The following is a 57,671-nucleotide window of genomic DNA, read 5'->3' as shown; positions in this document are numbered from 1 at the left end:
TATTACCGCCAAAGAGGATCAGAGCAGATTTAATAATTTCAACTTCAGTGTCGCTATCACCGATGTCTTTATGCAGGCGGTGGAAGATGATGCCGATTTCGAGCTGATCGAACCGTCAACCGGCGAAGTTGTCAAGCAACTCAATGCCCGAATGGTCTATGAGAAGATTGTCGACCTGGCCTGGCATAACGGCGAACCCGGGGTGCTCTTCATCGATACCGCCAATAAAGACAATATGACGCCGCAACTGGGTGATTTTGAAGCGACCAATCCTTGCGGCGAACAATGGCTCCTGCCGTACGAGAGTTGTAATCTTGGCTCAGTGAATCTGGCTAATTTTGTCAAGGATGGCAAGGTTGACTATGACCGGTTGAAACAGATCGTCCGGACGGCGACGGTGTTTCTTGATAATGTTATAGATTGCAATCGCTTCCCTATCCCCGAGATTAAGGAAATGACCCTGAAGACCAGGAAAATCGGGTTGGGAATCATGGGTTTGCACGATATGCTTATCCAGCTGGAGATTCCCTATGGCAGTGAGAAGGGCCGGGAAGTGGCCGGCAAGGTGATGCGCTTTATTCGCGATGCCGCGGAAGAGCGTTCTGTTGAGCTTGCTGTGGAAAAAGGACCTTTTCCGGCCTATGATCCGCAGATCAATACCTATAAGCCGCGCAGAAATGCAGCGCTGACCTCTATCCAGCCAACCGGAACCGTCTCGATGATTGGTGATTGCGCTTCGGGCTGCGAACCCTATTTTTCTATTGTCATGGTCAAGCATGTCATGGACGACGACCGACTGATCATGGTCAACAAATACTTCGAGCGAGTCGCCCGGGCGGAGGGATTTTACTCGGCGGAACTGATGAGCAAGGTTGCCGACAGCGGCACCGTCATAGGACATGCGGAAATTCCCGTCAAGTGGCAGGAAATCTTTTGTACCGCTCAGGATATCAAGCCTGAGGATCATATAAAAATGCAGGGGATTCTGCAGAAAAGCGGCGTGGACAGCTCTATTTCCAAAACCATTAATCTGCCCAACACCGCCTCGCGCGAAGAGGTGAAGCTCGCCTATATCACCGGCTATAAACTCGGGTGCAAGGGGCTCACCGTGTACCGCGACGGTTCCAGGGATCATCAGGTTCTCAACACCAAGGAAGGCTCGGCCAAGGAGCAGATCGCCATCGTCTCGGAACGGGGCCCGGTAAAACAGAACCTGCCGGATACGCTCGATGCCAAGCGATATCGGGTCAAGGACCAGTACCAGAAATCGGTATATATTATTGTCTGTTTTGATGAAAATGAAAAGCCGATGGAGGTTTTCGCTAAATTTCCCTTCGATAATCGTGTCGATTTAAAAGATAAATCGACCATGTGGACGACCACTTGTCGCCTTGTTTCTCTAGCATTGCGATTTAATGTGCCCATGGATGAAATCATCAAACAGCTTGACAGATCAAGTGGTCATATGCAAGACTTGCCGGCACAATTGGGTAAACTGTTTAAATCCTTCCTGGCCGGTACCCAGCAGGGTTTTTCCTCTGTCTGTCCTGAATGTTCCGGGCCGCTCCGCTTCGAAGAAGGGTGTGAAACATGTCACGATTGCGGGTATAGTAAATGTTCATAACAATATTGTGCCACACATAATATTTTTACTTAACCACCGTGAAATCGGACTTGTTACGAGTTTATCAAATATTAACAGGCGCTGGGGGAATCTATGGCCAAAATCGGCAGAAATGAAAAATGTCCTTGCCACAGCGGCAAGAAGTTTAAGCACTGTTGTGCTCTGAAAGATACAAGAGTGGGTCCGCAGCATACTGCGAACCAGGCGATGAAGGTTACCCTGATGAATGCCGTGAAAAAAATTCAGGAAGATGCGTTGAGCAAAAAGGTGCTTTTCCGCGAGCTCGGCGTCTTTTTCCTTTTTTCGACGGCAGAGGGTGACGCCTGGCTCATGGAGATGACGGAGTGCGATTGTGTTCAGGTGGCCAAAGGCGGGGAGGTGATGGACGCGCCTATTGATGAAAACTCCGAAACCATAGAAATAAATTGGAGCCATACCTATGCCATCAACAACAGGCAGATTGAAATAACTGCTTATGCCGACAAGACTGTTCAGCTGCTGGATACCTCTCCAGCGCGGCAACTGAATGCGGCGATGAGGCGCATTCGTGAGAAATTCAGCGATGAGCAGCTGAAAAAAGTACATTTACCTCCGCCGGACCAGTCGATTACCGTATGATGCCAAAAGCGGCGACACTTTTACGCATGGTTCCCATGGCTGTGACCATGGGAACCATTTTTTTTCTTTCGCATCAACCTGGCGACAGTCTCTCTCTGCCGGAGATACAGGGGATGGATAAAGTGGTGCACATGGCGGCGTATGGTTTTTTGGCGGCAACAATGCTTGTTGCCTTCAGTGACCAGCAGAAAAATACCAGGCCGCAAAGAGTCGTGTGGCTTACCGTGCTGTTATGTGTACTCTACGGTATCTCCGATGAATTTCACCAGTCTTTCATTTCCGGCAGGTCAAGCAGCTTTTTTGATGTGCTTGCCGATTGCGCTGGTGCAACGCTAAGCGCTGCTCTTTGGTTCAGATGGCGAAAAAGAATCGCCATGATCGGCAGTTGGAAAGATTGTTTCAGTAATTTTCTTGCAAAATAACAGCTGCGGCCGGATACTTTTTTTAGCGATGTTACATCATGGGGAAACAGGCAAGTGCCTGTTTCCCCCTGCCTGTTTATCGGCACAAGCCCGCGTTATCTGCGGCTTTGCAGTATCTTGGCCATATCCTTGGCGAAGTAGGTAATGATTATATCGGCTCCTGCCCGCTTGATGGACAGCAGGGTCTCCTCCATTACCCGGTCACCGTCAATCCAACCCTTTTCTGCTGCTGCTTTGATCATGGCATATTCCCCGCTGACATGGTAGGCGGCAATCGGCAGGTCGAATTCGTCGCGAAGCCGGGATATGATATCGAGGTAGGCGACCGCCGGTTTTACCATGAGGATATCCGCCCCCTCATCAACATCAAGGGTTGCTTCCCGCAGGGCCTCCCGGCTGTTGGCCGGATCCATCTGATAGCTTCTCCGGTCGCCGAATTGGGGCGCACAATCCGCCGCCTCTCGAAAAGGGCCGTAAAACGCCGAAGCGTACTTCACCGCGTAGGACATAATCGGCACTGCATCAAAATTGTTTTCGTCCAGTGCCGCGCGGATCTCGGCCACTCGGCCATCCATCATATCCGATGGCGCAACCATGTCGGCGCCGGCCTGGGCATGGGACAGGGCGGTCTTGGCAAGGATCTCCAGGGTGGCGTCGTTGTCCACCACATCGTCGATCAGACAGCCGCAGTGGCCGTGGTCGGTGTATTCGCAGAGACAGACGTCGGTGATAACAACAAGTTCGGGGACTTTATTCTTCAGTTCCTTGATAGCCGTCTGGATGATACCGCTTTTGGCATGGGCGCCTGAACCGACTGCATCCTTTTTCTCCGGCAGTCCAAAGAGGAGCACCGAATTGACGCCCAATTGTAAGCACTCCCTGCCCTCTGCTGCCAATTGGTCGACGGTCATTCGAAAAACGCCGGGCATGGAAGAAATTTCTTCCCGTTTGTTCTTGCCCGGCATAACGAAGAGAGGGGAGACAAATTGAGCGGGGGAAAGCTGTGTTTCGCGGATGAGGGCGCGAAACGCACTGTTTTTGCGGAGACGTCTGGGGCGGTATTCTGGAAAAACCATGGATATTCCTCTCTGGTAGGTTGTGCTGCATTACGTTCTGCTCCATCGGCAACAGGCGGATAATTGAAATCGGCGATTGTCGCTGTTGAGCTTCTTTAGGTCACTGAATAATTTCGAAGGATTTAAGCTTCTTGTGCAGGTGGCTCCTTTCCAGGCCGACCTGCTCAGCTGTTTTGGAGATATTGTTATCGTTTTGCAAAAGTTTTTGCTGCAGGTACTCTTTCTCAAAGAGTCTCTTGGCTGTTTTATAGTCGGCGGCTAAAAAAGGATTCAGGCCGGAGCTGCCACCGACCAAACCGGATTGCTGTTTTGGATTGAGAAACATGCGGATGTGAGCGGCGGTAATGGTCGGTTCCTGGCACATGATCGCCAGCCGTTCAATAAAATTTCTCAGTTCACGCACGTTGCCCGGCCAATGATGTTCCATAAGGGCTTGATAGGCATCGGGGCTGAATTCTTTGTGTTTTATCCCCCGGCCGACGAGAAGTTTCATCAGGGCCTCGACGAGCAGAGGGATATCCTCGAGGCGGTCGCACAGTCTCGGGACATGAATGGGTACGACATTCAGGCGCCAGAACAGGTCGGCCCGGAAATTGCCGCTCTCGATCTCTTCTTCGAGATTTTTGTTGGTAGCGGCAAGCACCCGGACGTTGACCTTGATTGTTTTATTGCCGCCGACCCTCTCGAATTTCTGTTCTTGCAGGATACGCAGGATTTTCGCCTGGGTGTTAAGGCTCATGTCGCCGATCTCATCTAAAAAAAGTATCCCGCCATCCGCCTGGTCAAATTTGCCGCGTTTGCTTATATGGGCTCCGGTAAAAGAGCCTTTTTCATGACCGAAGAGTTCCGATTCGATCAATTCTTCGGGAATGGCAGCACAATTCACCTCGATCATCGGCTGATCACTTGATGCCGAGGCCCGGTGGATGGACTGGGCGACCAGTTCCTTGCCTGTACCGTGGTCACCCCGTATCAGTACCCAGGCATCGGTTGGGGCAACCATGTCAATCTGTCTTTTCAAACCCTGTATGGCTGGCGATTCTCCGGTCAGGATCGATTTCTGGGCCGAGCCCTGGCGCAGCAGAAGGTTTTCCTGTTCAAGCTTGGCAAAGCGCAGGCCGTTGGTGACGGCGAGAATGATTTTATCGTAAGAAAGCGGTTTTTCGATGAAGTCAAAGGCTCCCTTACGGGTTGCCTGGACGGCTGTTTCGATGCTGCCATGTCCGGAAATCATAATAACCGGCAGAGGGTAGAGCGCATGGATTTTTTCCAGAGCAGTCATGCCGTCCATGTTATCGCCCAGCCAGACATCGAGGAGGACGAGATCGACGTTTGTCGTCTCAAGGAGCTCAAGTCCTTCTTCGGCGGAAGAGACGCATATGGCGGAAAATCCCTCATCTTCCAGCACTCCGGCCAGGGACTCCTGGATACTTATCTCGTCATCTATTATCAGTATGCGTTTATTCATTGGTCTTGTTACGCTTGGGCATAAAACAGGTGAACGTTTACAGCTTGCAGGATGTACACTGTAACTATTGTCTATTCAGGAGTGGTAATTCAATTATGAAGACTGAGCCTTTCGGCGTGTTATCCTGCACCCGAATGTAGCCGTTGTGGTCGGATACGATCGTCGAGACAATAGCCAACCCCAGCCCGGTACCGGTTTTCTTGGTGGAAAAATAGGGTTCAAAAAGTTTCAATTTAGTCTCTTTCGATATTCCCGGACCATCATCGTGTACCTTGATAAAGACGTTTTCCTGCTCCTGATCGAGGGAGAGATCGATCCCTATTGTACCCCCATCAGGTAAAACTGCAACCGCATTGTCGAGGAGATTGATCAGGCAGCGTTTGATCTGTTCGGCGTCAAAACTGAAAATCGGAATGGGTGTTTCCTCGCGACAACTAAAGGCGATGTTCTTGTGCCCTTCCTGATAAAGAAAAAGCGTGGCCTTGGCGAGTTTAGCCAGATTTTCCGGGGATTTGTGTACTTTTGGCATCCTGGCGAACTGAGAAAATTCACTGACGAGTCTTTTCAGTTCATCGACCTGGGTGATGATAGTGCTGGTGCATTGGTCAAAGATGCTGTTTTCTTCACGGAGGATTTCCGGATAGCGCCGGCGAAGCCGCTGGGCCGAGAGCTGGATCGGGGTCAAGGGGTTCTTGATCTCGTGGGCTATACGCCTTGCCACCTCTCGCCATGCCGCCATACGCTGCATTTTTTCAAGCTTGGTCAGGTTGTCAAAAACAAGGACAAAGCCAACCGGTTTGCTCTCTTCATCTTCCAGCCGGGTAAAATTGACCAGCAGGGAGAAAAACTTGCCAAGCACGTTGATTTTTATGTGCTGTTCCACGGTCATCTTGCCGGTTACCTCAAGTTCTTCGATGAAACCGTCAATGATTGCCGCCTGGTAGGGCGGCAGTACATCGGCAAATTTCAAGCCGATGAAGAGGGATTTGTCGATGCTGAGCAGTTTTTCGGCAAAGCGGTTGATGGTGGTTATCCGGCCGTCTTCGTCGAGGGATATGACACCTGCGGATACATTTTGCAGGATGATTTCCGTGTATCTTCGTCGTTGTTCCGACTCCTGCGAGCTTTTCTGCAGAGCGGAATGGGTCTCGGCGAGTTTTTTATTGCTGGAGTTCAGGTTGCACGTCATCTGATTGAAGGACTCGACGAGCAGGCCCATTTCATCCCTCGACTCACTTTCCATAACAAATTCCAGGTCGCCGTCGGCTACCCTCCTGGTGGCCAGCACCAGTTTTTCCAGCGGGTCGGTGATACCTCGGGAGATATACAGACCAAACCAGATTGCCGCGAAAATGATCAGCAGCGTGACGATCAGCAGAATGATGAGCAGCCAGAATTTGAAAGGTTCTTTAAAATGCTTGAGTTGTCTGTAGCCTTCAATGCCTTGGGAAATATTGGTCATTCGGGCCAGTTGCTCACTTTTTACCAAAAGAGAAGTGATGAGCACTGCCCGGCCGATGTCCTCTCCGCCGATCTGCACCTCGGCAATGCAATTGATCAGGTCACCGCTGCGCATCTCCTGAATGAGGATCTCGCGGGCATGGCCGTTTTTCACCCGTTCAAGGACACTGGAAGGTATTTTAGGAAGAATGGTGCCGCGAAGCTGCGGTCCCTTGACGCTTATTTCCAGGTTCTTGTCGCTGGTTATCAGGGAGATGCTGTCCGGGCCGTTAATCGGGTTGAAGGTGAGAATGTTTTCCAGTGTCTCGCTGATTGTCTCGGGGGTATAGGCCGCCATATCCAGAGTATTCAGCCGCTCGGCAATACCTTCACTCATCTGGGTCACCTGTTCTTCTTTCTCACGTAACAGGGACTGGGCAAGTTTGAGCGATTCCGTCAGAGAATTTTCTATGCTGGCATTAAACCAGTAATCCATACTGGTTGAGACAAACTGCAGGGCGACAAAAAAGAGCAGTATGGTGGGGATAAGGGTCAGCGAGAGAAACGAGGCGATCAGTTTTGTTTTAAGTTTATTGCCGAGCCGGTTGACCTTTCTCTCAAATAACAGCTCTGCAAGATTCCGTAAAACCAGGAAAAGGACGACCAGGACCAGGAGAACATTAACATTTATCAGGGCAAAAATGAGGATACTGTTGTTGATCGGTAAGTCAATTTCGTCACTCAGAAGGTGGCTTTGCAGCCAGATAAAGAGAGGAATGAGAAGCAGGCAGACGACAATGACCCGGCGGATCAATTTTTGTTTCTGACGCAGCTGTTTTGCAGTGTATGGCAGCCGCCTGGTGTTCGGCTTGCCTTCCGGTGAAGGTGTTCCCATGGTCAAGGTCAGAAAGTAAAGGTCAGAGTATGCCAGTCGGTTTCAATATCCCACCAGGAAAGAAAAGGAAGGATATTATGCAGACTGAGAGGTAAGGTTTTCCGGTAGAGTTCCGCCTTCATTTTGAGTTTGTACCGATTATCCGGCAGGAGCTGTTCAAGCTCCACCACTTTGACACCATTAATTTCGTTTATTTCTTTCTGTGCTTCCAAAAGAGATCTGAAGGACAGTACCTTGTTATTGTCTTCTTCGAGAGTGACCTTATAGTTCTCTTTCAAGGTGTCGAACGTCAAGATATGTTGAAAATTATTGGTAATTATCAGTTCATCTCGCCAATTTTCCGTAGTTTTATACAGCTCGACATAAAAAGAAAAACGTAGTGGAATGCCGCTGTGCAGGAGGTCTATCATTTCCGAGGTAAAGCTGTTTTCGAGGGTGCCGAAGACGATGAGGTGTGTCTCCGAGGTGGTGGCCGTTAATTCGTTGATGGTTGCTTTTTTTTCTGGAGCGACCTGGGCACCGGCAATGGTCGAAAAGATCATTATCACAAGGACAATGAGGCTGAACAATTTGGGTTTGCAGTGCATGGCGGCGTGCTTTATGTTGAAACGCAATGAACCGGTAGATGGTGTCTGTTAACCAGACTGCTCTCCGGCAGGAAAACCTTGCGTTCGCTTGTCGATGGTGGATGGCTTGACCGGTATTCGTTCTTTTGTCTTTCAGTTTTTGATGTTTGATGTTACAAAATTATACTTTTTGCTGGAGCTAATCTACCTGATCCTGTTCTCGATGTCTATTGCCGATATCTATTGCTGATATCTATTGCTTGTTCCTTGCACGTGTTTATCCTTGTCCTGCATATGCTATAGAAAGAAGTTTCAGCATGTTTGTTGTCCGACAGCAGTGCAGAGGAAAATGATGTGCATATGTTTAAAAAAGGGTATAAGGTACTAAAATTAATTAAGTAGGAGTGATGAAAATGCGTATAGCTATTCCGACAAATTCTCCGGGCGGTCTTGATGCTGATCGTTCGGATCACTTCGGCCATTGTGATATTTTTACCATGGTCGATATTGATGAAAAAAAGCACATCAAAGACGTGACAATCATTCAGAACGGCGACCATCAGGCGGGAGGGTGTCTGGTACCGGTGAAAATTCTCCAGGATGCCGGTGCGGATTCGATTATTGTCGGCGGAATGGGGGCAAGGCCCATGCGTGGTTTTGCCGATGTGGGCATCACCGTCTATTTTGCCGATCGAAGCAGTATGAAAACAGTACAGGACGTCGTTTTTGGCTTTACTGCCGGTCGGCTGCCTGTCATGCATGCCGATCAGGTTTGTAAGGGATCGGGCAACTGCCACCACTGAGAGATTGAATCATTCTTCCGTTTCACGTTGAGCAGGAAAGCATGTCACCAAGACCTAAGAAAACGAGAAATTGTCAGGGGAGGTTCTGCGGCAGAGCCTTTAAGCCGACGGGAACTCCACTGACCGAGCTGAAACAGATTGAGTTGCACCGGGATGAGCTGGAGGCACTGCGTTTGTGTGATGCCGAGGGGATGACCCAGGAGGAGGCCGGCCAGAGCATGGGCGTCTCCCGGGGAACGATCCAGCGCATAATCACCATTGCCAGAAAAAAAAGCGCTACAGCGCTGACATCAGGGCAGGCGTTAATCTTTGTCGATGCCGGGGAAGAAGAATAGTCGTCCTTGTTGACGGTTGTGTTGCCGGCAGGACGCGGATCACACTGGGTGTCTCAAATATTTTCCCTTGTTTTGTCAAAGATAATATCTGGCCATTTTTCCATGAAATATTTCAGCATCCACTCATTCTGTGCCAGGTAGGTGAGGAATCCCTCTGCGTCATAGGCCAGGGCTCCCTGGTTTTTTCTTTCAAATTCCGCCAGGGCCTTTTTGTCCTCGCAGCGAACCCACCGTGCCGCCTGGAAATTAACCGGCTCATAAATTGCTTTCACGCCGTACTCATTCTGCAGGCGGGCCATGGTGACCTCAAACTGCAACACACCAACGGCGCCCATGATATAGTCCGAGCCGATCAAGGGGCGGAATACCTGGATGGCGCCTTCTTCTGCGAGCTGGAGCAGACCCTTCTGCAGTTGTTTCATTTTCAGGGGATCTTTCAGCAGCACCCTACGGAAATGCTCCGGGGCAAAATTAGGAATACCGGTAAACTTGAGCATTTCCTTCGTCGTAAAGGTGTCGCCGATTTTGATGGTGCCGTGGTTATGCAGGCCGATAATGTCGCCCGGCCAGGCCTCGTCAACGTTGGCACGCTCCTGCGCCATGAAGATCGTCGCGTTGGCCAGGGTTATGTCTTTTCCCAGGCGATGATGTTTTACTTTCATCCCGCGGGTAAATTTTCCGGAACAGATGCGGAAAAAAGCGATACGATCCCTGTGTGCCGGATTCATATTGGCCTGGATTTTAAAAACGAAGCCGGAAAAATCCTCTTCGTGGGGATCGACTAAACGGCTGGCCGACTGCCGCGGGCTGGGCGGCGGGGCCATTTCGACAAAACAGTCGAGCATTTCACGGACGCCGAAGTTGTTGATGGCGCTGCCGAAAAAGACCGGCGTCTGGCTGGCCTGCAAATAATGGTCGTACTCAAAGGGATTGGCCGCGCCCTCGAGAAGCTCGATATCCTCCCGGAGATCTTCGGCGGCCTGTTTCCCTAGCAGCTCATTGACCTTGGGATCGTCGAGATCTTCAATCAAGATCCCTTTGATGTTGCGGGTATTCTGGCCGGGGGTAAAGAGATGGAGCGTCTTCTGATAGATATTGTACACCCCTTTAAAGGTCTTGCCCATGCCTATAGGCCAGGACAGCGGGGTACACTCAATCTGCAGCTTTTCCTCAATTTCGGCCATGATTTCAAGTGGCGACTGGCCCTCACGATCAAGTTTATTGATAAAAGTGATGATCGGGGTATTGCGCATACGGCAGACTTCCATCAGTTTTTCGGTCTGCGATTCTACGCCCTTGGCGCTGTCAATGACCATGATGGCCGAATCGACGGCGGTGAGAACCCGGTAGGTGTCTTCGGAGAAATCCTGGTGGCCGGGGGTGTCGAGAAGGTTGATCTCATAATCCCGATAGGTGAATTTCATCACCGAGGTGGTGACGGAAATGCCGCGCTCCTGCTCAATAGCCATCCAGTCACTTGTCGCGTGCCGTTCGACCTTGCGGGATTTGACGGCACCTGCCATGTTGATGGCGCCGCCAAAGAGAAGAAGTTTCTCGGTAAGGGTTGTTTTTCCGGCATCCGGATGACTGATGATGCCGAAGGTTCGTCTTTTGGCTATTTCCTGGGTGAGTTGTTTGTTCATAACTGATGAAAATATAGCGTTGATTGAGGTGATGCTCTGATTGTTGAAGAAGGCAGAGAAAAATTATATAGCATAGGTCCTTTTTGGCATAATGCAAAGAGAAAACGAAAACCAATGCGAAATAAAAGAGGGGTGATGGACGAATAAAGAGTACCGATGCACAGGGTCGGCAGACGATTTTATGTTTTGCCTGGTAGCAACTTTAGGTGATTACCTGTATTATGGCCCCTATTCTGTATGTGTTGACAAGGTGAGTTGCAAAAATAACAGAACCACCAGTCTTTTGCTGGTCGAGAGAGAACTTTAACCCGAAAGTAAAATGATGAAAAAAATACCTGTAAGCAATCCGGTCGTAGAGCTTGATGGCGATGAAATGACGCGCATCATCTGGCAATTCATAAAGGACAAATTGATCTTCCCCTATCTGGATGTAGATATCCGCTACTATGATCTCGGCATTGAAAAACGTGATGAAACAGATGATCAGATCACCGTTGATGCGGCCAATGCCATCAAGAAATTCGGTGTAGGAATCAAATGTGCAACTATTACCCCGGATGAATCAAGAGTCGAAGAGTTTGGGCTGAAAAAAATGTACCGTTCTCCAAATGGTACAATCAGAAATATTCTTGGGGGTACCGTGTTTCGTGAACCGATCATGGTCAGCAATATACCTCGCCTGGTCACCACCTGGAAAAAACCGATCTGTATCGGCCGCCATGCCTACGGCGATCAGTATCGTGCAACCGACTTTGTCGTCAAAGAAAGCGGGAAATTGACCGTCTCCTTTACTCCGGATGCAGGGGGCGAGGGACAGAACTATGAGGTTTTCCATTTTCAGGGCGGCGGGGTGGCGATGACCATGTACAACACCGATGAATCGATTTACGGCTTTGCCCATTCCTGCTTTAATCAAGCATTGCACAAGAAATGGCCGCTGTATTTGTCCACCAAAAATACTATTCTAAAAAAATACGACGGCCGGTTTAAGGATATTTTTGAAGAACTCTACCAGTCTACCTATAAAGAGAAGATGGATGCCCAGGGCATCTCCTATGAGCATCGGCTGATAGACGATATGGTTGCCGCAGCACTGAAATGGGAAGGGGGCTTTGTCTGGGCCTGTAAAAACTATGATGGGGATGTCCAGTCGGATACCCTGGCGCAAGGATTTGGCTCTCTCGGCCTGATGACCTCAGTACTGGTCACCCCGGACGGCAAAACCATGGAGGCGGAGGCCGCCCACGGCACAGTTACCCGTCACTATCGGGAGCACCAGAAGGGCAATCCCACATCAACCAATCCCATTGCCTCTATTTTTGCCTGGAGCAGAGGACTGGCGTTTCGCGGCAAACTGGACAATAACGCCGAGCTCATCGCCTTTTGTGATGCCTTGGAAACGGTTTGTGTTGAGACGGTTGAGAGCGGGAAGATGACCAAGGACCTTGCCCTGTGTATCCACGGCAAAGACCTGCAGGCCGCGCATTATCTGACCACCGAAGAGTTTCTCACGGTTCTCGACGAAAATCTCCTCAAAAAACTATCTGAAAAGAAGTAAAAAAATCCGCCACCCGGTTATGGTCGTCTGGTCAAACCGGGTGGTGGCCAATGCTGCTTTACGATATTAACCGTAGACCAGCTCTCCGCCGGAATAGCCCAAGCCGCCGGCGCAGGCAAGGCAGAGGAGATAGAGAAGCCACATCTTGCCCGGCGTCACCCCCCTTCTTTTCAGCATGAAGGAAAAAACCAGCAGTACGGTAAGGATTCCTCCAAGGATCATCTTGACGATAATGAAGACATTCCACTCTGCCTGCTGGAAATGCAGCCAGTCAAGAATTCCCGCACCTATTACAGGCAGGATTGCTACCAGGGCAAGCACCGAACAATAAAAGGCGGTCTGATCGAAATTTTTGTCCTTCCAGAGTAAACCGAGGGTCGCAAAAACAACCATGCCGATTATCATCCCCATCGGTACATGCGTAAGCATTGGGTGAAGTGGATGGGTGAATCCGACTGCAGACAGGAACGAATAGAGATTTTCTACCATACAGTTCTCCTTATCAGATGAGGGAATCTTAGTGCTTTTTCCTAACAGTAACCATTATCACTGAAAATATACAGGATTTTCACACTTTGTCGGAAACAACCTGTTTGACGACTCTTTAGCGAGCTTCTCCGGGTGTTATGGATTGCAGGTAGGCATATATGTCAGCTGCGTCCTGCTGGGAAATTTTAGATTCCGGAAAAAACGGCATGATCGGTGCGTCAGTCGTCCTGAGCTTCCTGACAAAGCTGCCAAAGCCCATGTTGATGCCGGCGATCTTGGCAGCACGGCCGTCATCGCCATGGACGCCATGGCATGCATGACAATTATGCATCATATACCACTTCTTTCCATCTGCGGCGTTACCCGGAGGGGCACTGCATCCGCTGAAAAAAAGAGGGCAGAGGAAAAGAAGCCCCATGCTGACAATGCGGCGAAACAGTCGTGCTGACATGGAAATCTCCTGGGTAAACGATTGCTTGTCGAGTAATACAGCCTTTTCGTGGTCCTGCATGACGAGGGGAGCATAGGTGCATGCCCTTGAGTTATAATCCCCCTTGAGGGGTGCTCCTTTCAGCACCTCCTGATTCCTGCTCAAAATAATGAACCAAGCGTTGCCTAAATGCAAGCAATTTCCCTTGAGAAACAACCCAATACAGGCTTTATTTCAAATGGTTATCAATCTGTTTACGGGGATTTTCGCTGCTGCAGGGCCATATGCAATGCCTGGAGGACGCTGTCTCTATTATTTTGCGGTTGATTGAGCAGGATGGCAAAAGGGGTCAGTTCGGTACCCTGGGAGAAATATCCGGCATAACAGTAGATATCTTTCATTGTTCCGCTCTTCAGCAGGATATTGTTCTTCTGGTTAAGGAGTGAACTATAGGGTTTAAAAAGGTCAAGGATAGCAAGCAGTGCAACAGGACTTATTCTGTTTCGTCTTGACAGTCCGGAGCCTTCGGTGACAAAGATTTGCTGTGCACTGAGCTGCAGGACTTTCTCGGCAAAAATGGCAAAGACTCGACGGGATTTGTCCCAGGTTGCCGGCAATCCGAAATATCTGGCGCCGCAGGCAAGAAATAGCTGGTTGGCAATATAGTTGTTGGAAGTTTTCAGACATGCCCGGATAATCTCTTCCAGCGAATGGCTGCCGCGGTGGATATAGATCGGGCGCAGGCCGATCGGGACGAGTTTTTCTTGGTAGCCTTTTTCAACGCGTATCCCCGCCTGTTGAAATTGGGCAACAAATAATTCCCCGGTGTAGCGAAGGGCGGGGGAAAGTTGGCCGGGTTGCGACAAGATCCCGATATTTATACGGTGACGACCTTGCGGCAGATTGGCGCCTGTTTCCTTCATCAGGGCGATAAGAGGCGTCTGCGGTTCGCCTGAGAGAATGGTGGTGTCTTTTCCCACATACACCGGCAGAGCATTAAAATTTACCGCCAGGGCTCCATTCGGTGCATCGTAGGGATTGGCGGAATTCTCAAAACTTGCCGACTCGCCATTGAGAAAAAAGCTGCTTTCGTCAAGAAAGAGTGAGCCTAGCCGGTCGATGCCGAGTGCGGCAATTTTTGTCCCTATTTCCAGGAGAGTTTCCGAGGTCAGAAAAGGATCGCCGTAGCCTTTGATATACAGATTTTTTTGCTCATCGAGAAAGAAATGCGTTTCGAAGCGGAAGTCCTTGCCGAGTTTCTCGAGAGCGATCAGGCTGGTGAGGATTTTCAGGGTTGAGGCGGGAATAAACAGCTCCTGCTCGCGGTATTGCAGCAATGCGGCGTCCTCCCGGACGATATAGCCACCGTTAGCAATAGCAGGTATGGCCCCCGGCGAGCTCCAGGCGAGATAAGGCTGCAACAGCAGCACCAGCCACAATATGCTGCCGCAGAGCCTGCATGCGAAGAGGAGATCTTTCGATGTATGTGCCATGGGATTTTGCTCTATAAATGTATCCACCTTACACAGGTTACCGGCCTTTTTGCGCCCCTTGTCGTGACACTTTAATCGGTGCATCGAGTTTGTGCCAGGCAGTTTTGACAATTCTCGTCTGCAGGCTGCGCTCTGTGTCGAGGCCGAGAATTTCCGTCAGCGCCTCAAGTGGTTTAATTCCCGCCTGCGCACTGGCCGAGATCATCTGCAGCTGTATGGTAGCAGCATTGACTATGGAAAAATCGATGATCAGTGGTCGGATGTCGATTGCCGTGGTTTTTCCTTTCCTGGTTTTGCGCATGATATATTCGCTGCTGTTGACAAACGCCTCGGCCCGTCCTTTTTCCGAGTCGGTAATAGCTGCAGGGAGCGTCAGGGAATAGGTTGTGCAGATTCTTTGCGGCACATCGCCGGAATGGAGTTCAATGTTTGTCACCAGTAAACCGGGCGCCAGTTTGGCATTGAGCCGTTCTACGGTTGCGGCCGGATTTTTCAGGGGGGCCGGCAGGTCCATGATAAAAAACTCTGCCAGGCTTTCTGTTCCTACCGGCAGCGCTGGTCCGAAGGAGACTTTCGGCGATGGATTGAATCCCTGGCTGTAGTTGGTCGCAATTGATGCACGGCGCAGGGCGCGAAAGATTGTCTGCAGTATCTCCAGATGACCAAGAAAACAGATATCACCGATTCTGGAATAGTGGACCATATATTTAAAATGACCGGTTGCGCTCGGGTCATTTGTCCTTTCAGGGGTTTTGGCAGGGGAGACTGTTTGTGCACTCTCTAGGCTATTTTTTGACCGATTATAGACAATGGGAAAAAGGCTTTTGAAGTCGCAGAGACCACATTTCTGGCAGGCCTCGTAGCGGCAGTCCGGGGTATAGATTTCACCTTTGGCCTTGTCCAGTTCGTCCTTTAAGAACTGAAGATCAACGCCGGTATGGAGATGTTGCCAGGGCAGGGTTTCGTCCAACTCCCTGGCACGGAGAAAATCGCCAAGGTCAAGCCGGCAGAGTTCCGCCGCCTTTTGCCAGCGTGACAGATCGAAGTGCTCATCCCAGCCGTCAAGGCGCGCACCGGCCTGCCAGGCGAGTTCGATAAGTCGGCCAAGACGCCGGTCCCCGCGGGAAAATACCCCTTCGAGAAAACTGATCTGCGGGCTATGGTAGCGGAAATTGCATCCTTTGCGCGGAAGACCGTTTTGCAGACGACGGATAAACCGCATACTCTCGTCGATGCTCATCTGCCGCTCCCACTGGAAGGGGGTGTGCGGTTTCGGGACAAAGGTGCCGACGCTGACGTTTATCTGTTTTTTCCCTTTTGCTGGCCCAACATCGCGCACCGCCAGGGCTTTATGCACCAGTTGGATAATCTCGTCAATATCCTGTTCCGTTTCGGTCGGCAGGCCGATCATAAAGTAAAACTTCATGATCCGCCAGCCAAGGGCGAAGGCCTGGGTACAGGTGGCAAGCAGGTCGTCTTCGGTGATCCCCTTGTTGATGACCCGGCGCAATCGTTCGCTGCCGGCTTCCGGGGCCAGGGTAAAGCCGGTCTTGCGGACTCTTTTTACCTGTTCCATTATCTCCGAAGTAAGTGTTCCCACGCGCATGGAAGGCATGGCAACCGAGATGAATCTTCCGGCAAAGCTGTCCATTAACTGGGCAAGGGTCTGTTCCAGGCAGGAATAGTCTCCGGTGGACAGTGACAGCAGGGCCAGTTCCTCAAAGCCTGAATCATCCAGGCCGCTTTGAGCCAGCTGCATAATTTTTTCCGGGCTTCGTTCCCGCACCGGTCGATAGGTGATTCCCGCCTGGCAGAAGCGGCAGCCCCGGGTGCAGCCACGGGCGACCTCGATGCCCAGCCGATCGTGGACAATTTTTGCGTTCGGCACGATGGGATGTTTCAGATGATCTATTTCATTAAGATCGCTGACAACCCTGCGGGAAATATGCTGTTTGCCGCCGCCTGTCTGCTCGACCACAAGCAGTTGTCCTGCGGGGCTGTATCGGGGCTGGAAATGGGCCGGTATATACACGCCGTCGATAGTGGCCAGCAAATCAAGCAACGCATCTTTTGCCGGCTTGTCAGCTTTATGTGCCGCGAGTAGCGAAGCAATCTCGAGAATTGCTTCCTCACCGTCACCGAGGAGAATGGCATCAAAAAAATCCGCCACCGGTTCAGGATTAAGCGAACATGCCCCTCCGCCGAGCAGTAAAGGAAACGAGGTATCCCGGTCGCGTGCGTAGAGGGGAATGGCAGCGAGATTGAGGATAGTCAGAATATTGCTGTAGCAGAGTTCATAGGGCAGGGTGATGCCCAGCACATCGAAATCGGTGAGAGGGTGAGCCGACTCAAGGCTGGTAATCGGCGCATTTTTCTGCCGCAGGAGCTGTTCGAGGTCGGTATCGGGGCAATAGCATCTTTCCGCCAGGAAATCTTCTTTGCTGTTCAAAAGATGGTAGAGAATCTGCAGGCCCTGATGTGACATGCCGATCTCATAGAGATCGGGAAAGATGAGGGCAAAACGGATCTTTGTCGACTGCCATTCCTTTTGCACGGAGTTATATTCATGGCCGAGGTAGCGACCTGGGCGGGTGATGGACGAAAGTATTGTGCGATCTGTCATGAGCAATCCATAGAAAATTACCGGGGAGAAGAGGCTGGGGTGACGTATGGCCGCGCGGACCAGACCTTTCATTTACTTAAATTTGATTGACTTTTCAAGAGGGGATGATGTAATCAAGGAGGTTAAGCGAAAATAGTAGTATAAGCATTTGTTATAATATGTAAAAAAGGATGTGTTAGATGAAGTGGTTAGCCTCTCGTGCTGTGACCCCGGTGGACATGGGGCTGTTGCTGGTTGTATTTGTAATCGGGGTCTTGCTGCCTTCGACCGCTTTTGCCGAACTGGAGCAGGCGGCCGTGATCACATCGATTTCGCATAGAAAACATTCCGCGGTCAAAGAGACGATTACCTTGACATTGACGGCCCGCATTATCCCGAAAATATTTACCATACAGGGAGACAACCCACGTCTGGTCCTCGATTTTCCCCAGTCTGATTATCAGGGAAAAAACGTCATTGCCCTGCCCGATAGTGGCGTGGCGGCGGCTATCCGAATAGGTTTTCATCAAACGCCGGTCAGGAAGACCAGAGTCGTTGTTGATTTGTCGAAAGATATGCCGGTGCACTATGACAGCGAGTATTTTGCGCAGGAAAACACGCTGGTCGTGACCCTCACCTCGGCAACCGCAGAGCCGCAACATACTGTCATTCCCAAGCCTTCGCTGCAAAGCCCAAAGGCGCTGCCGAGCCGGGAGGAAACTTCCGCCGGGCCGCTCGACGAAAAAAACGTCCCCCCTGTTTTTTCCGACAGGGAAGGAGCAGAGGAGCCAGCCGCAGAGGGTGTTACCGCCTCGGTACGGCCGACAATTCTTGAAATTTCCTTTGACGATTCTTCCGGCAAAGGGGAGATGGCCCTCTTTCGCTTGAATGATTTTTTCCCGCCCACCGTCTCGGCGATCGAAAAATCCTCGCCACGGGTTTTCTGTGATTTCATGGCAACGGATATAGGGCCGGAGGTTGATAAATTCATCGCGACGAATGGTCAATACATTGAGCGCATTCGCACCGTCAGGCTCCATGACCCGGAGCAGGTGCGCGTTGTCCTTGAACTCTCGCCCGACCGGGATTATGAATTACATCAGGTCTTTTTCAGAAATGACAACCTCTTTGTTTTGATTGTCAACGAGATGACTGCTGCAAAGTTGACCGGCCAATAATTGACACCAGGAAAAGAGCACTCATGGGAAGAGAGATGGTGCATTTCTGATATGGTGTAATTTACGGCATAAACTGCTGAGAATAACCAGGTGGGGGCTGTAATCGGAATGTCTTCTTCTCATCGCTGATGTGTACGTTTGCCAGCTTGATATGTATGTCTGTTCCGTAATCCAGTCCGGCGATGCTGATGTCCAGAGGCTGCCGGCACTCTCCCAGCGTCAGCCAGTCACCATAGAAAATTTCCGCGACCTTTTTGCCTCTGCCGTTTTCCAGAATGCGTTCGATAAAGACCTCTTTTTCCCGGTCCAGAAGCAGATGGGATACGCCAGACTGGTCCTTGTTCTGAAATGTCAGCCACACGCCTTTTCCATTCCGATCCTGGCGGATATCGGTTATTGCCTGACTCGGCAGGAGGTTTCTTCCGGTCAGCAGGGATCCCCAGTCGCTTTTGAGGAAATATGCGGGAATGTTATTGCGCAGACAAAAGGAACGAAGGCTTCCTGCCAGATAATCTTTTTGCAGAGTGTTAATCGCCTGAAAAGAGTTCTGATCCCCGACGATGACGAAAATCGGCTGGCCGAAGGGGTTGGTCATGACAAATCTATACAAGGAGGGCATAGAAAACTGCAGAAAGCCACGCAATGCTTTTTTTTCCAGAGGATTCTCGTAGATAAGGGCAAGATCCCCTTCCAGCGTCCCGCCACATCGTGTATCTCGGGCCACAAGAGCGTCGACCTGTTGGGTGACGGAGTCAACTGCAGCGTCGCCAAGTGGTTCCGTCCATGGTTTTCCTGCACAACCGGCAAGAAAAAGGGCGGCAAGCAGGAAGAGCAGGGTCTGCTGACACTGCACAAAGAGGAACGTATCACTTTTCCAGGGCATCGATTTTTTGTTGTATCTCTGCTTTGCTTTTCTCATCTTTAAACAGCTCATAGGCCTTTTGGTAAACCTCTCTTGCCTCCGGAAATCTCTTTAGAGAGCGGTAGACGTCGCCAAGGTGATCGTAGATGTTTGGGTCATCGGGTATCAGCTCCAAAGAACGTTCGAGTTCGCGGACTGCTTTTTGGAAATCCCCAAGGCGGAAATACACCCAGCCAAGGCTATCGATTATGAAACCGTTATCCGGTTTGAGGGTATTTGCCCGGAGAATGTATTCCAGTGCCTTTTTGAGATGCATGTTCTTGTCGGCCCAGGTGTAGCCGATATAGTTAAGTGCTTCGGCATGATCCGGCTGCAGTACCAGCACCTTTTCCATTATACCGATGGCCTGTTCATACATGCCGTTTTTCTCCAGCACCAGGCCATATTCAAAAAGCAGCTGATGATTGTCCGGGTAGAAATTGATCGCCGCTTCCATGAGGGTCATGGCTTTATTGTTCTCCCCTTTTGCCTGGTAAAGAGAAGACAGAAGGGCATAGAAAATCGGACTGCCGTTGGCTTTGGCCGCGGTGTGTGTCTGCAGAAGCTTGATCGCTTCATCGATGTTGCCCAGTGTCTGGTAGATGCGGGTCTGCAGATACACAGCCTCTTCAAGTTCATCGCTGCTGCTTTTAATGTGCCCGAGATGAGTGAGGCTGGTGGCATAATCTTTTTCCTGGTAGGCGAGCAAGGCGAGCAAATAGCGCGCTTCGGAATTGTCCTCTTCCTTGATGATTTTGCTGAGCACTTTTTTTGCCTCGCTCTCTTCATTCTGCCGCAACAGCACCTTGGCGATGATGAGATCGATATGTGTCGGGTTTTCACTGTACAGGCGAGCATTGTACAACGCTTCGAGGGCCTCCACGTTTTGCTCCAGGTCAAGAAGGGTTTGAATTCGGCTGAGTGCGGCCCGTTCATCAAACGGGTCCTCATCAGTTATTGTCGTGTAGATGCGCAGGGCGTCACTGTACATTTCCTGGTCGCCGTAGAAAAAGCCGATTTCAAAGGCCAATTCTTTTGACCAGTTTAGGGACAGGGCCTTTTCGTATTCCTTCGCCGCATCCTGAAATTTTTCCATCTGTTTGAGCAGTCTGGCATAGGACAGGTGGGTAAAATAAGAATCAACGTCGTTGGCCAGCAGTTTTCTGAATATTTCCTCGGCCTGTTGGTATCGCTCCAAATGGCTGTAGAGAAGGGCAAGACGCAGGTGGACGCCTTCATTGTCCGGTTCTCTGTCAAGTACCTGGTTATACAGCTCCAGAGCTTCTTCGATGTTGTCCTGTTGAATATACAGACTTGCCAGAAGCAGCCGATAGGTGTTGCTGTCGGGATGGTCCTCTATGGCCTGGGCGAGCCAGTCGGCCGCTTTGGCAAACTCGCCCATTTTAAGGAGGAGCAGGGGGATTTTCTCTTTTATATATGCGGCTTCCTGGTCGCAGATCAAAGCCTTCTCGTAGGCCTCGAGTGCTTCGGCATACTGTTCATGGAATTCGGCGTGGGTTCCCCAGAGAAAATAAAAATACGCACAGGACAGATCGACCTGATCTTCTGCGACTGCCGTCACTGGGGCAGGGGCAGGGGGCGTCTGATCTGCGGCCGGCTGGGCAACCGGACAGGAGCTGAGCAGGAGGCAGCAGCAGAGAGCACTGAGAAGATGCGAGCAGAAGGCCATAACTTAAACCTGATCAGTTGATAATACAGGGAGAAGAGGGCGAACATACTCTATGACCAGGCGGTGCACCGCGGCAATCGACCCCCGGGCGTCAATCGGTCGGATATAGGGTCGTTTGATGCTGGAAAAGATAGCGGCAACGCGAGCAAGATTGTCCCTTTGCTCGAAATCGTTCAGCACGTCGCCGCGCCCAAAGGTGATTCTGTCCAGGCCGGTGTCGAGGGGCACCTGGAAAAGCAGGGCCAGATCCGGCTCGGGGGCAAAGCGGTTCAGTTCGAGGATGTGTTCCGGGTCAAATCCCCTGGCCCCCTGGTAGGCAACGGTGGAGAGAAAATAACGATCGCAGAGAATAACTTTTCCCTGCTCCAGGGCCGGTGCCAGAACCTTCTGTACATGCTCCCGACGATCGGCTAAAAACAGCTCCAGCTCTTCTTCACGGCTGTAGTGATTCCGGTCCATATACAGGGAACGTATCTTCTGTCCATAGCGTCCCTCGGTTGGTTCTCGGGTGGTGAGGATCGCATAGCCTTCGTCCTGCAGGTAATGACCGAGCAGCTGCAGCTGGGTTGACTTCCCTGTGCCGTCGGTGCCTTCAAATACGATCAATCTCCCTCGTCTGACCAGGTTGCTCATAGTGTCATCTTTTGACCATGGTAGATGGATCGGTTGCGGCTTATAGCTGCGGCGAGTCGTACTGCTTCGTCAAGACTGTGGTGGTCGGCAAGGCCTTTCCCGGCAACATCATAAGCGGTGCCGTGATCAACGGAGGTACGGACAAGAGGCAAGCCGAGGGTGATGTTGACGCCATCGGCAAAATGGAGCAGTTTAAAAGGAATAAGTCCCTGGTCGTGATACATGCAGACCACCGCATCAAATGCCCCGGAGGCGGCTTTGAAAAACACCGTATCGGCTGGATAAGGGCCAAAGACGTTGATATTGTCTGCTCGGGCCTGTTCCACCGCCGGTCCGATGATCTGCACTTCTTCGTCACCGAACAGTTTGTCCTCGCCGCCATGGGGGTTGAGTCCGGCGACGGCGATCCTCGGGGCTTTGATGGCAAAGTCAATCCTCAGCGCCTGGTGCGTCATACGGATCATGCGGGAAACCGCTTCGATGGTGAGAAGTGAAGCCACCTCACGAAGCGGACAGTGAATGGTGACCAGGGTGACGCGGAGTTTGCTGCCGGCCAGCATCATGGCGTAGTTGGACGTATTGGTAAGACTCGCCAGCATTTCTGTGTGACCGGGAAAATGGTATCCCGCATCATTGAGGGAGCGTTTGGAAATGGGACACGTCGCTATCCCCTGTATGAATCCCCGCTGCGCCAGTTGTACCCCCGCCTCAATGTAATGGGCCATAGCACCACCGGTGGCGTCATTGGGGTGTCCCCATTGAATATCTTCCGGGCGAAGTGCGGAAAGTTGCACGACGGGGATACCCTGCTCAGGCAAAGGGGTACCTGGCGTCCATGGCACGCAGGGGGCAGGTAACCGGAGGTCTGCCCCGCATTTTTCAAGAACCTTTTGGTCTCCGAGAACAACTGTCTGCAGCCCGGAGGAATTGTGGTTCCCGGCAAAACAGCGAAGAATAATTTCAGGGCCGATCCCGGCAGGACAACCCATGGTAATACCTATTGTAGTCATAAGCAATTAGTATACCGCGAAAAAATAATTAAGCAAGGCAGTCAAGAATGGCAAGGGACAGATTTCTTGTGTATGTAACCACCATAGCCCTCGGTCAGAGAAGATCAGGGGTAACTTATTAAATCAACGCTCTTCATGGATTCTACAATAAGCAGCCGAGCAGTTATTCGCAAAGATCAAATGCGTTGTTGATATGATCGATCTGCTGCCGGTTGGCCTCTCCACCGAGCACGGAAATCACGTCAAATCTGGCCGGGACATCGAAGAGCTGCTGTTCCGCCAGGTACCATTGTGCGGCTCGAGTGATCTGGCGCTGCTTTCTTATGGTAACCGCTGCAGCGGGAGAACCATAGCCGAGACCGGATCTTGTTTTGACCTCAATAAAAACAAGATATGCACCATCTCTGGCAATGATATCTATTTCGCCGATTTTGCAGCGATAGTTTTTGATGAGTATTGTATAACCATTTTTCTCAAGGTATCTGACCACTGTTTTCTCACCGCTTTGGCCGAGGCGCTGGCGACTATTCAACATATTCTCTGACTCCCCGGAAAGTTTTGCGATGGATTGGGCAGATGCCGTTTGTTTCTATGGCCAGGCGATGGGTGCGAGTAGGGTAGCCTTTGTTTTGCTGGAAATTGTAGGCAGGAAATTGCTGGTGGTATTTGACCATGATATGGTCTCGGGTAATTTTTGCCAGGATGCTTGCTGCGGCAATGGAGCTGCTTTTCGATTCTCCTTTTACCAGCGCAGCCTGGGCCGTGGGCAGGGGCAGGGTAAATTTGCCGTCGACGAGAATGAAATCGGGAACCACCCCTTTGAGGTTGTTCACCGCCCGTTTCATAGCCAGCAGGGAGGCCTGCAGAATATTTATTTCGTCTATTTTTTGTTCGGAAACAATACCAATAGCAAAAGCGGCACCAATTTCCTGCAGACGGGTGCTCAGTTCGAGTCTTTTCCGATGGGTGAGGATTTTTGAATCGACAAAAGAGGAGTGGTCACAGTGGGCGGGCAAGATAACACAGGCAGCAACAACCGGCCCGGCCAGCGGTCCACGACCGGCTTCGTCGCACCCGGCAACAGAGAAAAAACCCTTTTTATGCAGGTATCGCTCAAACCTGAAATTATCCTCGTTGCCGATGAGTTCGGGAAAAAGGATGGTCATCGGAGCAGGATCTTTTGTCTGTGCGTGTCCGGTTCTGACTGCAGGCCGACAGCCAAGTCAGAACCGGGATGATACCTCGCGGTACCCTTAACGCGACAGTCCGCGTTCACGGATACGTGCAGCTTTCCCGGTGAGGTTGCGCAGGTAATAGAGACGAGCCCGACGAACACGGCCCCGGGTGATGACGTCAATTTGTTCGATGCGTGGATTGTGATAAGAAAAAGTCTTTTCCACCCCGACGCCATGGGAAATTTTCCGCACGGTGTAGGTGGCATCCATTGTCCCGTTCTTTCTCTTGATAACCACTCCTTGAAACATCTGCACCCGCTCTTTACCGCCTTCAATGATGCGGATATGTACTTTTACTGTGTCGCCGGGTCGGAAATCGGGGTGGTCTTGTCGTAATTGTTCCTGGTTGATTCTGTCAATAATTATGCTCATGGCGTCTTCTATAGGTTGAAGTATAGGTTGAAGTATAGGTAGGATTCAATCCTGTTTTTGACTAAATACGATTGCTGGCTTCTTTACTTATATACTCTCAGGCGCCGAGCAGTCTGTCAATAATGATCGACGCGGCTGAACGAACCGAGAGGTGATTGTACTGTGTTCCTCCCTTGATCGGCGGGAGTGTTGCATCCGTTTCCTGGACTATTTCCGGGGCCAGGCCATGCGCTGTACCAAAAAGCAGCAACACCGGATATCCCTGGGCTATTCTCTGGCTAATTTCAACATAACTGACTGTGTTGTTCCGCAAAATCGCACTTGTTGCGACAATCAGTGGTCGCCTGCCGTATTGCTCTGCAAGGCGTGCAATGACCATTTCCAGGGAATCTGCAAGCTCGACGATAGCAAGCGCTTCTTTCCTGGCCGGGTTGTACGTTGCGCCGTGTCCTGTCTGCCAGTGGGCCAATAATTCCCTGACAAGTTGTTGCTGGTCCTTGTATGGCGTCGTTATGAAATAGTTGGCGACCCCATAGGTCTTTGCCGCCCTGGCTATGTCATGTATATCCAGATTGGTTACGGCGGAACCAATTACTTCATCACGCTTGTTCACTACGGGATGATGGATCAGGGCAATGTTAAGCGAGGTCATTTCCCTGTAGCTTCCTTTTGTTCCCGATAACAATGAGTTACCGCCTCAAAAAGGTTGTGTTTTTTCAACAGCCTTTCCTCTGCGGCGGTAAAAATTTCCTTGTGCAGCAAATCCGGCCGTCTTTCCAGGGTTCGTTTAACCGAGGAGATAAACCGGTATATCTCAATTTTTTCATGGTTGCCGGATAGCAGCTCTTCCGGCACCGGAAGTTCCTTGAACACCCGCGGTCTGGTATACTGCGGATGCTTCAGTAGATTTCTACTGAAGGTATCTTTTGCTGCTGAATCAGCGCAGCCGAGGACTCCGGGCAGCAGGCGGGTGATTGAATCAACAAGCACCATCGCCGCCAGTTCACCGCCGGTGAGGATAAAGTCACCGATGGATATTTCATCGTCCACATAACAGCTGCGGAATCGCTCGTCAACACCCTCGTACCGTCCGCAGACCAGAATGAGGTGTTTTTCTAAGGCGAGCTCCTCGGCAACTGTCTGATTATACCTGCGACCTTGCGGACTGAGCAGAATGACTCTCGATCCCTGGTCGTCCTTTTGTCTGCTCTCTACCGCCGCCGCCAGGGGTTCAGGCTTCATGACCATACCTTCGCCGCCACCAAAGGGCCGGTCATCGGTCATGGCATGCGGGCCGTCGGCAAAGCCTCTGAGATCAATAATATTGGTGCTGATCTGTCTATTAATCCGCGCCCTTCGGATGATGCCCTCTTGCAGAGGCGATTCGAGAAGGTCGGGGAAAATTGTTACAATGTCAAAGATCATGCAGGGAATTCTTTCACCTGGAGTCGCCTGTTTCATTATAGAGATCCAGCAAACCAGGTGGTGGGTCGACGATCAGTTCTTCATCTGTTTCTCTGACAATGATACTTTTGATAATCGGGATAAGAATTTCTTCCTTTCCCGATTTGACCACGAGAATATCCTGGGCGCCATTGTTGAACAGACTCTCCACGCGGCCGATGTTCCGGCCGTTCATGTCGCTGACCAGCTTGCCCTCGTAGCGGTACCAGTAATATTCGTCGCCAGCCGGCTCCGGAAGAAGGTCTTTGGCAAGAAGTACACCCCTGCCTTCAAGTTCCTCGGCCTGGTTTCGATTGGTAACCGACGCCAGTTTTACGATGGCCGTTTTCCCCTGGATCCTGAGATTTTCAACAGCAAGGGGGGGGGATATGGTTCCAGTTTTGCTGACCAGAACAAGCTCCTCGTACCCCAGAAAATTTTCAGGCTGACCGGAAAAAGAAAAAATTTTCACCTCCCCCCGCAAGCCCTGCGCCTTGGTTATTTTTCCCAAAAGCACATACCTGTCAGTGGGGTAAGGATATTCTTCGGTCATAACAACCAGTAGTTATTCAACAATCTCAAGTCGTGATCGTTTGTCATCCTTGGCCGCAACAGCGGCCAATATGGATCGCAGTGCCCTTGCCGTCCGTCCCTGTTTACCGATGACCTTGCCCAAGTCTTCCGCAGCAACAGCCAGTTCAATGGTCACATTATTCTCTTCGTCGGTTCGTGTGACTTTGACGGCCTCCGGTTGATCGACCAGGGATCTGGCGATACCGGCTATAAGTTTTTCCATCACTTTTCCATCACTATTCTATCACTATTGTGCGACAGATGACGACTTTTTGATCAGGCTCTGAACAGTTGTAGTCGGCAGGGCGCCTCTGCCCAACCATTCCTGCAATTTATCATTATTGATAATGATGGACGCAGGATCCTTGAGTGGATCATAGGTTCCAACTACATCTAAAAATTTGCCGTCACGTTTGCTTTCGCTGTCGGCGACAATTATACGATAGAAAGGTTTTTTCTTTCGGCCAAGTCGGGTCAATCGAATACGTACTGCCATTCCGGTATATCCTCCGGTTAATTGTGTAGGTTATTGCACTGGTCCTCTGAAAAAATGGTTTTCAGAGAGTAATTATTTTCTTTTCATGCCCTTGGGCACTTTTCTCCGCTTCACACCGGTAATAGCCCCCGGTTTGCCGCGAAATTTTTTCATCATCTTCAACATTTCCGAGTAGCTTTTCAGCACTCTATTGACATCACCAACAGCCGTGCCGGAGCCGGCAGCGATGCGTGCCCTTCTGCTGGTATTGATTATCTGATGATTTCTTCTTTCCTTGATGGTCATCGAACGGATAATTGCTTCCGTTTTGACCAGTTCTTTTTCATCCGGTTTCGGGGCATCTTTCAGCTGCCTGAGCTTATTGATACCTGGAACCATATCGAGGATCTTTTCAAGAGATCCCATCTTCTTGATCTGTTGAATCTGATCAAGAAAATCCTCCAGAGTGAATTGGTTTTTTCTTAATTTATCAGCGAGCTTGTCGGCCTCTTTTTTGTCGACAACCGCCTCGGCCTTTTCGATCAGGCTGAGCATGTCACCCATGCCGAGAATACGCGAGGCCACCCGCTCAGGGTGAAAGACCTCAAGATCTTCAAGCCCTTCGCCGACACCGACAAATTTAATCGGTTTGCCGGTGATATTCTTGATGGAAAGTGCTGCACCGCCCCGGGCGTCACCCTCCATTTTAGTAAGGACGATACCGGTGATTTCAAGGTCGCTGTTGAACTTGTCGGCAACCGTCACCGCATCCTGCCCGGTCATCGCATCGGCGACAAAGAGGATTTCCGAAAGAGGAATGGCTGCCTGAATCTGCTGCAGCTCACCCATCAACGCCTCATCGACATGCAGCCGTCCCGCTGTGTCGATGATGACCGTATCATAGTTATGCAGTGCGGCTTCGCTCATCGCCTGACGGCAGATGACGACGGGGTTCACATCGGCTGTCGACGGATGTACGGGAACGTCGAGTCGGGAACCGAGTACCTGAAGCTGTTCTATGGCTGCAGGGCGGTAAATATCCGCGGGAACAAGATAGGGTTTTCGCCCCTTGCCTTTCAGTAACTTAGCCAGCTTTCCGGCGGTAGTAGTTTTACCCGAGCCCTGAAGACCGGCCATCATAATGACGACGGGCTGTCGGCCATCGAGCTTGATCTGCTGGGTATTGCCACCGAGGAGATCGACCAGCTCTTCGTGGACAATTTTAATGATCTGCTGGCCTGGGGAGAGACTTTTCGAAACTTCCCGGCCTATGGCCTTTTCGGTGACGGCTGCAATAAAATTTTTAGCGACCTTGAAGTTGACATCCGCTTCCAGAAGGGCATTGCGTACCTCATGCATTGCCTCATCGATGTTCTCTTCAGAGAGTTTGCCATGGCCGCGGAGTTTCTTGAATACCCCTTCAAGCCTGTCTGTTAAGTTTTCAAACATAGTGTTTTATTGCAATCATATACAGTCCCAGTCACAGTCCCATTGTGCAGACAGCGTGGACAATCTTTCCCGGGTGCCGGGATGTATCAATTTTTTCCAATACCAATACGCCTGGTGCGTCTCACCAAGTGACGGTAAATATGCTCCGTCTCATGCGAGATATCGGTGGATTTCAAATCAAAAGAGCAGAAAAATACTTTGTATTTACGTCGATGTCAAGAAAGGAACGTGTGCTGACTGAAAAAATGGCTCCTTTTGCACCATATGCCGCACTGTCCTTTAATGCAGATCCCCGGGGAGCTGACTCACGATTCTCGGCTGAAAACCGTATCTCGGCAGATAAAAAAGGATGGACGGCCAGAACAATAAAACCAGGGCCATCCATAAATATCTTTTACCCTGATCGCCAAACGGTCGAGAAAAGATATCCTACACTACGATATTTGTCCTGTCAGGTCAATTGGCCCTGCAATCCGGCACTGTTTTTTGTGGGGAAAAACACTTTCGCCGCTCCCTTGTGCTCTCTCACGATGTGTCATAGGTTATGGAGAGTGTCGTATATTTTACCATGAGGATAACTATGAATGAAGCATTCGAGTGCCGGCTGGAAGAACACCGGATACTCTCCGAGCCCTTTTTTCTCCCCCAGGCAAATGAGATCGACATCGGTCTGGCGGCAAGTGCCAATCGTCTGCCCTTATTGCTCAAGGGTCCCACCGGTTGCGGCAAAACGAGATTTATGCAGTATCTGGCCTGGCGACTGAACAGCCCGCTGATCACCGTTTCCTGCCATGATGATCTTTCAACCTCCGATCTGGTTGGCCGCTATTTAGTGAAAAAAAATGAGGCCTTCTGGCAGGATGGCCCGCTTACGCTCGCCGTTCGCGCCGGGGCAATCTGCTATTTGGATGAGATAGTTGAGGCAAGAAAGGATACCACCGTCGTTATCCATCCGCTGACCGATGACCGACGGGAATTGCCGGTTGAAAAACTCGGTAAGCTCTACTCCGCGCCTCCGGAGTTTATGTTGGCTGTCTCCTATAATCCAGGCTACCAGAGCGTCCTGAAGGATCTGAAACCTTCTACCCGCCAACGCTTTGTCTCACTCAATTTCGACTATCCGCCGCCTGATCTGGAAAAAGAAATTGTCATGCGGGAGAGCGGTATTGATGAAAAACTTGCCATACAGATGGTAAAACTGGCGACGATGACCAGAAGTCTCAAAGATTCGGGACTCGCCGAGGGCGCGTCAACCAGGTTGATTATCCAGACCGTCAGGTTGATCAGCTCCGGCATAGACACCATCAGTGCCTGCAGGGCCGGAATGCTCCAGAGTCTGACCGATGACGGCGAGCTGCTGGCCGCCATGGATGAGATGATTTTTTCCCTTTTCTAGCGGAATGGTATGGATCTCTCCGAATATAAAAGGAGGTTTTACGCCAGTGTCCTGCCGTCCAGGCCGAATACCTGGGAGGTGGATGAGATTTTTGACCTGCTGGCCGAACTGGACGAGACGAGAATGGAGGCATTGTTAGGTCATGTCGGGGCGATATGGCCGGTGAGTCATAGTCTCTGTTTTGCCTATTTGACAAATGGTGCTCAGGCCCTGGAGCAATTTCCTGAGGAGATGCTCGGGGAATGGGTTCGGCAAATTCTCGCGTTGTACGAAAGAAAAGGTCTCCTTGGCGCCCGGCAGTTTATGGGCGATGTGGACAGATTTTTTCTTGGTCCGATGCGCGGTGTAGCCGGGGTGGCGTTCGAAGATATATCGTCACGGATGATTCATTATCTGCGTGGGATTTCAGGGCGTTCGTTTCAATTTGGCGTGGCGCAACTGCCATCCACTGATACCGCAACAATATTTTTGCCGGAGTTTCTTGATACTTTTCCGGACAAACAAAACAATATTTTTCTTTACAAACTTCTCATCAGTTTGCAGTGGCAGCAGGTTGAGTCGCGGATTTTTTCCCAAGGTGCCGCAATGGAGACCGATGTTCAGCAGCTGTTCGCGCGGTATCCGGAGAGGCAGTTGGCTGTCGATCTTTTTGCGGCGATCCGGTTAATTCAGACTTTTCGCTCTCTTGAGGCGGAGTTGCCTGGGCTTGTCCGCCAAGGACGGGAACTCTGTCTGAGCTTAATAAAAAAAATCGTTCCCGGAGGGAGAGAAAGAGAAAAAAGTACTGCTTTGCAGCATCTTTTAACTCAAGGGGTCGGTGTTCAGAACCCTGCGGATTCAACATCCTTGTCAACCACGCCTTGGTCAACACACCTGGCAAAGGATGGCGGAAAGAAAATTGTTGACGACCTCCACCATGCCGAAGCTTTTGATGTGCTCCCGCAACTCTATACCATGTTCTCCGGCCTGTCCGGTTCCTACCATTTGGGGCCTGCGGCCCTGCTGCTTGGCGAATTTGATTTTGCTCGGGCGGCGGAAACCATTCGGTTACGGCGTGAAGACGATAAAGAAAAATTTATCGCGATGCTTGCTGTTTTTCTCGAACAGCAAAAGCAACGGCAAAAGGAAGAGGATGGTGGCGGCAATGTCCCCGACAGCTCTCAGGAGAACCTTCTCCTGCTTATGCAGAAACCACAAAAAGAGAAAGACGCACCTCAACAGGACGCCATAGTCCTTGAAAATGAGGGCCTTGAAATTCCTGCGGAGCTTGCGGCTCTTATCAAGGAAATTGAGGATGATCTGGGCGTTCTCCCCGAAGCGTATGTCCAGGCTGCCGCCGGACAGGCCGGACGGGGCGTGCAGAGAAAGGAAAACGACAGTTCGGACGAAGATAATCGCTTCGCCCCACGGGATGGTCATAGATATGATGAATGGGATTATCGTCGGGCCGGTTATCGCAAGGACTGGTGTACCCTGACCGAAAAATCTCTTCAGCCGGTACGATCCGGTTTTGTTGCCGGAACCCTTGTCAAATATCAAGCGCAACTGAACAAACTCCGGCGACAGTTTGAAATGCTGCGGTCGAGAGACCGATTCGTCAGGAGACGTCGTCACGGGGACGATATCGATCTCGACGCCATGATCGAAGCTTTGGGCGATAGTTCGGCAGGTCTTTCTCCCTCGGATCGGCTCTTTGTCCAACTGTTACGCGACGAAAGAGATATTGCCGCCATGTTTCTCGTCGATATGTCCAATTCAACCGAAGGCTGGGTAGGGGTTGCGGTGAAGGAGTCACTCGTCCTTCTGGCTGAGGCCCTTGAGGTAGTCGGGGATCGCTACGGCATATATGGTTTTTCCGGCATGAGGCGATCCGGCAGTGAACTGTTTCATATAAAGCACCTCAATGAACCGTATGGACCTGAAGTGCAGGGACGGATCGCCGCCATCGGGCCAAAGGAATATACCCGCATGGGGCCGCCGATACGCCATTTGACAAAAATACTGCAGGAGACGCAGAGTACTGTCCGGCTGCTGGTGGTCATTTCCGATGGAAAACCTGAAGATTACGATGATTATAAGGGACAGTATGCCATAGAAGACACCAGAAAAGCGCTCCTCGAGGCACGAGGGTGCGGCGTGCATTCCTTTTGTATTACCATCGACAAAGCTGCCCATGACTACCTGATGCATATGTTCGGCAAGGGAAATTATATCTTTGTCAACGACGTGCTTTCCCTGCCGGCAAAAATGGCGGAAATGTACCGTCTGCTTACCAGTTGAGCGCCGCAGTTGCTGCTTTTTTTAGAAAAAAAAGTGAGCGAAGGTCAGGGAAAAACACGAATATATTCGTTAAAGTTTCTGCCAGGTGTCTCTCTGTAGTGTCTGCTGCTTCTCTTCCTTGCTGATTGCCTGGTAAAGAGATCGCTGTCTACCCGTTCTTTTTTTTAAAGGATGTCTTCTTGACTTCAATCGCCAGGCCATTCCGAAGATTCTCTAACAACAATTATCATTCGAATAGTATTTTCCCCGTTCTTCATATAGATGGGCTGACCGGTGAAAAATCGCCGCGGAACGCCTAGAGATAGTAGAATCATTCACATGTTTTTTCAGAGATTTTAAGATAATTAGGGGATCCTTACAAATGAATGACGAATGTGCGAATCAGTAGATTTTTATCTTGAGTAATGCTTGAATGTTTGATAAATAAAACTGATATACCATAAGGGTTAATTCCCAAATGGTGGTTTCAATTTCATTTTTTAATGTAATACCTTGTCGAGTTTACTTACACTGCCCAACTAAAATTAACTCAAAAAGGAGGTGACCGGAGAGCGAAAGTGAACAATGAACTGGCAATTCATTCTGTACCATTCAGTCACTCGTTATAAAATTAATTGGCATACATATCAAAGATTGGGCTGTTGTAAGAGCGAGTGGTTGACAATGTCACGATCACTATTTCAAAAGGAGATACAAATGTCGCAACAGAATCAATCAGTTCCGACTCAAGCTTGGATAACGGTTTTTGCCGGCATGGCGATAAACCTTTGTCTTGGTATTTTATACGCTTGGAGTATTTGGAAATCAGCACTTGTTAATGTTGATCAAGCCGGTCAGCCAATGACCGGTATCAATGAGGGCTGGGTTTATCTGAACAATGCCCAGGCTGCCACCCCTTTCTCCCTTTGCGTTATCATCTTTGCCCTTCTTATGATTCCTGGTGGACGTATTCAGGATAAAATCAGCCCGAAATTTGGTGCAACCCTCGGTGGCTTAACTCTTGCGGCAGGGTGTATACTCGCCGGCGTGATGAAGAGTTATACCGGCATTATCATCGGTTTTGGTGTTCTTGGCGGGATTGGTATGGGAATCGGCTATGCCGCTCCGACACCGGCAGCTCTGAAATGGTTTGGTCCGCATAAGCGTGGTTTGATTGCCGGCATCGTTGTCGGTGGTTATGGTGGCGCGGCCCTGTACATTGGTGCCCTTGGTTCGTGGCTTATTAAAAATTACGGTATCACGGGAAGCTTTGTCGGCTTGGGAACATTTTTTGCGGTTGTTGTTGTCATTGCCGGTCAGATGCTGAAGACACCGCCTGAAGGCTATAAGCCACCAACCCTTTCCGGTGGCAACCTGGCCACGGCCAACTCGACGATCACCAACTGGGAAGCGGCCGACGTCGTGAAAACCTGGCAATTTTATGCCTTGGTGGTCATGTTTATTCTCACCACCCAGTCCGGTCTGCTCATCATCGCCAATGCCAACGGTCTGATGATGAAAGCTGCACAAGGAATACCTTTCTTTGTTGCTAACGGCTGGCTTCTCGTCTCCTATGGCGGCCTGGTCAATGCGGCCGGCCGTGTCGGCACAGGCTTCTACTCGGATAAAATCGGAAGACTCAATGCCTACTGTCTCAACTGCGCAATTTCAGCAGTCTGCCTGTTTGCCCTGCCTTATATCATCGCCACCCAAAGCATCGGCCTTCTCTTCCTGGCCGTGGGAATTGCCTACTGGCAGTATGGTGGTGGTCTTGCTCTCATGCCATCCTTTGCTTCCGATTTCTTTGGACCGAAGAATCTGGGAATGAACTACGGCCTGATATTTATCGGTTGGGGGCTGGGCTTTTTTATGGCCAGATTGGGCGGTACCATTGAAGATATAACCGGCAGTCTGAATTATGCCTTCTACATCTCCGGTGCTTTGCTCGTTGCCGGTGTTATTCTCGCCCAGATGACCAGACGTCCAATGCACACGGATGAAGTGCGAGTTGAAAAAGCGGCAGCATAATTGAAATCTTTTTCTTGTGGTAAGGTGAGGTTGCATGCAAAATTGTTATTGCGTGCAACTGAAAACAATAAAGCCATGTACAAGGAGTGATTTACATGAGTGAAAAGAATGTTGTTGAAACTTCTGAAGCTGAAATCGCCGTTCACTGGCAAGAAGAAGCCTACTATCATGCGTCTCCGGATTTTATCGGACAGGCAAACCTTACTGATAGCTCAATTTTTGAGCGGTTTAAGTTGGAAAACTTTCCCGATTACTACACCGAGTTTGCCGAGTTGCTGACCTGGTATAAATATTGGGACGAAGTCCTTGATTCAAGTGATGCGCCTTGTTTTAAATGGTTCAAGGGCGGGAAAATAAACGCCAGTTATAACTGTATCGATCGGCATCTGGCCAAAAATAAGAACAAAACCGCTATTCATTTTGTCCCGGAGTTAGAAGAGGAAAGAGTCCAGCATATCACCTATCAGGAACTCTATGTCCGCGTCAATGAATTTGCCGCTCTTCTGCGTGATACGGCAGGATTGAAACGAGGTGACCGGGTGACGGTGCATATGCCGATGTCGGCGGAACTGCCCATCACCATGCTGGCCTGTGCTCGACTGGGCGTTATTCACTCTGTCGTGTTTGGTGGTTTTTCCTCCAGTGCCTGTGCCGACAGGGTTGTCGATTCAAATAGCCGGGTTCTGATTACCATGGACTCCTATTACCGTGCAGGTAAACTTTTGAACCATAAGGCTGTTGATGATGAAGCATGTGAACTGGCGGAAAAAGATGGCCAAAAAGTTGATAAGTTGCTTATCTGGCAGCGTTATCCCGGCAAGATGTCATCTGATTCACCACTTGTCGAAGGGCGTGATATTGTTATCAACAATGAGCTGAAAAAATATTACGGCGCGCGCGTAGAACCGGAAAAAATGCTGTCAGAGGAACCACTCTTCTTGATGTACACCAGCGGTACGACCGGCAAACCGAAAGGCGCCCAGCATGGTACCGGCGGATACCTGGCCTATGTTACGGCAATGTCGAAATACATTCAGGATATTCATCCCGAGGATGTCTACTGGTGTATGGCGGATATCGGCTGGATTACCGGACACTCGTTTATTGTCTATGGACCACTGGCACTCTGTGCTTCTTCAGTCATTTATGAAGGTGTCCCGACGTATCCGGATGCCGGACGTTCCTGGAGAATTGCCCAGGACCTCAATGTCAACATTTTCCATACCGCCCCAACCGCCATCCGGGCCTTGAGAAAAGTCGGACCGGATGAGCCGGCGAAGTATAATTTCCAATTTAAACACATGACCACCGTTGGCGAGCCGATTGAGCCGGAAGTATGGAAATGGTATGAAAAAGAAGTGGGTAAAGGGAAGGCGGTTATTGTTGACACCTACTGGCAGACAGAGACCGGTGGCTTCCTCTGCTCGACCGTACCAGGCCTGCAGCCGATGAAGCCGGGCAGTGCCGGGCCGGGTGTACCTGGAATTCATCCAATCATTTTCGATGAAAACGGCAAGTCCATTCCGGCCGGTGCCGGTAAGGCCGGGAATATCTGTATCCAGAATCCGTGGCCGGGCTGCTTCCAGACCATCTGGGGCAACAGGCAGCGATTTGTCGATACCTATTTCGGCATGTATAACAAAGATCCCAACAGTAAAGACTGGCGGGATTGGCCATACCTGACCGGTGACGCGGCGGTGTTGGCGGAGGATGGCTATATCCGAATTCTGGGCAGGATTGATGATGTTATCAACGTTTCCGGTCATCGCCTTGGCACCAAGGAAATTGAATCGGTATGTCTGACAGTTCCGGAGGTCGCGGAAGCGGCGGTTGTTCCGGTTAATCATGAAATAAAAGGGAAAGAGCCGGAGGTTTATGTTTCCTTGAAGCCGGGCTTTGAACCCTCATCGGAAATTCAGCAGAAAATTGCCGACGCCATCACTTTCCAGATCGGCAAGATTGCTAAATGTAAAAATGTCTGGATAGTGCCCGATATGCCAAAGACCCGCTCAGGCAAAATCATGAGAAGGGTACTTGGTGCTATCTCGAACAATGGAGATGTCGGTAATGTCATGACGCTGGCCAATCCTGAGATTGTCGAGCAGATTCAGCAGATGGTAAAGCAGGCAGGTAAGTAGTAAGGTAAGCAGCACAGTATCTCACACCCACCCACTTGTCGCTGCGAGATGGTGGGAGTCTTTATGGCTCCCACCATTTTTTTTCCCATTCTGAAAAATTTTACGGTACAGTACAGGGATGGATTTTTTGATTCACCAATTTATGCACACTCCGTAAAAGGGAAATTATGGCACCGGATTTTTATCTCCCCTATCTTGTCAATTATTCTCAGCCGGTAATAGAAGATATTGTTATATTTTGTGTAGCCATGCTGACGGCGATCATCGTCAGTGCCGAGGGTCAGGCATTCATTGCCACCCTGCTCGGGGATACCCGGATTGGCGCCAAGGATCGTTTCCATTTCAATGTTTTTATGCACATGAGTATTCTCGGCACGCTGAATTTTTTTATTGCCGGGTTTGGCTGGGCGAAAGAAATGGATATAGATACGAAGAGTTTTAAAAACCATCCACGGCTTTTTCTGGTGCTGAGTAGAATAGCCGGCCCCTTGGCGAACCTTCTGATGGCGAATATTGCCGCTAGCCTGTCCTGGATTCTCGACACCTATGGTTTTGAGGACAAGGTCTTTACCACAATCGTTGTTGTTAACGTTACCATGGCCGTTTACGGCCTGATCTTCATCCCGCCGCTTCCTGGTTCCGCATTGATTTTTGCCCTTATGCCGCGTGGTCTGTCTCTGGAAAAGATAAGCAAGGCGGCTCGCACCTTTGGTCCCTATCTTATCGTCGGCACATTTCTGCTGGTCAGGTTGAGCGGGTGGGAGGGGATCAGTTCTTTTTTCAACCCAATAGTCACCACTATTACATCTTTTATTCTGAACGCTTAAAGGTCACCTCTTTCTTCCTTTGTGCATGGCAGAAAGAGGGCTGATCCCGTTTAAACTCTGTCTCTATCTCAAGCCAGTTCATTAAAACGACAGCTGAGAACCAGATCACCGTCTTCATAGACCGTCTTTACCTTATACGGTAAGGTTCTGAATAGCTTGATCATTGGCTTGTTGGTCGGAAAGGTATAGGCGATCAGGCCACCGATCCCGTTTTCTCTCGCTACTGCGGCAAGTTTTTTAAGGAAAAAGGTGCCAAGTCCTTTCCCTTGATATTCTTCACTTACGGAAAATGCCACCTCGGCTAAATTTTCATTTTCCAGTTTCATGCATTCGGCGACGGCTACAACGCGACCAAAACCGAAATCCCCAACAACAGCCACCAGTGTCAGGTCATTGACATAATCAGTCTGGGAACGGCTTTCCATTTCCGATCTGGCAAAGATGGTCTTCTGGCAGAAAAATCTCGTCAGCACATCTTCTTTCGGCAGACTGTAGTAATGTTCCTGGATACGCCGCTCGTCAACCGGTTTCGAAGGCCTGATGGTGATTGTTTCCCCATCAATACTGAGCGTCTCCTCAAGCTGGATTGGGTAAACAGCTTTCGCCGCCTCGCCTAGACTTCTTTCCGCGCCAATCAGTCCACGCTCTTTGGCCGCCTGAAAAAGTTCATCCCTGAACTGCGGGTGAGCGAGGCTGATCATGGCAATGACCCGCTCCTGAATGCTCTTGCCGAACAGGTTGACGGAGCCGTATTCAGACACCACATAATGCACGTCGCCTCGGGGGACGACGACCACATATTCCTGGAGGTGCGGAACAATGTTCGATTGCAGTCCGTTTTCTGTCTCGGTGGTGGAAAAAATCATCAGAATGGATTTGCCGCCAGGTGAACGCCTGGCGCCTCGGACAAAGTCGGGAATACCGGAAACTCCGGCAAATCGAGTGGCGGCCGAGGCCTCGGCGGAAACCTGTCCCGTCAGATCCATCATCCGTGCCACATTCATCGAAACCATTCGGTTGTGCTGAGAAATGACGAAAGGATCGTTGACATAATCCGAAGGATGGAAGTCAATTGCCGGATTGTCATTGAGAAATTCGTACAGATTGTGACTGCCGATGGCCATTGACGCCACCATCTTTCCCTCGTTGATGCCTTTTTTCTTATTGTTGATGTTTCCCGTGGAGTAGAGATGCATGATATCATCGGTCAAAAACTGGGAATGGACGCCGAGGTCGGTCTTGTTTGAAAGAGCATGGACGGTCGCCTGGGAGGCTGCATCAAGACCAATTTGCAGGGTAGAGCCGTCTTCTATCAAGCGTGCAATATGGTTGCCGATCTGCGTAGCAGCCTCCGAGAATATTTTTGAAGGGGGTATCGCCAGCAGTTCTTCTTCATACTCGACAATGAGATCGACATCGTTGACATGGATGAAACTCTGACCCATGACTCTTGGCATCCGTGGGTTTACCTGGGCAATAACGAAATCAGCTGAACGGGCGGCGGCCATGGTGACATCGACGGAAATACCGAGGCTCATCCACCCGAAATCATCGGCGGGAGATACCTGGATCAAAGCTACGTTAAGCGGCATTTTTCGAGTGGTGAACAGGCCCGGTACATCGGACATATTCATCGGAGTGATGAAGCGCCGCTGCTTGGCAATAGATCCAGATTTAGTCGAGCCAAGATAAATAGAACGAATATTGAGGTTGGTATCCTTTGTTTTATCGGCGATGGCCGTAAGAGACGCTGTTTCACGACCAAGGAGGCGTACTATTTCCAAGCCGCTGAAGTTGTACGTTTTTTCAACGAGTACCTTGACAAGAGCCTGTGGCTCGCCGCAACCGGAACCTATAAATACCCGTTGACCTGATCGAATGCGTGTAATTGCCTCGGCTGGAGTTACTCTTTTTTCTAAATAGGTATCTGCCCAGTATTGGGTATTCGGCATGTTGTGCTCCTTTTGATCTTTGTAATATGTTGCTGTAAACCACCAAAAAGAGCACAAGAGTAACTTTGAATGCTCAACACTCCAATAGTCTTTGGTAGAACAAGCTCAGGTAAATGAAGGAAATTGAAACTAGAAGGTAATCTTAGCTTAGGCAAGATGCAAGTACAACCAATTCTCAAAATCTTAAAAAGGATATGATTTGGCGTAAGGTTTGGCGGGAAGTTAAAAAAAAAGCGGTACCCGAGAGAAATTCCTTTCGGGTACCGCTTTTCACGTTCGAGAAATCACTTTTCAATACGGTAAATCTTTTTCAACCAATCGATTGTGCGGCTTGATTTGCTGATCAGGCTCGTGGGGTGGACCTGATCAGGTGAAACTGGAGTCTGGTGTGTGGTTGCTTGCCGATATCTTCGACCGATGAATTATTTACCTCTTTTTATTGAATAGTTTTCGATCCGTAATGTGGTTTTGCTTAGCTGGCTGCTTCTGCTTTTTGCACCTGGGGGGCAGGCTTTGCCTCGATCCATGGTTTACCGACAGGGAGTACATCCCGTCCAAATACCTGCAGGAAGATAACGTGAGCCATCATGTACCAGGCGTTCAAGGCACAGAGAATGAGGACGTAGGCGGCAACCTTGGTCATCGCCGGATAGCCGAAGTGGGCTAAATCGAGTAAAATAAATCCGGCAACAAGCAGGGTGAAGGTGGAGGCCATTGCTCCGTGGATTTTCATCGCACCGACCCACAAAATCATCGTGTAGAGGGTCCAAACAACAAGGAACCAGCCAAGGTCGGTTCCACTGGACTTGTAAATATCAAATTTGTTGAAGAGCAGGATGATACAGAGGGCAATCCAGAAGGCGCCGTATGAACAAAAGGCGCTGTAGCCGAAGTTGTTCCCTGCCTTAAATTCCTGCAATCCGGCCATGAGCTGGGCGAATCCGCCAAAAATGATGCCGCAGGCGATGACCGGACCCAGGCCGCATAAGCCCAGATTGTGAATCTGCAGAATAAAGGTGGTCAGACCGAAGCCTGCCAATCCTACAACTGCCGGGTTTCCCATCGGGGGTGAAGTGCTTGCCATGATTTTACTCCTCCATACAATTTTTAATGTTGGTAAAACCTCTTGCCTCTTGTACAACATGCATATCAAAGCAAACAGCATGCCACTTGCTAAAAATGTATAATATAACGCAGTATTAGCCAGATGTGTGAAATGCGTAACAAATGAAGGGCTACAAAAAAAGTTGTAAGGATCGGGCTCGTAACCGTGCAACACCGCTATTCGCCTCTTTTCGCGAGTAACAATTTTGGTTGTGGCTACAAGAAAAGTTGTAGGGCTGTTGCCTATTCCAGGTTTTTTAATCTTTTACTGAGGGCCTGTTGCGAAATACCAAGCAGAGATGCGGCGGTAGATTGATTGTTTCCCGCCCGGTGCATTGCCTCCTCCACCAGCAGGCGGGTCGCTTGTTTTATGGTGGGCAAAGGGTCGGCGAAGGTAATGGGAATGCCTGCGTTCCGGTCACCTGTGTGGTGGTGTACTCCCTCGAGTTGTGCCGCTCTGGAGATGTGGTTACGGAAGACGGTGAGGGGGAGAATGCCATTGCTGTTCTGGGCAATAGCGTCGAAAACCATAGCCTGCAGTTCGCGTATGTTTCCTGGAAAAGTGTATGCCTCAAGCAGAGGCAACAGTTCCTGCGGTATCCTTGGCGTTTTCTTTTTCAGGGTCAGGGAGGCGCATTCGGCAAAGTGGTCGACGAGGATCCCGAGGTCTTCCTTACGTTCCCTCAGTGGCGGCAGGATAATTCGGTGGGTTCGAAGTCGGTAGTGCAGGTCCTGGCGAAAGAGTTCCTTTTGCTGCAGGTTCCACAGGTCGACGTGGGTCGAGGCGATGATACGGGCAGTGCTGAAACGATTGGTGTCCTGGCCGAGCGGCATGTATTCCTTTTCCTGAAGAAGACGGAGCAATTTGACCTGCGAGCTTGCACTCAAGTCGCCGATTTCATCTAGAAAGAGGGTGCCGTTCGCGGCCCGTTCGATAAGACCTGGACGATGGGAATCCGCACCGGTGAAGGCGCCTTTTACATGGCCGAAGAGGGTGTCGGAGAAGACATTATCATCAAGACCGGCCACATTGATCGCGACAAATTCACCGGTATTGCCGCTCAACTGGTGAATGGCCCTGGCGATCAATTCCTTGCCCGTTCCGGTTTCCCCCCGGATAAGCACCGGTTCCGAGGTCTGGGCTGTCGACTCGACATACTTGAACAGGAGCAGCATCTTCGGCGAGTTGGTGATGATGCTCTTGAAGGCTTCGGGATGTTTCAGGCTGCTGTCCGGCAGCTGTTCTTTCAAGGTGAGATTTTCCTGCCGAAGTGCGCCGTATTGCAGGCTTTTCTTGACTGCAGCAATAAGGCGGTTTTCGTCAACGGGTTTGACGATGTAGTCGAAGGCGCCTGATTTCATGCATTCCACCGCCGTTTCAGCGTCAATGCGGCCGGTAATGATGATGACTGGAATATGATGATTCTGGTTGGTTATCTGGTCGAGAATTGCCTCGCCATCGACGTGGGGCATGTTCAGGTCCAACAGGACGATACTCGGGGATCGCTGCTTGATGATGGCCATGGCTTGCCTGCTGTCTGAACATGTCAGGATATTATTCATCCCGGCCAGCTGGAGGATGGTGTCAACAGAAAGAAGGATGGACTCTTCGTCGTCGATTACCAGAATTGGATCTGCTGGGTACGGTCTCCGGCTCATATCATTCTCCCGGTCACTTCGTCCGAACTGTATCGCGGCAAGAGAATTGTCGCTGTGGTTCCTCTGTGCACCTCGGAGCTGAAATCCAGCCAGCCGCCGTGATTACGTACAATTGTATCCGAGATGGACAGCCCAAGCCCGGTTCCGCTGCTGTCGCGTTTGGTGGTAAAAAACGGATCCTTTATGCGGGCAAGTACATCTGCGCTCATGCCTTCGCCTGAATCACGGACTTCCAGAAAAATTTCTTCCGATTCTTCAATATAGGCGGTCGTGACACAGATGGTCTGGCTGTTGTCGGTGAGCGCCTGGCAGGCATTAACCAGCAAATTGATGACCACCTGGCCCAGTCGCTGGCTATTACCCTGTATGGTCGGCAGATTTTCAGCATACACTACCTCGAAATTGCTGGTGGCTTTTTTGATGAGGCTGGAGATCAGGCCGACTGCTTTTTCTACCACCTGATTGAGGTTGACTGTTTCTCTATGATCAGAAGGCTTTTGACCGGAGAAATCTTTCAGGTCGCCGACGATCCGTTTTACCCGCTCTACCCCTTCCTGGGAATAAAGAAGCAGGCGGGGCATTCTCTCCCGTAATTGTGGGTACTCCATGGTGCCTACTTCCAGATCGCCGTTCAATTCATAGTGTTTGTCGAGAATCGGCTGCACGGCCCGCCACAACTTGTCAAAAACCTGAATGTTGAGCATCACTGAGGCGATTGGATTGTTGATCTCGTGGGCCACACCGGAAACCAGGGTGCCAAGTGATATCATCTTGTCCGTCTGCATAAGCTGTTCCTGCTGCATTTTTGTCTGGGCTTCTATTTTTTTCTTTTCGGTGATATCCCTGGCGGTCATTAAAAAGGTTGAAAATTGCTCTGCCGTTTCCAATTTTGCAAAAGTAGCTTCAACAATAATTGTCCGGGAATTTTTCAACAAAAAGGTCGTTTCCAGCAGATAGTCATCCGGTTCATCGTTGTTTATCTGCAGTATTTTCGCCTTGAAAGCTTCCTGCTGTTCGGATGGAATCATGTCGGTGATGGTCATATGCATCATTTCCGAAAGTGCATAGCCGCTTATTCTTTTCCAGGCCGTGTTGGCATAGCTGATGTTCAGGTTGGAGTCGAAAAGCAGGATTATTTCCCTGGCGGTTTCAGCCAGGAGCCGATATTTGTTTTCACTTTTTCGTAAAGATTCTTCTATTTCAAGACGATGGCTTTCCCCAGAGGCCCCCTGCCAGACGATATACACCGAAAGGAGAGCAATGAGTGCAAGGATTCCCAGGAAGATGTAGGTCATGCGCTCGGTTATCCTGGCTATCTGGGCTCGCACGTCTTCGACATACACCCCCGTTCCCACTATCCAGTGCCATGGCCGGTATTCCTCGACAAAAGAGATCTTGGAAAAAATTCTGGTCGGTTCATCCTGCCATTGCCAGTGATAGTTGACGTATCCGCCTCCCGTTGCCTTTACCGTTTCCAGAAAGGCCTGAAAAAGTTTTTTACCGGCTGGGTCCTTGGTATCGGTCACATCTTTGCCTTCAAGATCAGGGCGATATGGGTGCATGATCATTGTCGGATGGGTGTCGTTGATCCAGAAATAGTCCTTTCCTTCGGGGCCGTAGCGAAGACTTCGTAAATGGGCAATTGCCTGTTTCTGCGCATCCTCAACGGTGATGGATTTTTTTTCGGCAAGCCCGGCATAGTAGCGGATGGAACTCATCGCCGATTCGCTCAGGGCGTGAATCATTTCCCTTTTCCGATCCATGAGGTGGGCTTCGACTTTCGGCAGGATGTAGCCGAAAAATGTGCCGATAAATAAAAACATCGACAGCAGGACCGGCATGAAAATTTTTGCAGGAACGACATCTGGCAAGAATGATTTTGTTGCGTTTTTCATTTCTATCTCAATTGAATGGAGAAGATAACCCGCCAAGAATAATAGCAGAACGATATTCCGCAATGAAATAATTGAGATTGTACCAATTTAAGCCCTGGCACACTTCCCTTGGTTGTGAATGTATCGGTAAATTGGTGGTACATACGTAAGAACCTCAAAAAAACAATCCCTTAATATGTGAATATTTGTTTGGAAGAAATGCAGGTGCAGACTGTCCATTGATAAAATTAATTGAAGATGTCGATAAAGTCAATTTGAGATGAAGATGTAAAGGTAACAATGTTCTGTTTGCTTGAAGTCGTTTGTTTGCATATGTATTAAAATAACATGATAACAGTATCATAATACTATTACACCATGATAACAACGTCCTTTTTACTTTCCAATAGGGGAAAAAAAATTGCATTTTTTTGTGTGGGCAATTAAGCATTTAAGCTATTGTAAATAAAGTATAATATATTAACTAAATTTAAATCTTGCTTGGCAGATGTGTAACAATGTTTGATTTATCCCTTGAACAATGATGTGCTATGCAGTATAAAATTGAGGTGAGACTGGTGGGTGGATTAAAATTCAGACCAAAAGGAGCCATTATGGGTAAGTTTGACGAGGTGTTTCAACGGAGTGTGGAAAATCCCGAGAAGTTCTGGGCAGAAGCTGCAAAAGACATCACGTGGTACAAAGAACCCGAAAAGGTGTTAGACGACTCAAATCCCCCGTTCTATAAGTGGTTTGCCGGCGGGAAGATGAACACCTGTTATAATGCGGTTGATCGTCATGTGGAAAATGGTCGAGCTGATCAAACCGCAATCATATACGACAGTCCTGTAACGAACACCATTAAGAAGATCACGTATAAAGAATTGCAAACCAGAGTTGCTGCTTTTGCCGGTGGCCTGGCCAGTCTCGGTGTTGCAAAAGGAGATACGGTCGTTATTTATATGCCGATGATTCCTGAAGCCGCAGTGGCTATGCTTGCATGTGCCAGGCTGGGCGCGGTGCATTCGGTTGTTTTTGGTGGTTTCGCTCCCCATGAGCTGGCAATCAGAATTGATCATGCCCAACCAAAGGTGCTGATTACCGCATCCGGCGCTATCGAAGGAAAGAAAACTCTTGAGTATAAACCGCTGGTAGACAGTGCCATTAAACAATCCACCCACGAAGTTGAAAAAGTCATTCTGTTTCAACGCGATATCGTCAAATCAACGATGATCGAAGGGCGTGATATTGATTGGCAGGAACTGGTGAGCAAAAGCACGCCGGTAGGGTGTACTGAAGTTGATGCAACCGATCCGTTGTACATCCTCTATACATCCGGTACGACCGGCATGCCGAAAGGGGTGCTGAGGGATAACGGCGGCCATGCGGTTGCACTGTATTGGACCATGAAAAACCTCTATGATATCAATCCTGGCGAGGTCTGGTGGTCAGCGTCGGATGTCGGCTGGGTCGTTGGACACTCCTATATCGTTTACGCGCCGCTGCTGCAGGGATCGACCACGGTTTTCTATGAAGGCAAACCCGTTGGCACTCCGGACGCCGGTGCTTTCTGGCGAGTTATCTCCGAGCATAAAGTAAAAACTCTTTTTACTGCCCCGACTGCTTTTCGGGCAATTAAAAAGGAAGACCCCAACGGAGATTTCATTAAAAAATATGATATTTCCTGTTTTAAGTGTCTCTATCTCGCCGGTGAGCGAACAGATCCTGATACCCTGCACTGGGCCGAGGATATGATTGGTGTGCCGGTTATCGACCACTGGTGGCAGACGGAAACCGGCTGGGCAATTGTTGGTAATTGCCGCGGCATAGAAGAACTTCCGGTGAAAGAAGGGTCGCCAACGAAGGCCCTGCCGGGCTATGATGTTCGGGTTGTCGACGACGAAGGGGTAGAGCTTCCTCGCGGAACAGAGGGCAATATCGTCTGTAAATTGCCGCTTCCTCCTGGAACCTTGACCACCCTTTGGCGTAATGACGAGCGTTTCGTCAAGTCCTATATGACGAAGTTCCCAGGCTATTACGAGACCAGTGATGGTGGATACATCGACGAAGACGGGTATGTCTATGTCATGGGACGTATGGATGATGTTATCAATATTGCCGGACATCGTCTGTCCACCGGTGCGATGGAAGAAATTATCTCCAACCATCCGGATGTTGCCGAATGTGCTGTTTTCGGTGCTGATGATCAGATGAAAGGTCAGCTGCCCGTCGGTTTCTTTGTCGTTAAGGCCGGGGTTACCCGGGATGGCAATGAAATCAAAGACGAGCTGGTGAAAATGGTGCGTGAGAGCATCGGTCCGATCGCCTGTTTCCGTGATGCCCATCAGGTCGCCCGTTTGCCGAAGACCAGATCGGGCAAGATTTTACGCGGAACCATGCGCGCTATCGCCAACAATAAGGATTACAAGGTGCCGTCAACCATCGACGATCCGACAATTCTTAATGAAATCACCGAAACCCTGACCAAAATGGGGTATGTGAAGAAGTAGCAAGAGTATGAGTCGGCAGCTGTCCTTTTTTTTGGGCAGCTGCCTTTTTTTTAACCTGACGGGCTGGAAAACATCCTGCTCCAATTCTTAGGACAAGAGTTTATGAAGATCCATGAATACCAGGCGAAAGAGCTTTTTCGCAAGTATAAGGTGCCGACTCCGGAAGGCGGTGTAAGTAATACGGTACAAGGTATTGAAGAGGTTGCCGCAAATCTTGGTCTGCCTGTTGCCGTCAAGGCTCAGATCCACGCTGGTGGGCGGGGTAAAGGGGGTGGCGTAAAGATCGCTAAAACCAGTGAAGAAGTGACGCAGGCCGCCAAGACGATTCTCGGTATGACCCTGGTTACCAAGCAGACCGGTCCTGAGGGACGTGTTGTGCAGACGGTACTGATCGAAAAAGGGGTAGCTATTAAAAAAGAGCTCTATCTCTCGATCATTCCTGATCGCAGCACTGCTACCATCACCATCGTCGCAAGCCAGGACGGCGGAATGGATATTGAAGAGGTTGCTGAAAAAACGCCTGAGCGGATCATCAAGGTTCCGGTCAATCCGGTGACAGGCATCCAGGGCTATCATTTGCGGCGGGTTATGTTCGGCCTGGAACTCGACAAGGTGCTGATGAAAGAATTTGGCGCCATTCTGAAAAATCTTTACAATCTGTTTGTCGATTACGATTGTTCCATGGTGGAAATCAATCCTCTTATCGTCACCGAGGATAACGCAATTATTGCTCTCGATGCCAAGGTTGATATCGATTCCAATGCCTTATACCGCCATCCGGACGTGCTGGCCATGCATGATCCCAATGAGGACGACGCCGCCGAAGCGGAAGCGGCGAAATATAACCTCAACTATATCAATCTCGATGGGAATGTCGGCAACATGGTCAATGGTGCCGGTCTCGCCATGGCAACAATGGATATCATCAAGCAGGCCGGTGCGGAGCCGGCAAACTTCCTTGATGTAGGTGGTGGCGCCAATGCCGAAATGGTCGAAAATGGCTTTCGCATTATTCTCAGTGATAAAAAGGTCAAAGGTATTCTGATAAATATCTTTGGTGGCATACTTCGCTGCGATGTCCTGGCGCAGGGTGTGGTGCAGGCGGCGAAAAAAATTAACCTGTCGGTGCCCGTTGTTGTCCGGATGGAAGGAACCAATGTTGAGGAAGGCCGCCGAATACTCAGCGAATCCGGTTTAAAGTTAATCAATGCCACGGACCTGGCTGATGCAGCCGGTAAAGTTGCCGAACTTGTCGCTTGATTGAGAGGCGGACGCGCCAATCAGACCATCTGCCGAGACCCCAGTAAAAGACACATTAACCAACACGAAGAGGAAAATAAGGGAACAAGGACGAGCTTCTTTTTTCTCCATTGGGAGTTTTATTTTCTTTTTGTGTTCCAGGCTGGTCTGTAGACAGAATAAATAGCACATCAAATACTGTGTTATTTCAATAAAATAATTTTGATGTGCCGTTGATGGGGCGGGGGACGACAGGTTTGTCGCCTGACTCTGAAAAGGTGTATGTTTAATTATACTTGCAAAGGAAAAAAATGAGCATTCTAGTTAATTCCGAAACACGAGTCCTTGTTCAGGGTATTACCGGCAAGGAAGGGCAATTCCATACCCAGCAGTGTATCGCGTATGGCACAAAAGTGGTCGCAGGAGTGACCCCGGGAAAAGGCGGTCAGAAAATGGATTCGGTGCCGGTTTTCAATACGGTGCAGGAAGCCAGGGACAAGACTGGAGCTAATGCCTCGATGATTCTGGTTCCTCCCCCGTTTGCCGCCGATGCAATTCTTGAAGCTATTGACGCCGGCATCGAGCTGATCGTTTGCATAACCGAAGGTGTGCCGGTGATGGATATGCTGAAGGTAAAGAATTACCTGGCCATGAAAAAATCCAGACTGATCGGGCCGAACTGTCCAGGTATCATTACTCCCGGGGAGTGCAAGATAGGCATCATGCCTGGTGCTATTCATAAGCCGGGAGGACCGGTTGGGGTCGTCTCCCGTTCCGGAACGCTCACCTACGAGGTGGTGCATCAGCTGACGCAGGTCGGACTCGGGCAGACCACCTGTGTTGGTATCGGTGGTGATCCGGTAAACGGCACCGGCTTTCTTGATTGCCTCGAGGCCTTCAATGCAGATCCTGAGACCAAGGCGGTAGTCATGGTCGGCGAGATCGGCGGTAATGCGGAAGAAGTCGCCTCTGCCTGGATCAAGGCCAATATGAAAAAGCCGGTTGTTGGATTTATCGCCGGTTTGACTGCTCCTCCGGGCAGACGTATGGGCCACGCAGGGGCTATTGTCAGCGGCGGACAGGGTACTGCCGAAGCCAAGATCAAGGCAATGCGGGAGTCCGGTATCCATGTCTGCGAAAATCTCGGATCTTTAGGCAAACTCTGTAAGGATGTTTTTTCCTGAGTATACGGCGGAGATTATATGGCGGATATGATGGTGACCTGCAAAGCGCACTGTGAATTTAGTTTCAAGGAGACACTATGAAGTTAAACGACCAACTCGACCATCTCAGGAAACTCAGGGCTGAGGCCCGACTGGGTGGTGGTCAGCAAAGAATAGATAAGCAGCATGAAAAAGGGGTTATGACCGCCAGGGAACGCATCGACCTTCTGCTGGATAAGGGATCGTTCGAAGAATTCGACATGTTCAAGGCCCACCGATGCAGGGAATTCGGTATGGAAAAACAGGTCTTTCCCGGAGACGGCGTGGTAACCGGGCATGGTACGATAGATGGTCGGATTGTCTATGTCTTTGCTCAGGATTTTACCGTGCTCGGTGGTTCACTCTCCGAGACATTTTCTGAGAAAATCTGCAAGGTCATGGATATGGCCATGAAAAATGGGGCGCCGGTTATTGGTCTGAACGATTCCGGCGGCGCGCGCATCCAGGAAGGCATTGAAAGTCTGGCCGGATATACGGAAATCTTTCAGCGCAATGTCATGGCCTCCGGGGTTGTGCCGCAACTTTCCGCGATATTTGGCCCTTGTGCCGGTGGCGCGGTCTATTCTCCAGCCCTGACCGACTTTATCGTCATGGTGCAAAACCAGTCGTACATGTTCCTCACCGGGCCAAAGGTGGTTAAAGCGGTGACCCATGAAGACGTCACCACAGAGGCCCTGGGTGGTGCGGCAATGCACGCCAGCAGAAGCGGCGTTTCCGATTATGCGGCAATGTCCGGTGCTGATGCCATTGAATATGTCAAAAAACTGCTGTCGTTTCTGCCGCAAAACAATATGGAAAGCCCGCCGATCGTACCGTCCGAGGATCCGGGAAATCGTCCGTCGATTGAGCTCAATTCAATTCTGCCGGAAAATACCAATGCCGCGTATGACATGAAGGAAGTCATTCTCCAGACAGTCGATAATCGTGATTTCCTCGAGGTTAAGGCCAGCTTTGCCCCGAACCTGATTGTAGGATTTGCCAGGTACAACGGCATGAGCGTCGGCATCGTCGCCAATCAACCGGCCCATCTGTCTGGGGTTCTGGATATCGATTCATCGGTAAAAGGCGCGCGATTTGTCCGCTTTTGTGATTGTTTTAATATTCCTGTTGTCACCTTCGTCGATGTACCGGGTTTTATGCCGGGAACCGCGCAGGAATATGGCGGGGTGATCAGGAACGGGGCGAAGATTCTCTATGCATATGCTGAAGCAACGATCCCCAAAGTAACTGTTATAACAAGAAAAGCGTATGGCGGCGCCTATTGCGTCATGTCTTCCAAGCATCTGCGTGGCGATATTAACTATGCCTGGCCGAGTGCGGAAATAGCGGTCATGGGCGCCAAAGGCGCGGTTGGTGTCTTATACGGCAGAGAGGCAAAGAATGCCGACAATCCTGCCGCCTATCTTGTTGAAAAGGAAAAAGAATATCAGGATTACGTCGCCAATCCCTATGTGGCCGCCCAGCGAGGGTATATCGATGATATTATAGAACCTTCCCTGACGAGAAGCAGAATTGTCCGGGCGCTTGAGTTGCTGCAGAATAAACGGGACACCAATCCGATGAAAAAACATGGCAATATACCCCTTTAACTGACCGCAATCCTTTTTGATCACAGACGAGGAGATTCACATGACAGTGAAAATATTTATAAAACGAAAGGTGCAGGAAACAGACATTATGACACTGACTCTCCTGCTGAAACGATTGCGCGCACTCACTTTAGAGCAGCCGGGCTATATCTCGGGGGAGACGCTCAACAGAATTGATAAGAAAGATGAGTGTATGGTGATCAGCACCTGGCGTTCCGTGGAAGATTGGAATGCATGGGTCAACAATCCCAAGCGTAACGAAATTCAGACGGAAATTGATAAGTTGCTCGGTCAGGAAACCGACTATGCAATGTATGGCGCATAGGGAAGTGTTGCGTGGTTGTAAGGCGGAATGCGTAAATCTTTTATGCCACCCCAAGGTACAGGCTCTTGAGCTGAAAGAGATGTCCTTAAGACAAAACAATCAGTGGGTGAAGGAATGGCAGATAAAAAAAAGAAATTGGCCGCTGCCCTGGCTGCCGTAAGTCTCTATCTGCAACAGGAAGAGGCGACGGCATATGAACAACAGGTGTCCTTGAGAGCAAACAAAGGTGCCGGGTTCAGTGCGTGGGGGCAAAGTGGTTATCAGGAAATGATGGCCATGCGGAGATTAATCCAACTAAGAGCGTTTACCCGCTTCTAGTAGAATCTATAGTTTAAAGATCAGTTGATAGGAGATAAAGGATGAGTGATCAAGTAAAGATGACCCCATTGAATTATTCCGAAGATCGGCCAATGGCAAAGAATCCTGTGAAAATAATGGATCTTTCCCTGCGTGATGGACATCAGTCTCTCTTTGCAACCCGGGGCCGTACGGAAGATATGATACCGGTGGCGGAGTTGATGGATGAAGTCGGATTCTGGGCGATTGAAACCTGGGGCGGTGCAACGTTTGATACCATGCACCGGTTCCTCAATGAAGATCCATGGGAGCGACTGCGCACCCTGAAAAGGTATATCAAAAAGACGCCTTTTTCCATGCTGCTGCGGGCACAGAACCTTGTCGGGTATCGTAACTACGCCGATGATCTGGCCTATGCGTTTGTCGATCGTGCAGCGGCAAACGGCATGGATGTTTTCAGAACCTTTGATGCGCTGAACGATTACCGCAACTTTGAGACCGTCGTCAAGGGGATTAAGAAAGCCGGGAAGCATTTTCAGGGCTGCATCTGTTATACCCTGACCGAACCCCGTCTCGGCGGAGAAGTGTATAACCTTGAATATTATACCGACAGGGCGAAAACCCTGGAGGATATGGGCGCGGATTCTATCTGTGTGAAAGATATGGCCGGCCTGATGGCACCGTATGATGCCTATCCCCTGATCAAGGCTCTGAAAAAAGCGGTGCAGGTACCTATTCATCTGCATAGTCATTTTACCTCCGGTATGTCGCCGATGACTCATCTGAAGGCGATTGAGGCCGGTGTGGATATTATCGACACCTGTATGACACCGTATGCCTACAGAACGTCCCATGCTGCAGTAGAACCGCTGGTTATGGCGCTGCTCGGCACCAATCGCGATACCGGTTTTGATATTAAGAAGCTCGCGATTATAAACGAGATTTTTGAAAGAGACGTGATGCCGAAATACAAGCATCTGCTGGATGATTCAAAGGTCTCCATCATTGATATTAATGTCCTGCTGCATCAGACCCCCGGCGGTATGCTGTCGAACCTCGTCAATCAGCTGCGGGAAATGGATGCCCTGGATAAAATCGGCGAGGTCTACAAGGAATTGCCGCGCGTGCGGAAAGACCTTGGACAGATTCCGCTGGTTACTCCGACCAGTCAGATTGTCGGCGTGCAGACGGTCAATAATGTGCTGCATGACACCCCGGATGAACGATACAAGATGATCACCGGACAGGTAAAAGATCTCTGTTATGGCCTGTACGGCAAAACTGCGGTGCCGATCAACGCCGAATTGCAGAAGAAGGCCCTGAAGGGGTATCCGCGTGGTGAAGAACCCATCACCTGTCGGCCGGCGGAAGTTCTTGAGCCGGAGCTGGACAAGGCCAAAGCCGAAATCGGTGATCTGGCGGTGGACCTCGATGATCTCATTCTCTACGCGCAATTTCCTGTTACCGGGAAGAAATTTCTCGAATGGAAATACGGCAAAGCCGAGCCACCGGCGAGCGTCAAACCGATTACCCTTGAAGAGGTAAAGAAAAGAGACGAAATTATCAAGAAGGCAATAGCCGGTAAACTTATAGAAGCAAAACCGGATACTCCAGCGAAAACCGCGGCAGTGAGGACCTTCAACGTCTTTGTTGATAATGAATACTTCAATGTGGAAGTCGATCCTACCGGCGATGTACAAGCCGTTCCGGCATCACGCCCCGCTGCAGCCAGCCCGGCTCCGGCGCAAACCGCAGTCGCTGCACCTGCACAGGCAGCCGCACCTCAACCGGCCGCCCCGGTAGATGGCACGCTGCTTTTGGCGCCGATGCCTGGTATGATCATTAAATACGAGAAAAAAGCCGGCGATATCGTCCAAAAAGGTGACATCCTTGTCGTCCTTGAAGCGATGAAAATGGAGAATGCCCTGGTCGCTCCCTGCGACGGCACTGTGCAAGGCATTAAATTTGCCAGTGGCGACAGTGTTTCCAAAGGCGCTGTACTCTGTGTCATAAGCTGATATCTTCCCTTGAGGTGCGGGACCTCCTTGCGAAGTCTCGCACCTCATCTTATGTGTTTTTCTGAAAATAGATTTACCATGGAGTTATTCGGCAGGGGAATTATCTGTCAGAGACTTTTTGGGCTGCGAGGTTGCGATGATTATCAAGGAGCTGAAAGGGCATACACCGAAATTTGGCGAGGAGTGTTTCATAAATAGCGCCGGTTTTCCGGCAAAAAACAGCGGGTTTTTCTGCGTATTATAATCTTTTTTCCTGCAAAAAGGCCAGGAGCGCGTCGGCCGCGGCGGTAGGTGATGTACGCTTCATTTCGACATCCTTTCGCAATGCGGGTAGAGTGGCTTTTATCTGCGGGTCGTTATAAAACCATTGGCGCAACCCCTCATCAAGGAGAAAAGACATCCAGTCGAGCGCCTGGGCCTTTCTCTTCTCCTCCATTTCGCCACTCGCCGTCAGTTTCTGCCGGTGGTCCAGAATAGTTGCCCAGATTTTGTCGATACCGGTATGTTCGAGTGCGCTGCAGGTGAGAACCTGCGGACTCCAGTTAGGGCTGTTCGGCATAAGCATGTGCAGGGCGGTCTGGTACTCCTTGCAGGCAATCTGTGCCCGCAGCACATTGTCTCCGTCGGCCTTGTTGATGACAATGGTATCGGCCACCTCGAGAACGCCTTTTTTGATTCCCTGCAGCTCATCCCCCCCGCCGGCAATCATCAGCACCAGAAAAAAATCAACCATCGAGGCCACGGTGGTCTCCGATTGACCGACGCCGACGGTTTCTATGATAACAACATCATACCCCGCAGCCTCGCAGGCGAGCATGGTTTCCCTGGTTTTCCTGCCCACACCGCCAAGTGTCCCGCTTGAAGGAGAAGGGCGGATAAAGGCATTCGCATTGACGGCCAGTTTCTCCATACGCGTTTTATCACCGAGAATGGAACCGCCGCTGCGGGTACTGCTCGGATCGATGGCCAGCACTGCAACCCGGTGGCCTTTTTCGGTGAGCATGTTGCCAAAACTTTCTATATAGGTACTTTTTCCGGCACCCGGCACACCGGTTATGCCGATCCGATATCCTTTACCGGTGTAGGGCAGGAGTTTGTCGATAATTGTTCTGGCCAATTCCTGGTGGGCGGGCAAGGTACTTTCGATAAGGGTGATGGTTCTCGCGAGCATCAAACGATCCCGGTTGAGAACACCATCGATATATTCCTGGGGGGTTTTAAGCATAAAAGAAGGCGTGAGTTGAGAATTTATCGGAAAATCGCCGCTGTAAAGTAAAACACAATGGGTCTGGCGATCAAGCGAGGGAAAATCGCCGGACCCATTGTGGTACTACCGGATTGAACTGCTCATCCCGACCAACGGCATGTTGGCTCAAGTCCTGCGGAAATTTTTTCTACTTGAGGTATTTTTCCTCCAGAAGAGAAAGGGTTTTGTCGGCGGAGACGGGAATAGGGGTACCCGGTCCGAAGATAGCCTTGACGCCGGCTTGAAAGAGAAAGTCGTAGTCTGCGGGCGGGATGACCCCCCCGGCGACAACGATTATATCCTGGCCGCCGATCTTCTTCAGTTCCTCGATCAGGGCAGGGATAAGTGACTTATGTCCGGCGGCAAGACTCGATGCCCCGACGACATGGACGTCATTTTCGATGGCCATCTTTGCGGCCTCTTCCGGGGTCTGGAACATCGGGCTGATATCGACATCAAAACCGAGATCGGCGTAGGCGCTGGCAATAACCTTAAAGCCGCGGTCATGGCCGTCCTGGCCCATTTTTGTCACCAGCAGTCGAGGACGCCGGCCTTGTTTTTCAAGGAAAATGCTGGTTCGTTCCTTGATAGCGTTGAAAATTGAATCGTCACCTTGAAATTCCGAGGAGTAGGCGCCGGAGATACACCGGGTGGTGGCCACGAAACGGCCGAAAACCGCCTCCATGGCATCGGAAATTTCACCAACTGTCGCCCTGGCTCGAACGGCAGGCAGGGCCGCCTCGAGCAGGTTGCCGTCGTTTTTCGCTGCTTCGGTAAGATCGGCAAGTGCTTTATCGACTGCCGCCTGATCACGGCTGGCTTTAATCTCTTTAATGCGGGCTACCTGTTCGTCACGCACAGTTGCCGGTACTTCACGTACCTCAAAGTCGATTTTTTCATCGGTCAGCTTGTATTTGTTGACGCCGACTATAACGTCAAGACCCTGATCGATTCTCGCCTGTTTGCGGGCAGCGGATTCCTCAATGCGCATTTTCGGCATACCGCTTTCGATGGCCTTGGCCATGCCGCCCAGTCCGGCAATCTCATCGATGATTTTCTGTGCTTCCTCAATGATACTGTTGGTAAGTGACTCGATATAGTAAGAGCCGCCTAATGGATCGACAACATGGCAGACCTGCGATTCTTCCTGAATGATGATCTGGGTATTTCTGGCAATACGCGCGGAAAAATCAGTAGGCAGGCCGATGGCCTCATCAAAGGAATTGGTGTGCAGGGACTGTGTGCCGCCAAGAACAGCGGACATGGCCTCAAGTGTCGTGCGGATGATATTATTGTAGGGATCCTGTTCCGTGAGACTCCAGCCGGAAGTTTGACAATGGGTTCGCAGCATGGAAGATTTGGGATTCTTTGGATTAAACTCGCTCATCAGTCGATGCCAGAGGAATCTGGCCGCGCGCAGCATGGCAATGTCCATGAAGAAGTTCATGCCGATACCGAAAAAGAAAGACAGCCTGGGCGCAAAAGTATCGACATCCATGCCGCTTTTCAGGGCGGCCCGCACATACTCAACGCCGTCGGCCAGGGTAAAGGCGGTCTGCAGAACGCTGTTGGCGCCGGCCTCCATCATGTGATAACCGCTGATGCTGATGGTGTTGTACTTCGGCATGGTCTTCGAGCAGAAGGCCATGATGTCGGAGATTATCCGCATGGATGGACCCGGAGGATAGATATAGGTGTTTCGCGTCAGATATTCCTTGAGAATATCATTCTGGATGGTACCAGACAGTTGATCGTGGCTGACACCCTGTTCTTCGGCGGCAACAATATAGCCGGCGAGAATGGGAATAACCGCACCGTTCATGGTCATGGAAACGGACATCTGGTCAAGCGGGATGCCGTCAAAGAGAATTTTCATGTCTTCCACGGAATCAATGGCCACACCGGCTTTACCGATATCTCCGGCTACACGGGGGTGGTCCGAATCATAGCCCCGATGGGTGGCGAGGTCAAAAGCGACCGATAAACCTTTCTGACCGGCGGCAAGCGCCTTATGATAAAAAGCGTTTGATTCCTTGGCAGTTGAAAAGCCGGCATATTGCCGGATTGTCCACGGACGTCCAGCATACATGGTCGTCATCGGGCCGCGGGTGTAGGGGGCCATTCCCGGCATGGTGTTGACATCTTCCAGACCTTCGAGGTCTTTGGCCGTATACAGGGCTTTGACTTTTATACCTTCCGGGGTCATCCAGTCGAGGGTGTCGACGGATTTTCCTTTCATCTGTTTGGAGGCGAGTTCTGCCCATTGCTGTAATTTTGGATTCTCTGCCATCGGTTGCTCCTTTCGTGCGTATGGTTACATCCCCGGCTGGGGATTATGATTGAGTAGGGGATAAGGACTATGAGCGTTCGCACAGCTCGACCAGTACACCACCTGTCGCTTTTGGGTGCAGGAAGGCAATTTTGGCCCCACCGGCACCAATCCGCGGTTGCTGATCTATCAATTGGATGCCTTTATCCTTCAGCTCTTGCAGGGCTTCCTCAATATTGGCTACTCGGAAGGCGACGTGCTGGAAGCCTGTGCCTTTTTTTTCAATGAATTTAGCGACCGGGCCATCTGGTGCGGTAGATTCAAGCAGCTCGACTTCGCTTTCTCCAACGGGGAAAAAAGCGGTAGTCACTTTTTGCGTCTCCACCGTTTCCGCCCCTTCAAACTTGAGACCAAGTACGTCCGACCAGAAATTTTTTCCATCATCAATGCTGTTTACGGCTATTCCCAAGTGGTCAATTTTAAGTATTTCCATTGTATGCCTCCGAAAAAAGGTGAGAAAAGTAAGATGTGTTACCGGGGCGGCTTTGTCGTATGCCGACCAGGCGCTATTCTTTTTCAGGGTGAGAACCCTGAATCGATTGTTGAGGTTTTGCCAACATTCCCTGCCAGACCATCTCAAACATTATGTTCGCCTGTTCCGCGAGCGATTCATTTTTCCCACGGAGTATCCACATAAAAAAACTGCGCTGCACAAAACCCATAAAGAAATCGAGCAGGGTGCCGGCTCGAACGTGGGGATTGAGGATGCCTTCTTTTTGTCCCTGGCGGAGGACATCGATCATCAGTGTCATCATTCTGGGTTGGTTGAATGTTTCATCCGCCATCCACGTCTTCATCGGCAGGGTCATAAAAACTATCCTGCCGAGACCTTCATGACGCTCGTAGTAATCCAGCTGCAACCAGAAGACCTTGCGCAATTTTTCTTTGAGATTCTCTATGCCCTGGAGATGATCAACGATACGATCTGTCAATTTTCCCATCCAGATGTCGACGAAAGCAAATACCAGCCGTTCTTTACTGCCGTAATGTTTGTAGATTGTCGTAAAGCTCACTCCGGCTTTGTTGGCAATGTCACGAATGGATGCCCGATGGAAGTCAGAGCTGGAAAAGACCTCCAGAACAGCCTTTTCAAGTCGCCTGTGTATGTCGCTGTTTAATTCATCTGACATATTGAATGTTTAGTGGTGGTTGAAAAACTTTGTTCTTGTTATGGGAAAAATTCCCGGCATTGTTGCCTAACTGAAGCCTATTTTTGAGGCGCTAAAGTAGCGTCGTT

The 57,671-nt window shown here is 50.2% G+C and carries 50 protein-coding genes (1 of these 50 cut by a window edge); 19 read left to right on the top strand and 31 right to left on the bottom strand.

What is annotated here, in order from left to right:
* From ACYQ8U_RS06720 to ACYQ8U_RS06710, 3 genes are all read left to right on the top strand, one after another.
* Nucleotides 1-1,624: the 3' portion of an adenosylcobalamin-dependent ribonucleoside-diphosphate reductase gene (locus ACYQ8U_RS06720; RefSeq protein ID WP_459944761.1), read on the top strand. Its footprint begins 548 nt before the window's first position; only the last 1,624 of its 2,172 coding nucleotides appear in the window; its start codon lies off the left edge, out of view; the stop codon is at nt 1,622-1,624.
* Between the two features lie 93 nt (nt 1,625-1,717).
* On the top strand, nt 1,718-2,242 hold the full coding sequence (locus ACYQ8U_RS06715; RefSeq protein ID WP_459944760.1) for an SEC-C metal-binding domain-containing protein: 525 nt from the start codon (nt 1,718-1,720) through the stop codon (nt 2,240-2,242).
* On the top strand, nt 2,239-2,664 hold the full coding sequence (locus ACYQ8U_RS06710) for a VanZ family protein (protein WP_459944759.1): 426 nt from the start codon (nt 2,239-2,241) through the stop codon (nt 2,662-2,664). Before ACYQ8U_RS06715 ends, ACYQ8U_RS06710 begins: the two co-directional genes overlap by 4 nt.
* Before the next feature lie 95 nt (nt 2,665-2,759).
* On the opposite strand, the gene hemB is transcribed toward ACYQ8U_RS06710, so the two are convergent.
* The 4 genes from hemB to ACYQ8U_RS06690 all read right to left on the bottom strand — a co-directional run bounded on the left by hemB (nt 2,760) and on the right by ACYQ8U_RS06690 (nt 8,130).
* Nucleotides 2,760-3,740, bottom strand: coding sequence for a porphobilinogen synthase (gene hemB, locus ACYQ8U_RS06705; protein WP_459944758.1), 981 nt, complete (start codon nt 3,738-3,740; stop codon nt 2,760-2,762).
* Nucleotides 3,741-3,840: 100 nt separating this feature from the next.
* A complete protein-coding gene (locus ACYQ8U_RS06700) occupies nt 3,841-5,208 on the bottom strand; it encodes a sigma-54-dependent transcriptional regulator (protein WP_459944757.1) in 1,368 nt (455 codons plus the stop codon).
* A 64-nt stretch (nt 5,209-5,272) separates the two neighbouring features.
* Nucleotides 5,273-7,543 carry a sensor histidine kinase gene (locus ACYQ8U_RS06695; RefSeq protein WP_459944756.1) on the bottom strand — a complete coding sequence of 757 codons (2,271 nt, stop codon included), beginning with the start codon at nt 7,541-7,543 and terminating at the stop codon, nt 5,273-5,275.
* A gap of 8 nt (nt 7,544-7,551) precedes the next feature.
* Nucleotides 7,552-8,130, bottom strand: a complete 579-nt coding sequence (locus ACYQ8U_RS06690; RefSeq protein WP_459944755.1) for a DUF4390 domain-containing protein — start codon at nt 8,128-8,130, stop codon at nt 7,552-7,554.
* A 392-nt stretch (nt 8,131-8,522) separates the two neighbouring features.
* Between ACYQ8U_RS06690 and ACYQ8U_RS06685 the strand changes: the two genes are divergently transcribed.
* Entirely contained in the window at nt 8,523-8,912 is a 390-nt protein-coding gene (locus ACYQ8U_RS06685; RefSeq protein WP_459944754.1) for a NifB/NifX family molybdenum-iron cluster-binding protein, read from the top strand.
* A gap of 41 nt (nt 8,913-8,953) precedes the next feature.
* On the top strand, nt 8,954-9,247 hold the full coding sequence (locus tag ACYQ8U_RS06680; RefSeq protein ID WP_459944753.1) for a DUF134 domain-containing protein: 294 nt from the start codon (nt 8,954-8,956) through the stop codon (nt 9,245-9,247).
* A gap of 53 nt (nt 9,248-9,300) precedes the next feature.
* On the opposite strand, the gene ACYQ8U_RS06675 is transcribed toward ACYQ8U_RS06680, so the two are convergent.
* Nucleotides 9,301-10,890, bottom strand: a complete 1,590-nt coding sequence (locus ACYQ8U_RS06675; RefSeq protein ID WP_459944752.1) for a peptide chain release factor 3 — start codon at nt 10,888-10,890, stop codon at nt 9,301-9,303.
* A 322-nt stretch (nt 10,891-11,212) separates the two neighbouring features.
* Here ACYQ8U_RS06675 and ACYQ8U_RS06670 point away from each other — a divergent pair, with 322 nt between their 5' ends.
* On the top strand, nt 11,213-12,448 hold the full coding sequence (locus ACYQ8U_RS06670) for an isocitrate dehydrogenase (NADP(+)) (RefSeq protein WP_459944813.1): 1,236 nt from the start codon (nt 11,213-11,215) through the stop codon (nt 12,446-12,448).
* A 66-nt stretch (nt 12,449-12,514) separates the two neighbouring features.
* Here ACYQ8U_RS06670 and ACYQ8U_RS06665 read toward each other — a convergent pair whose 3' ends face one another.
* The 4 genes from ACYQ8U_RS06665 to ACYQ8U_RS06650 form a co-directional block, all read right to left on the bottom strand.
* On the bottom strand, nt 12,515-12,937 hold the full coding sequence (locus ACYQ8U_RS06665; RefSeq protein ID WP_459944751.1) for a DUF2231 domain-containing protein: 423 nt from the start codon (nt 12,935-12,937) through the stop codon (nt 12,515-12,517).
* A gap of 115 nt (nt 12,938-13,052) precedes the next feature.
* Nucleotides 13,053-13,514, bottom strand: a complete 462-nt coding sequence (locus tag ACYQ8U_RS06660; protein ID WP_459944750.1) for a c-type cytochrome — start codon at nt 13,512-13,514, stop codon at nt 13,053-13,055.
* A gap of 107 nt (nt 13,515-13,621) precedes the next feature.
* A complete protein-coding gene (locus ACYQ8U_RS06655) occupies nt 13,622-14,860 on the bottom strand; it encodes a D-alanyl-D-alanine carboxypeptidase/D-alanyl-D-alanine-endopeptidase (RefSeq protein WP_459944749.1) in 1,239 nt (412 codons plus the stop codon).
* 37 nt (nt 14,861-14,897) lie between these two features.
* Complete coding sequence (locus ACYQ8U_RS06650) at nt 14,898-17,483, bottom strand: TIGR03960 family B12-binding radical SAM protein (RefSeq protein ID WP_459944748.1); 2,586 nt, start codon at nt 17,481-17,483, stop codon at nt 14,898-14,900.
* Between the two features lie 179 nt (nt 17,484-17,662).
* Between ACYQ8U_RS06650 and ACYQ8U_RS06645 the strand changes: the two genes are divergently transcribed.
* Nucleotides 17,663-18,640: an AMIN domain-containing protein gene (locus ACYQ8U_RS06645; protein ID WP_459944747.1), complete on the top strand. Its 978-nt coding sequence runs from the start codon at nt 17,663-17,665 to the stop codon at nt 18,638-18,640.
* Between the two features lie 61 nt (nt 18,641-18,701).
* Here the strand turns inward: ACYQ8U_RS06645 and ACYQ8U_RS06640 are convergent, their stop codons facing one another.
* The 14 genes from ACYQ8U_RS06640 to ACYQ8U_RS06575 all read right to left on the bottom strand — a co-directional run bounded on the left by ACYQ8U_RS06640 (nt 18,702) and on the right by ACYQ8U_RS06575 (nt 28,806).
* Nucleotides 18,702-19,559, bottom strand: a complete 858-nt coding sequence (locus ACYQ8U_RS06640) for a hypothetical protein (protein ID WP_459944746.1) — start codon at nt 19,557-19,559, stop codon at nt 18,702-18,704.
* Nucleotides 19,507-21,231: a tetratricopeptide repeat protein gene (locus ACYQ8U_RS06635; RefSeq protein ID WP_459944745.1), complete on the bottom strand. Its 1,725-nt coding sequence runs from the start codon at nt 21,229-21,231 to the stop codon at nt 19,507-19,509. The genes ACYQ8U_RS06640 and ACYQ8U_RS06635 overlap by 53 nt, the downstream gene beginning before the upstream one ends.
* A gap of 3 nt (nt 21,232-21,234) precedes the next feature.
* Nucleotides 21,235-21,864, bottom strand: coding sequence for a dTMP kinase (gene tmk, locus ACYQ8U_RS06630; protein WP_459944744.1), 630 nt, complete (start codon nt 21,862-21,864; stop codon nt 21,235-21,237).
* The gene (gene pdxA / locus ACYQ8U_RS06625; RefSeq protein WP_459944743.1) at nt 21,861-22,874 is read right to left on the bottom strand and encodes a 4-hydroxythreonine-4-phosphate dehydrogenase PdxA; all 1,014 of its coding nucleotides are present in this window, start codon (nt 22,872-22,874) and stop codon (nt 21,861-21,863) included. The genes tmk and pdxA overlap by 4 nt, the downstream gene beginning before the upstream one ends.
* 163 nt (nt 22,875-23,037) lie before the next feature.
* Nucleotides 23,038-23,409, bottom strand: coding sequence for a YraN family protein (locus tag ACYQ8U_RS06620; RefSeq protein ID WP_459944742.1), 372 nt, complete (start codon nt 23,407-23,409; stop codon nt 23,038-23,040).
* The gene (gene rnhB, locus ACYQ8U_RS06615) at nt 23,399-24,040 is read right to left on the bottom strand and encodes a ribonuclease HII (protein ID WP_459944741.1); all 642 of its coding nucleotides are present in this window, start codon (nt 24,038-24,040) and stop codon (nt 23,399-23,401) included. Before rnhB ends, ACYQ8U_RS06620 begins: the two co-directional genes overlap by 11 nt.
* 87 nt (nt 24,041-24,127) lie before the next feature.
* Nucleotides 24,128-24,481 (bottom strand): 50S ribosomal protein L19, encoded by a 354-nt coding sequence (gene rplS, locus ACYQ8U_RS06610; protein ID WP_459944740.1) that lies wholly within the window; start codon nt 24,479-24,481, stop codon nt 24,128-24,130.
* Nucleotides 24,482-24,578: 97 nt separating this feature from the next.
* A complete protein-coding gene (locus ACYQ8U_RS06605; RefSeq protein WP_459944739.1) occupies nt 24,579-25,133 on the bottom strand; it encodes an RNA methyltransferase in 555 nt (184 codons plus the stop codon).
* On the bottom strand, nt 25,130-25,906 hold the full coding sequence (trmD, locus tag ACYQ8U_RS06600) for a tRNA (guanosine(37)-N1)-methyltransferase TrmD (protein WP_459944738.1): 777 nt from the start codon (nt 25,904-25,906) through the stop codon (nt 25,130-25,132). The genes ACYQ8U_RS06605 and trmD overlap by 4 nt, the downstream gene beginning before the upstream one ends.
* Nucleotides 25,907-25,919: 13 nt before the next feature.
* The gene (gene rimM, locus ACYQ8U_RS06595) at nt 25,920-26,477 is read right to left on the bottom strand and encodes a ribosome maturation factor RimM (protein ID WP_459944737.1); all 558 of its coding nucleotides are present in this window, start codon (nt 26,475-26,477) and stop codon (nt 25,920-25,922) included.
* Between the two features lie 12 nt (nt 26,478-26,489).
* A complete protein-coding gene (locus ACYQ8U_RS06590) occupies nt 26,490-26,720 on the bottom strand; it encodes a KH domain-containing protein (RefSeq protein WP_459944736.1) in 231 nt (76 codons plus the stop codon).
* A gap of 24 nt (nt 26,721-26,744) precedes the next feature.
* Nucleotides 26,745-26,993, bottom strand: a complete 249-nt coding sequence (gene rpsP, locus ACYQ8U_RS06585; protein ID WP_459944735.1) for a 30S ribosomal protein S16 — start codon at nt 26,991-26,993, stop codon at nt 26,745-26,747.
* A 72-nt stretch (nt 26,994-27,065) separates the two neighbouring features.
* Entirely contained in the window at nt 27,066-28,421 is a 1,356-nt protein-coding gene (ffh, locus tag ACYQ8U_RS06580) for a signal recognition particle protein (protein WP_459944734.1), read from the bottom strand.
* A 172-nt stretch (nt 28,422-28,593) separates the two neighbouring features.
* Nucleotides 28,594-28,806 carry a hypothetical protein gene (locus tag ACYQ8U_RS06575; protein WP_459944733.1) on the bottom strand — a complete coding sequence of 71 codons (213 nt, stop codon included), beginning with the start codon at nt 28,804-28,806 and terminating at the stop codon, nt 28,594-28,596.
* 195 nt (nt 28,807-29,001) lie between these two features.
* Between ACYQ8U_RS06575 and ACYQ8U_RS06570 the strand changes: the two genes are divergently transcribed.
* The 5 genes from ACYQ8U_RS06570 to ACYQ8U_RS06550 all read left to right on the top strand — a co-directional run bounded on the left by ACYQ8U_RS06570 (nt 29,002) and on the right by ACYQ8U_RS06550 (nt 37,069).
* Complete coding sequence (locus ACYQ8U_RS06570) at nt 29,002-29,817, top strand: CbbQ/NirQ/NorQ/GpvN family protein (RefSeq protein ID WP_459944732.1); 816 nt, start codon at nt 29,002-29,004, stop codon at nt 29,815-29,817.
* 9 nt (nt 29,818-29,826) lie between these two features.
* Entirely contained in the window at nt 29,827-32,097 is a 2,271-nt protein-coding gene (locus ACYQ8U_RS06565; RefSeq protein ID WP_459944731.1) for a nitric oxide reductase activation protein NorD, read from the top strand.
* Nucleotides 32,098-32,760: 663 nt separating this feature from the next.
* A complete protein-coding gene (locus tag ACYQ8U_RS06560; RefSeq protein ID WP_459944730.1) occupies nt 32,761-34,104 on the top strand; it encodes an L-lactate MFS transporter in 1,344 nt (447 codons plus the stop codon).
* A 95-nt stretch (nt 34,105-34,199) separates the two neighbouring features.
* Nucleotides 34,200-36,242, top strand: coding sequence for an acetate--CoA ligase (acs, locus tag ACYQ8U_RS06555; protein WP_459944729.1), 2,043 nt, complete (start codon nt 34,200-34,202; stop codon nt 36,240-36,242).
* 167 nt (nt 36,243-36,409) lie between these two features.
* Entirely contained in the window at nt 36,410-37,069 is a 660-nt protein-coding gene (locus tag ACYQ8U_RS06550) for a zinc metalloprotease (RefSeq protein WP_459944728.1), read from the top strand.
* A 68-nt stretch (nt 37,070-37,137) separates the two neighbouring features.
* Here ACYQ8U_RS06550 and ACYQ8U_RS06545 read toward each other — a convergent pair whose 3' ends face one another.
* The 4 genes from ACYQ8U_RS06545 to ACYQ8U_RS06530 all read right to left on the bottom strand — a co-directional run bounded on the left by ACYQ8U_RS06545 (nt 37,138) and on the right by ACYQ8U_RS06530 (nt 43,679).
* Entirely contained in the window at nt 37,138-39,021 is a 1,884-nt protein-coding gene (locus ACYQ8U_RS06545) for a GNAT family N-acetyltransferase (protein WP_459944727.1), read from the bottom strand.
* 472 nt (nt 39,022-39,493) lie between these two features.
* Nucleotides 39,494-40,105 carry an acetate uptake transporter gene (locus tag ACYQ8U_RS06540; protein WP_459944726.1) on the bottom strand — a complete coding sequence of 204 codons (612 nt, stop codon included), beginning with the start codon at nt 40,103-40,105 and terminating at the stop codon, nt 39,494-39,496.
* Between the two features lie 263 nt (nt 40,106-40,368).
* Nucleotides 40,369-41,784, bottom strand: coding sequence for a sigma-54-dependent transcriptional regulator (locus tag ACYQ8U_RS06535; protein ID WP_459944725.1), 1,416 nt, complete (start codon nt 41,782-41,784; stop codon nt 40,369-40,371).
* A complete protein-coding gene (locus ACYQ8U_RS06530) occupies nt 41,781-43,679 on the bottom strand; it encodes a cache domain-containing protein (protein WP_459944724.1) in 1,899 nt (632 codons plus the stop codon). The genes ACYQ8U_RS06535 and ACYQ8U_RS06530 overlap by 4 nt, the downstream gene beginning before the upstream one ends.
* Nucleotides 43,680-44,272: 593 nt before the next feature.
* Here ACYQ8U_RS06530 and ACYQ8U_RS06525 point away from each other — a divergent pair.
* The 7 genes from ACYQ8U_RS06525 to ACYQ8U_RS06495 all read left to right on the top strand — a co-directional run bounded on the left by ACYQ8U_RS06525 (nt 44,273) and on the right by ACYQ8U_RS06495 (nt 52,859).
* On the top strand, nt 44,273-46,168 hold the full coding sequence (locus tag ACYQ8U_RS06525) for a propionyl-CoA synthetase (RefSeq protein WP_459944723.1): 1,896 nt from the start codon (nt 44,273-44,275) through the stop codon (nt 46,166-46,168).
* A gap of 102 nt (nt 46,169-46,270) precedes the next feature.
* Nucleotides 46,271-47,428 carry an ADP-forming succinate--CoA ligase subunit beta gene (sucC, locus tag ACYQ8U_RS06520; RefSeq protein ID WP_459944722.1) on the top strand — a complete coding sequence of 386 codons (1,158 nt, stop codon included), beginning with the start codon at nt 46,271-46,273 and terminating at the stop codon, nt 47,426-47,428.
* 290 nt (nt 47,429-47,718) lie between these two features.
* On the top strand, nt 47,719-48,591 hold the full coding sequence (gene sucD, locus ACYQ8U_RS06515) for a succinate--CoA ligase subunit alpha (protein WP_459944721.1): 873 nt from the start codon (nt 47,719-47,721) through the stop codon (nt 48,589-48,591).
* Between the two features lie 77 nt (nt 48,592-48,668).
* Nucleotides 48,669-50,219 carry an acyl-CoA carboxylase subunit beta gene (locus ACYQ8U_RS06510; RefSeq protein WP_459944720.1) on the top strand — a complete coding sequence of 517 codons (1,551 nt, stop codon included), beginning with the start codon at nt 48,669-48,671 and terminating at the stop codon, nt 50,217-50,219.
* Nucleotides 50,220-50,259: 40 nt separating this feature from the next.
* Nucleotides 50,260-50,544 (top strand): antibiotic biosynthesis monooxygenase family protein, encoded by a 285-nt coding sequence (locus ACYQ8U_RS06505; RefSeq protein WP_459944719.1) that lies wholly within the window; start codon nt 50,260-50,262, stop codon nt 50,542-50,544.
* A gap of 114 nt (nt 50,545-50,658) precedes the next feature.
* Nucleotides 50,659-50,862 (top strand): hypothetical protein, encoded by a 204-nt coding sequence (locus tag ACYQ8U_RS06500; RefSeq protein WP_459944718.1) that lies wholly within the window; start codon nt 50,659-50,661, stop codon nt 50,860-50,862.
* Between the two features lie 41 nt (nt 50,863-50,903).
* The gene (locus tag ACYQ8U_RS06495; protein WP_459944717.1) at nt 50,904-52,859 is read left to right on the top strand and encodes a pyruvate carboxylase subunit B; all 1,956 of its coding nucleotides are present in this window, start codon (nt 50,904-50,906) and stop codon (nt 52,857-52,859) included.
* Nucleotides 52,860-53,097: 238 nt separating this feature from the next.
* Here ACYQ8U_RS06495 and meaB read toward each other — a convergent pair whose 3' ends face one another.
* The 4 genes from meaB to ACYQ8U_RS06475 all read right to left on the bottom strand — a co-directional run bounded on the left by meaB (nt 53,098) and on the right by ACYQ8U_RS06475 (nt 57,564).
* Nucleotides 53,098-54,084, bottom strand: coding sequence for a methylmalonyl Co-A mutase-associated GTPase MeaB (meaB, locus tag ACYQ8U_RS06490; protein ID WP_459944716.1), 987 nt, complete (start codon nt 54,082-54,084; stop codon nt 53,098-53,100).
* A 169-nt stretch (nt 54,085-54,253) separates the two neighbouring features.
* Entirely contained in the window at nt 54,254-56,395 is a 2,142-nt protein-coding gene (gene scpA, locus ACYQ8U_RS06485; protein ID WP_459944715.1) for a methylmalonyl-CoA mutase, read from the bottom strand.
* A gap of 67 nt (nt 56,396-56,462) precedes the next feature.
* Entirely contained in the window at nt 56,463-56,867 is a 405-nt protein-coding gene (gene mce / locus ACYQ8U_RS06480; protein ID WP_459944714.1) for a methylmalonyl-CoA epimerase, read from the bottom strand.
* 73 nt (nt 56,868-56,940) lie between these two features.
* The gene (locus ACYQ8U_RS06475; protein ID WP_459944713.1) at nt 56,941-57,564 is read right to left on the bottom strand and encodes a TetR/AcrR family transcriptional regulator; all 624 of its coding nucleotides are present in this window, start codon (nt 57,562-57,564) and stop codon (nt 56,941-56,943) included.
* Between the last annotated feature and the right edge of the window lie 107 nt (nt 57,565-57,671).

The organism is Desulfocastanea catecholica (assembly GCF_054657295.1).
This window is presented reverse-complemented; position numbering and strand designations above follow the sequence as displayed.

What these genes read in the sequence shown, in the direction of transcription:
- ACYQ8U_RS06715 (WP_459944760.1), top strand. Translation starts at nt 1,718, where the DNA reads ATGGCCAAAATCGGCAGAAATGAAAAATGTCCTTGCCACAGCGGCAAG.
- ACYQ8U_RS06710 (WP_459944759.1), top strand. Translation starts at nt 2,239, where the DNA reads ATGATGCCAAAAGCGGCGACACTTTTACGCATGGTTCCCATGGCTGTG.
- hemB (WP_459944758.1), bottom strand. Translation starts at nt 3,740, where the DNA reads ATGGTTTTTCCAGAATACCGCCCCAGACGTCTCCGCAAAAACAGTGCG.
- ACYQ8U_RS06700 (WP_459944757.1), bottom strand. Translation starts at nt 5,208, where the DNA reads ATGAATAAACGCATACTGATAATAGATGACGAGATAAGTATCCAGGAG.
- ACYQ8U_RS06695 (WP_459944756.1), bottom strand. Translation starts at nt 7,543, where the DNA reads ATGGGAACACCTTCACCGGAAGGCAAGCCGAACACCAGGCGGCTGCCA.
- ACYQ8U_RS06690 (WP_459944755.1), bottom strand. Translation starts at nt 8,130, where the DNA reads ATGCACTGCAAACCCAAATTGTTCAGCCTCATTGTCCTTGTGATAATG.
- ACYQ8U_RS06685 (WP_459944754.1), top strand. Translation starts at nt 8,523, where the DNA reads ATGCGTATAGCTATTCCGACAAATTCTCCGGGCGGTCTTGATGCTGAT.
- ACYQ8U_RS06680 (WP_459944753.1), top strand. Translation starts at nt 8,954, where the DNA reads ATGTCACCAAGACCTAAGAAAACGAGAAATTGTCAGGGGAGGTTCTGC.
- ACYQ8U_RS06675 (WP_459944752.1), bottom strand. Translation starts at nt 10,890, where the DNA reads ATGAACAAACAACTCACCCAGGAAATAGCCAAAAGACGAACCTTCGGC.
- ACYQ8U_RS06670 (WP_459944813.1), top strand. Translation starts at nt 11,213, where the DNA reads ATGAAAAAAATACCTGTAAGCAATCCGGTCGTAGAGCTTGATGGCGAT.
- ACYQ8U_RS06665 (WP_459944751.1), bottom strand. Translation starts at nt 12,937, where the DNA reads ATGGTAGAAAATCTCTATTCGTTCCTGTCTGCAGTCGGATTCACCCAT.
- ACYQ8U_RS06655 (WP_459944749.1), bottom strand. Translation starts at nt 14,860, where the DNA reads ATGGCACATACATCGAAAGATCTCCTCTTCGCATGCAGGCTCTGCGGC.
- ACYQ8U_RS06650 (WP_459944748.1), bottom strand. Translation starts at nt 17,483, where the DNA reads ATGACAGATCGCACAATACTTTCGTCCATCACCCGCCCAGGTCGCTAC.
- ACYQ8U_RS06645 (WP_459944747.1), top strand. Translation starts at nt 17,663, where the DNA reads ATGAAGTGGTTAGCCTCTCGTGCTGTGACCCCGGTGGACATGGGGCTG.
- ACYQ8U_RS06640 (WP_459944746.1), bottom strand. Translation starts at nt 19,559, where the DNA reads ATGAGAAAAGCAAAGCAGAGATACAACAAAAAATCGATGCCCTGGAAA.
- ACYQ8U_RS06635 (WP_459944745.1), bottom strand. Translation starts at nt 21,231, where the DNA reads ATGGCCTTCTGCTCGCATCTTCTCAGTGCTCTCTGCTGCTGCCTCCTG.
- tmk (WP_459944744.1), bottom strand. Translation starts at nt 21,864, where the DNA reads ATGAGCAACCTGGTCAGACGAGGGAGATTGATCGTATTTGAAGGCACC.
- pdxA (WP_459944743.1), bottom strand. Translation starts at nt 22,874, where the DNA reads ATGACTACAATAGGTATTACCATGGGTTGTCCTGCCGGGATCGGCCCT.
- ACYQ8U_RS06620 (WP_459944742.1), bottom strand. Translation starts at nt 23,409, where the DNA reads ATGTTGAATAGTCGCCAGCGCCTCGGCCAAAGCGGTGAGAAAACAGTG.
- rnhB (WP_459944741.1), bottom strand. Translation starts at nt 24,040, where the DNA reads ATGACCATCCTTTTTCCCGAACTCATCGGCAACGAGGATAATTTCAGG.
- rplS (WP_459944740.1), bottom strand. Translation starts at nt 24,481, where the DNA reads ATGAGCATAATTATTGACAGAATCAACCAGGAACAATTACGACAAGAC.
- ACYQ8U_RS06605 (WP_459944739.1), bottom strand. Translation starts at nt 25,133, where the DNA reads ATGACCTCGCTTAACATTGCCCTGATCCATCATCCCGTAGTGAACAAG.
- trmD (WP_459944738.1), bottom strand. Translation starts at nt 25,906, where the DNA reads ATGATCTTTGACATTGTAACAATTTTCCCCGACCTTCTCGAATCGCCT.
- rimM (WP_459944737.1), bottom strand. Translation starts at nt 26,477, where the DNA reads ATGACCGAAGAATATCCTTACCCCACTGACAGGTATGTGCTTTTGGGA.
- ACYQ8U_RS06590 (WP_459944736.1), bottom strand. Translation starts at nt 26,720, where the DNA reads ATGGAAAAACTTATAGCCGGTATCGCCAGATCCCTGGTCGATCAACCG.
- rpsP (WP_459944735.1), bottom strand. Translation starts at nt 26,993, where the DNA reads ATGGCAGTACGTATTCGATTGACCCGACTTGGCCGAAAGAAAAAACCT.
- ffh (WP_459944734.1), bottom strand. Translation starts at nt 28,421, where the DNA reads ATGTTTGAAAACTTAACAGACAGGCTTGAAGGGGTATTCAAGAAACTC.
- ACYQ8U_RS06575 (WP_459944733.1), bottom strand. Translation starts at nt 28,806, where the DNA reads ATGGATGGCCCTGGTTTTATTGTTCTGGCCGTCCATCCTTTTTTATCT.
- ACYQ8U_RS06570 (WP_459944732.1), top strand. Translation starts at nt 29,002, where the DNA reads ATGAATGAAGCATTCGAGTGCCGGCTGGAAGAACACCGGATACTCTCC.
- ACYQ8U_RS06565 (WP_459944731.1), top strand. Translation starts at nt 29,827, where the DNA reads ATGGATCTCTCCGAATATAAAAGGAGGTTTTACGCCAGTGTCCTGCCG.
- ACYQ8U_RS06560 (WP_459944730.1), top strand. Translation starts at nt 32,761, where the DNA reads ATGTCACGATCACTATTTCAAAAGGAGATACAAATGTCGCAACAGAAT.
- acs (WP_459944729.1), top strand. Translation starts at nt 34,200, where the DNA reads ATGAGTGAAAAGAATGTTGTTGAAACTTCTGAAGCTGAAATCGCCGTT.
- ACYQ8U_RS06550 (WP_459944728.1), top strand. Translation starts at nt 36,410, where the DNA reads ATGGCACCGGATTTTTATCTCCCCTATCTTGTCAATTATTCTCAGCCG.
- ACYQ8U_RS06545 (WP_459944727.1), bottom strand. Translation starts at nt 39,021, where the DNA reads ATGCCGAATACCCAATACTGGGCAGATACCTATTTAGAAAAAAGAGTA.
- ACYQ8U_RS06540 (WP_459944726.1), bottom strand. Translation starts at nt 40,105, where the DNA reads ATGGCAAGCACTTCACCCCCGATGGGAAACCCGGCAGTTGTAGGATTG.
- ACYQ8U_RS06535 (WP_459944725.1), bottom strand. Translation starts at nt 41,784, where the DNA reads ATGAGCCGGAGACCGTACCCAGCAGATCCAATTCTGGTAATCGACGAC.
- ACYQ8U_RS06530 (WP_459944724.1), bottom strand. Translation starts at nt 43,679, where the DNA reads ATGAAAAACGCAACAAAATCATTCTTGCCAGATGTCGTTCCTGCAAAA.
- ACYQ8U_RS06525 (WP_459944723.1), top strand. Translation starts at nt 44,273, where the DNA reads ATGGGTAAGTTTGACGAGGTGTTTCAACGGAGTGTGGAAAATCCCGAG.
- sucC (WP_459944722.1), top strand. Translation starts at nt 46,271, where the DNA reads ATGAAGATCCATGAATACCAGGCGAAAGAGCTTTTTCGCAAGTATAAG.
- sucD (WP_459944721.1), top strand. Translation starts at nt 47,719, where the DNA reads ATGAGCATTCTAGTTAATTCCGAAACACGAGTCCTTGTTCAGGGTATT.
- ACYQ8U_RS06510 (WP_459944720.1), top strand. Translation starts at nt 48,669, where the DNA reads ATGAAGTTAAACGACCAACTCGACCATCTCAGGAAACTCAGGGCTGAG.
- ACYQ8U_RS06505 (WP_459944719.1), top strand. Translation starts at nt 50,260, where the DNA reads ATGACAGTGAAAATATTTATAAAACGAAAGGTGCAGGAAACAGACATT.
- ACYQ8U_RS06500 (WP_459944718.1), top strand. Translation starts at nt 50,659, where the DNA reads ATGGCAGATAAAAAAAAGAAATTGGCCGCTGCCCTGGCTGCCGTAAGT.
- ACYQ8U_RS06495 (WP_459944717.1), top strand. Translation starts at nt 50,904, where the DNA reads ATGAGTGATCAAGTAAAGATGACCCCATTGAATTATTCCGAAGATCGG.
- meaB (WP_459944716.1), bottom strand. Translation starts at nt 54,084, where the DNA reads ATGCTTAAAACCCCCCAGGAATATATCGATGGTGTTCTCAACCGGGAT.
- scpA (WP_459944715.1), bottom strand. Translation starts at nt 56,395, where the DNA reads ATGGCAGAGAATCCAAAATTACAGCAATGGGCAGAACTCGCCTCCAAA.
- mce (WP_459944714.1), bottom strand. Translation starts at nt 56,867, where the DNA reads ATGGAAATACTTAAAATTGACCACTTGGGAATAGCCGTAAACAGCATT.
- ACYQ8U_RS06475 (WP_459944713.1), bottom strand. Translation starts at nt 57,564, where the DNA reads ATGTCAGATGAATTAAACAGCGACATACACAGGCGACTTGAAAAGGCT.